44 protein-coding genes (2 of these 44 cut by a window edge) are annotated in these 57,671 nt (G+C 29.6%); 18 read left to right on the top strand and 26 right to left on the bottom strand.

Annotated elements, in window-relative coordinates:
* The 6 genes from Q0997_RS07740 to Q0997_RS07765 all read right to left on the bottom strand — a co-directional run.
* Positions 1–5,520, bottom strand: partial view of a hypothetical protein gene (locus Q0997_RS07740; RefSeq protein ID WP_299886973.1) — the 5' portion only. The gene continues 3,135 nt to the left of window position 1, outside the view; the window shows 5,520 of its 8,655 coding nt (coding positions 1–5,520); the start codon lies at positions 5,518–5,520; its stop codon lies off the left edge, out of view.
* The gene (locus tag Q0997_RS07745) at positions 5,517–6,926 is read right to left on the bottom strand and encodes a hypothetical protein (protein WP_299886976.1); all 1,410 of its coding nucleotides are present in this window, start codon (positions 6,924–6,926) and stop codon (positions 5,517–5,519) included. The genes Q0997_RS07740 and Q0997_RS07745 overlap by 4 nt, the downstream gene beginning before the upstream one ends.
* Before the next feature lie 560 nt (positions 6,927–7,486).
* Entirely contained in the window at positions 7,487–8,767 is a 1,281-nt protein-coding gene (locus tag Q0997_RS07750) for a type 1 glutamine amidotransferase domain-containing protein (RefSeq protein WP_299886979.1), read from the bottom strand.
* A gap of 179 nt (positions 8,768–8,946) precedes the next feature.
* Positions 8,947–10,005 (bottom strand): AraC family transcriptional regulator, encoded by a 1,059-nt coding sequence (locus Q0997_RS07755; protein WP_299886982.1) that lies wholly within the window; start codon positions 10,003–10,005, stop codon positions 8,947–8,949.
* A 98-nt stretch (positions 10,006–10,103) separates the two neighbouring features.
* The gene (locus Q0997_RS07760; RefSeq protein WP_299886985.1) at positions 10,104–13,319 is read right to left on the bottom strand and encodes an AsmA-like C-terminal region-containing protein; all 3,216 of its coding nucleotides are present in this window, start codon (positions 13,317–13,319) and stop codon (positions 10,104–10,106) included.
* A 203-nt stretch (positions 13,320–13,522) separates the two neighbouring features.
* Positions 13,523–13,936, bottom strand: a complete 414-nt coding sequence (locus Q0997_RS07765; RefSeq protein ID WP_299886988.1) for a VOC family protein — start codon at positions 13,934–13,936, stop codon at positions 13,523–13,525.
* A 388-nt stretch (positions 13,937–14,324) separates the two neighbouring features.
* On the opposite strand from Q0997_RS07765, the gene Q0997_RS07770 reads away from it, so the two are divergent.
* The 5 genes from Q0997_RS07770 to Q0997_RS07790 are packed head-to-tail and all read left to right on the top strand — an operon-like array spanning position 14,325 to position 18,448.
* Positions 14,325–15,788, top strand: a complete 1,464-nt coding sequence (locus Q0997_RS07770) for an arginine decarboxylase (RefSeq protein ID WP_299886990.1) — start codon at positions 14,325–14,327, stop codon at positions 15,786–15,788.
* Positions 15,788–16,729, top strand: coding sequence for an agmatinase (gene speB / locus Q0997_RS07775; protein WP_299886992.1), 942 nt, complete (start codon positions 15,788–15,790; stop codon positions 16,727–16,729). Before Q0997_RS07770 ends, speB begins: the two co-directional genes overlap by 1 nt.
* Positions 16,719–17,693: a deoxyhypusine synthase family protein gene (locus Q0997_RS07780; RefSeq protein WP_299886994.1), complete on the top strand. Its 975-nt coding sequence runs from the start codon at positions 16,719–16,721 to the stop codon at positions 17,691–17,693. The genes speB and Q0997_RS07780 overlap by 11 nt, the downstream gene beginning before the upstream one ends.
* Before the next feature lie 20 nt (positions 17,694–17,713).
* Positions 17,714–17,974 carry a hypothetical protein gene (locus Q0997_RS07785; RefSeq protein ID WP_299886997.1) on the top strand — a complete coding sequence of 87 codons (261 nt, stop codon included), beginning with the start codon at positions 17,714–17,716 and terminating at the stop codon, positions 17,972–17,974.
* 24 nt (positions 17,975–17,998) lie between these two features.
* Positions 17,999–18,448 (top strand): NUDIX domain-containing protein, encoded by a 450-nt coding sequence (locus tag Q0997_RS07790; protein WP_299886998.1) that lies wholly within the window; start codon positions 17,999–18,001, stop codon positions 18,446–18,448.
* 119 nt (positions 18,449–18,567) lie between these two features.
* Here Q0997_RS07790 and Q0997_RS07795 read toward each other — a convergent pair whose 3' ends face one another.
* Entirely contained in the window at positions 18,568–19,251 is a 684-nt protein-coding gene (locus Q0997_RS07795) for a type II CAAX endopeptidase family protein (protein ID WP_299887001.1), read from the bottom strand.
* 18 nt (positions 19,252–19,269) lie between these two features.
* Positions 19,270–20,442: a metallophosphoesterase gene (locus Q0997_RS07800; RefSeq protein WP_299887003.1), complete on the bottom strand. Its 1,173-nt coding sequence runs from the start codon at positions 20,440–20,442 to the stop codon at positions 19,270–19,272.
* 205 nt (positions 20,443–20,647) lie between these two features.
* On the opposite strand from Q0997_RS07800, the gene Q0997_RS07805 reads away from it, so the two are divergent.
* The 4 genes from Q0997_RS07805 (at position 20,648) to Q0997_RS07820 (ending at position 23,171) form a co-directional block, all read left to right on the top strand.
* Positions 20,648–21,472, top strand: coding sequence for a sensor histidine kinase (locus Q0997_RS07805; RefSeq protein WP_299887006.1), 825 nt, complete (start codon positions 20,648–20,650; stop codon positions 21,470–21,472).
* Complete coding sequence (locus Q0997_RS07810; protein WP_299887009.1) at positions 21,469–22,161, top strand: LytTR family DNA-binding domain-containing protein; 693 nt, start codon at positions 21,469–21,471, stop codon at positions 22,159–22,161. The genes Q0997_RS07805 and Q0997_RS07810 overlap by 4 nt, the downstream gene beginning before the upstream one ends.
* A gap of 15 nt (positions 22,162–22,176) precedes the next feature.
* A complete protein-coding gene (locus tag Q0997_RS07815; RefSeq protein WP_299887011.1) occupies positions 22,177–22,347 on the top strand; it encodes a hypothetical protein in 171 nt (56 codons plus the stop codon).
* A 65-nt stretch (positions 22,348–22,412) separates the two neighbouring features.
* On the top strand, positions 22,413–23,171 hold the full coding sequence (locus tag Q0997_RS07820; protein WP_299887013.1) for a hypothetical protein: 759 nt from the start codon (positions 22,413–22,415) through the stop codon (positions 23,169–23,171).
* A gap of 209 nt (positions 23,172–23,380) precedes the next feature.
* On the opposite strand, the gene Q0997_RS07825 is transcribed toward Q0997_RS07820, so the two are convergent.
* Positions 23,381–25,246 carry a S41 family peptidase gene (locus Q0997_RS07825; RefSeq protein ID WP_299887016.1) on the bottom strand — a complete coding sequence of 622 codons (1,866 nt, stop codon included), beginning with the start codon at positions 25,244–25,246 and terminating at the stop codon, positions 23,381–23,383.
* 161 nt (positions 25,247–25,407) lie between these two features.
* On the opposite strand from Q0997_RS07825, the gene Q0997_RS07830 reads away from it, so the two are divergent.
* The 3 genes from Q0997_RS07830 to Q0997_RS07840 all read left to right on the top strand — a co-directional run bounded on the left by Q0997_RS07830 (position 25,408) and on the right by Q0997_RS07840 (position 29,758).
* Positions 25,408–26,415 (top strand): sensor histidine kinase, encoded by a 1,008-nt coding sequence (locus tag Q0997_RS07830; RefSeq protein WP_299887019.1) that lies wholly within the window; start codon positions 25,408–25,410, stop codon positions 26,413–26,415.
* Positions 26,415–27,122, top strand: coding sequence for a LytTR family DNA-binding domain-containing protein (locus Q0997_RS07835; protein ID WP_299887022.1), 708 nt, complete (start codon positions 26,415–26,417; stop codon positions 27,120–27,122). The genes Q0997_RS07830 and Q0997_RS07835 overlap by 1 nt, the downstream gene beginning before the upstream one ends.
* 227 nt (positions 27,123–27,349) lie before the next feature.
* The gene (locus Q0997_RS07840; protein WP_299887025.1) at positions 27,350–29,758 is read left to right on the top strand and encodes a T9SS type A sorting domain-containing protein; all 2,409 of its coding nucleotides are present in this window, start codon (positions 27,350–27,352) and stop codon (positions 29,756–29,758) included.
* Between the two features lie 148 nt (positions 29,759–29,906).
* Here Q0997_RS07840 and Q0997_RS07845 read toward each other — a convergent pair whose 3' ends face one another.
* The 4 genes from Q0997_RS07845 to Q0997_RS07860 form a co-directional block, all read right to left on the bottom strand.
* Entirely contained in the window at positions 29,907–30,287 is a 381-nt protein-coding gene (locus Q0997_RS07845) for a hypothetical protein (protein WP_299887028.1), read from the bottom strand.
* A 5-nt stretch (positions 30,288–30,292) separates the two neighbouring features.
* Positions 30,293–30,946 carry a sensor histidine kinase gene (locus Q0997_RS07850; RefSeq protein WP_299887030.1) on the bottom strand — a complete coding sequence of 218 codons (654 nt, stop codon included), beginning with the start codon at positions 30,944–30,946 and terminating at the stop codon, positions 30,293–30,295.
* Between the two features lie 896 nt (positions 30,947–31,842).
* The gene (locus tag Q0997_RS07855; protein ID WP_299887033.1) at positions 31,843–32,700 is read right to left on the bottom strand and encodes a LamG-like jellyroll fold domain-containing protein; all 858 of its coding nucleotides are present in this window, start codon (positions 32,698–32,700) and stop codon (positions 31,843–31,845) included.
* 28 nt (positions 32,701–32,728) lie between these two features.
* Positions 32,729–33,433: an aspartate/glutamate racemase family protein gene (locus Q0997_RS07860; protein WP_299887036.1), complete on the bottom strand. Its 705-nt coding sequence runs from the start codon at positions 33,431–33,433 to the stop codon at positions 32,729–32,731.
* A gap of 141 nt (positions 33,434–33,574) precedes the next feature.
* Between Q0997_RS07860 and Q0997_RS07865 the strand changes: the two genes are divergently transcribed.
* A complete protein-coding gene (locus Q0997_RS07865) occupies positions 33,575–34,465 on the top strand; it encodes a LysR family transcriptional regulator (protein ID WP_299887039.1) in 891 nt (296 codons plus the stop codon).
* A 124-nt stretch (positions 34,466–34,589) separates the two neighbouring features.
* Here the strand turns inward: Q0997_RS07865 and Q0997_RS07870 are convergent, their stop codons facing one another.
* From Q0997_RS07870 to sigZ, 4 genes are all read right to left on the bottom strand, one after another.
* The gene (locus tag Q0997_RS07870; RefSeq protein ID WP_299887042.1) at positions 34,590–35,849 is read right to left on the bottom strand and encodes a MalY/PatB family protein; all 1,260 of its coding nucleotides are present in this window, start codon (positions 35,847–35,849) and stop codon (positions 34,590–34,592) included.
* On the bottom strand, positions 35,840–36,739 hold the full coding sequence (locus Q0997_RS07875) for a phosphatase PAP2 family protein (protein WP_299887044.1): 900 nt from the start codon (positions 36,737–36,739) through the stop codon (positions 35,840–35,842). The genes Q0997_RS07870 and Q0997_RS07875 overlap by 10 nt, the downstream gene beginning before the upstream one ends.
* Positions 36,740–36,849: 110 nt before the next feature.
* Entirely contained in the window at positions 36,850–37,638 is a 789-nt protein-coding gene (gene arsM, locus Q0997_RS07880; protein WP_299887047.1) for an arsenite methyltransferase, read from the bottom strand.
* Positions 37,639–37,713: 75 nt separating this feature from the next.
* Positions 37,714–38,289 carry an RNA polymerase sigma factor SigZ gene (gene sigZ / locus Q0997_RS07885; protein WP_299887050.1) on the bottom strand — a complete coding sequence of 192 codons (576 nt, stop codon included), beginning with the start codon at positions 38,287–38,289 and terminating at the stop codon, positions 37,714–37,716.
* A gap of 208 nt (positions 38,290–38,497) precedes the next feature.
* Between sigZ and Q0997_RS07890 the strand changes: the two genes are divergently transcribed.
* The 5 genes from Q0997_RS07890 to Q0997_RS07910 all read left to right on the top strand — a co-directional run bounded on the left by Q0997_RS07890 (position 38,498) and on the right by Q0997_RS07910 (position 44,626).
* Positions 38,498–39,802 (top strand): hypothetical protein, encoded by a 1,305-nt coding sequence (locus Q0997_RS07890; RefSeq protein ID WP_299887053.1) that lies wholly within the window; start codon positions 38,498–38,500, stop codon positions 39,800–39,802.
* Between the two features lie 143 nt (positions 39,803–39,945).
* Entirely contained in the window at positions 39,946–40,845 is a 900-nt protein-coding gene (locus Q0997_RS07895; RefSeq protein ID WP_299887054.1) for an EamA family transporter, read from the top strand.
* Positions 40,846–41,047: 202 nt separating this feature from the next.
* Positions 41,048–41,725 carry a Crp/Fnr family transcriptional regulator gene (locus Q0997_RS07900; protein WP_299887057.1) on the top strand — a complete coding sequence of 226 codons (678 nt, stop codon included), beginning with the start codon at positions 41,048–41,050 and terminating at the stop codon, positions 41,723–41,725.
* 21 nt (positions 41,726–41,746) lie between these two features.
* Positions 41,747–43,360 carry a glutamate synthase-related protein gene (locus tag Q0997_RS07905; RefSeq protein WP_299887060.1) on the top strand — a complete coding sequence of 538 codons (1,614 nt, stop codon included), beginning with the start codon at positions 41,747–41,749 and terminating at the stop codon, positions 43,358–43,360.
* A 24-nt stretch (positions 43,361–43,384) separates the two neighbouring features.
* Positions 43,385–44,626 carry a sodium:proton antiporter gene (locus tag Q0997_RS07910; protein WP_299887063.1) on the top strand — a complete coding sequence of 414 codons (1,242 nt, stop codon included), beginning with the start codon at positions 43,385–43,387 and terminating at the stop codon, positions 44,624–44,626.
* 6 nt (positions 44,627–44,632) lie between these two features.
* Here Q0997_RS07910 and Q0997_RS07915 read toward each other — a convergent pair whose 3' ends face one another.
* The 9 genes from Q0997_RS07915 to Q0997_RS07955 all read right to left on the bottom strand — a co-directional run.
* Complete coding sequence (locus Q0997_RS07915) at positions 44,633–46,399, bottom strand: amidohydrolase family protein (RefSeq protein ID WP_299887065.1); 1,767 nt, start codon at positions 46,397–46,399, stop codon at positions 44,633–44,635.
* A 19-nt stretch (positions 46,400–46,418) separates the two neighbouring features.
* Positions 46,419–47,492 (bottom strand): MBL fold metallo-hydrolase, encoded by a 1,074-nt coding sequence (locus tag Q0997_RS07920; protein ID WP_299887068.1) that lies wholly within the window; start codon positions 47,490–47,492, stop codon positions 46,419–46,421.
* Positions 47,489–48,949: a hypothetical protein gene (locus tag Q0997_RS07925; protein WP_299887071.1), complete on the bottom strand. Its 1,461-nt coding sequence runs from the start codon at positions 48,947–48,949 to the stop codon at positions 47,489–47,491. The genes Q0997_RS07920 and Q0997_RS07925 overlap by 4 nt, the downstream gene beginning before the upstream one ends.
* Positions 48,949–50,097, bottom strand: coding sequence for a caspase family protein (locus tag Q0997_RS07930; protein ID WP_299887073.1), 1,149 nt, complete (start codon positions 50,095–50,097; stop codon positions 48,949–48,951). The genes Q0997_RS07925 and Q0997_RS07930 overlap by 1 nt, the downstream gene beginning before the upstream one ends.
* A 242-nt stretch (positions 50,098–50,339) precedes the next feature.
* Positions 50,340–51,899 carry an FAD-binding protein gene (locus Q0997_RS07935; RefSeq protein WP_299887076.1) on the bottom strand — a complete coding sequence of 520 codons (1,560 nt, stop codon included), beginning with the start codon at positions 51,897–51,899 and terminating at the stop codon, positions 50,340–50,342.
* A 9-nt stretch (positions 51,900–51,908) separates the two neighbouring features.
* Positions 51,909–52,214, bottom strand: coding sequence for a hypothetical protein (locus Q0997_RS07940; protein WP_299887079.1), 306 nt, complete (start codon positions 52,212–52,214; stop codon positions 51,909–51,911).
* Between the two features lie 162 nt (positions 52,215–52,376).
* Positions 52,377–52,751, bottom strand: coding sequence for a DNA/RNA non-specific endonuclease (locus Q0997_RS07945; RefSeq protein ID WP_299887082.1), 375 nt, complete (start codon positions 52,749–52,751; stop codon positions 52,377–52,379).
* 357 nt (positions 52,752–53,108) lie between these two features.
* Complete coding sequence (locus tag Q0997_RS07950; RefSeq protein ID WP_299887085.1) at positions 53,109–56,843, bottom strand: metallophosphoesterase; 3,735 nt, start codon at positions 56,841–56,843, stop codon at positions 53,109–53,111.
* A 205-nt stretch (positions 56,844–57,048) separates the two neighbouring features.
* Positions 57,049–57,671: the 3' portion of a hypothetical protein gene (locus tag Q0997_RS07955; RefSeq protein WP_299887088.1), read on the bottom strand. 406 nt of this gene lie beyond the right edge of the window; 623 of the gene's 1,029 nt are visible here — the last part of the coding sequence; its start codon lies off the right edge, out of view — the gene reads right to left on this strand; its stop codon occupies positions 57,049–57,051.

Raw genomic sequence — 57,671 nt, forward strand, 5'->3', positions numbered from 1 at the left:
GCTACTTTTATATTCATGTTGAGAGTCTATATCATCTGAAAAATAAGAGATATGTACTTTCTTTTGTGCGTCTTTTAGTTTTGACTTTTCTATGTTTGATGCTCCAAACGGAAATGTTCTAGGTGATAAATTATTTCTATAAATTAAATAAGTATCTAAATCCTGTTTGGTTAAAGTTTTAGACCATTTTTCGGTAGAATCATTTGTTGTCGTTTTTTCTATTTCGGTTACTAAAGAATATTCACTTTCAGAATTTGATTCTATCCATTTACTCAATAATTCTGCTTGACTTGGTTCACAACCAACAAATTCAAAATATTCGTTATCTTTCTTTTGTTTGCATAAAAAAGTTACTTTAATTGCTTTGGATATTACATTTTCAGATAATACTTCTTCTTTTTCATTTGTAATATTAGTATCAAATTTTAAGCTTTGTAAAGCTTTATCTAAAAGATAAACATTTGGAACGTTTTTTAACTTATGAATAGAAGTAGGAAATATTTTTGAAGTTATTTTATAAGGTTTTAAAGCATTAATTTTAGGTTTTTTAAGTCCATCTATAGCATCATTAAACTCCGTTTCTATAAAACTTACAGTTTCTTTATCTATAGTCGCTGGAAGTACTTTATCTGATTTTTTTAATTTAAAAACTGTTGTATCTTTTATTTTGGAAATACTATTTTTAAATAAACCATATAAAGGTATTGATTTTGCATTACTCTCATTATTTGGATTTGGTAACCTTAACCCATTAGCATAATATGTATTTATTAAACCTTCTAGTTCAAAACAGATATTTTGAACTTTAAGATTAATTTTGGTATCTAAATTTTGGTTATTATAACTAATAAAATTGTCTATTGAAATTCCCTCTTTAACAATTTTTTCTAATCCGAACGTTACTATTGTTTTAAAATAATCGTTTAGTATTTCATCAAATAAATTAATATTTTGAGTGAATTCTTTTTTGTTTTTATCTTCCTGTTTTTTTAACCTATAGTAATCAAAAAAATCATTAATCTCATTTTTGTAGTTTTCTGTAATGTCTCCAATTTGTTCAATATCTTTTGTTCCTAGTTCATTTTCAATTAATTTTAAATTATTAATTAAAGGAAAATATAATTTTGAAGGACCACTGACCTCTACAGAATCGCTATCATTATCTCCTGTAAATTCATCGAGAAATTTGTATTCAAAAAAACTAGATGGATTAGATACTCGTAAGTATTCAGTTAAAAGATCTTCATCAACAGTATTTTTATCTGTGTCAATTAATTCGTCTTTTAACTCAGTAGACATATTATCAAAAATGGCAGTAAGTATATCTTTAATTGGATTGAAATATCTACCTTTTTCAAATCCAGTTGTGCCATTTCCTTTCCAATCCTTATGTTTTCCTAAATCTTCATATTTGGTAATGCCACTATCTTCATTAGTAACATGATAAGATAACAATCCTACTAAATGAGCCACTTTTACGTTAGCCTCTGCGGTTTCATTCTCTACAAATAAATTAGGTGTATATATTAAAGAGAGTACTTTCTTATCAATGTTTTTGTTTAAAGACTTAATATTCTCTAGAGTTTTTTTCTTAGAAGTATTTCCTCCCCCGATATTAAATCTGTATTCAATATAGGTTTTGAATGTATAAGTTGCTTTAATTTTCCAACATTTTTTACGACCAAATGCACGAATACATATTTTTGCAATGACTATTGTAATTCTAACTTTTACGCTACCACCTGCTTTAACTATGATGGGTTTTAAACCACTACCATAATCTTCAATTAGCATGCTTGTATAAATTTCTACCCAAATGTGAACAGCTACTTTAACAATACTAAAATCTACATAACCAACAACTTCTAAAATTACACCTACACGACTTTCTATAGAAAAACCTTTAGGTTTAATACTATTGTTTTCAAAACAAACGGTACCAATAAAAATTCCGTAAACTGTAACAGATGCTCCGGCATAAAACGCACTTTTTTTAATCTCTTTACCAATGCCAACCCTTAAAGCCATTCCCATTTGTAATGCAGTCAGTTTATTACCAGCATCATCTACACACCAAGTTATCTGACCACCAGAATACTTTGCTAGATAAAATCCACCCTTACCTATAAAAGGAAGTAATTGAGCTACTGCACTATTGGAATAATCTGTGGTATATCTTCCAATTTTTGGGAATCCTAAATCTGCTTTAAAATCTCCATTCGTAAAAATATCTAGCCCAAAATTAGGCAGCGTAAAAGAAACTGCGCCAAACTCCCAGTTTCTTAATTCTGGAGATAATTCAAACTGGCTTTTCCAAACTCCTAATGAATCATTTACCTTATAATAAAGGACATCTAATGTAAAAAGTTCGCTTATTTTTAAATACAATCCATACATACTTGGATCATTAAAAATAAACTTAACATCTACAACATCTTTAAATTGTAAATCTGCTGCTATTAGCCAATTTCTATCCGATTTGTACAAGTTAGTCACGGCAGAACTGCATAATTCTACATTTTTTATGGTGCTTTTAACTTCATTAATAACTTCAGCGGTAGATTCTCCTTCACTTAACCCAACTCTCTGTCCTAGAGCAACCATTTTAACGATGTCGTCTTCATTATTCTCATAAACAGCTAACCATCCAAGTTTACTGTTATTACTATCTTTAAATATAACTCCATGAATGTTGTTTTCGCTATTAGGATATTGATTACCTAGTATAGTTAATCTACAGTTTATAAGTTGCAAATAAAAAAGATTATTTACTTGACACAAATTAAGGGTGTCTATACTAAGACCTAAAACATCATTTAGATTAATTTCTAAACTTGTAGTAAAACCATTAAATTTAAAGCCAACTTCTACATTCTTTCCAGACCAACCAATAAATAGATTAGAATTTAATTTTTTAAGTGAAGACATTTCACCTAATGTACCTAAATCTAGGTCAAATAAAAATCCAAATTCTAAATTGGTTAAATCTCCTATGATAGGCGCTAAGCTTAAGCTTTGTATCTTTTTATTACCAAACCAAAAAGAATTAAATTTAATTGGAAAACTTTTAAAAATAGTTGAGGTATCATCATCACTAAACCATTGTAATGAGACGTCTAAATCACTTAGGTTAAGATTAAAAGGAAAACCATCACCTCCAAAATTATAATCAATACCAAATTGCCAAAATTCAAAACTTTTAGGTAAATAATTTTTTACTTCAAATTTAGGAAGTGAAATTTCAGTGTTAAATGTAACAACTCCATATAAATCAAACTTATAGTCAATACTATTATCTAAATTACTTTTTACTTTATAAAAAGTTGCCCCTGTTAGTTCAATACTTTTTATAATGAATTCTTTAAAAGTAAATTTTATATCTTTTTTAATTGAAAATGAATAAATATCCTTGTCTTCAATTTTAATGTATGAACCAATAAGTTCAATATCTGTTGAATTTAAATTTTCATCAGTTGCACTATTGGTTACATCAGCTTCATTTAAATCTAGATTATAAATTTTTTCCGCTTTTAAATCAACTTTACAATTAAAGGCTGTTATTTCAGAATTTGTAAATTTTACAATTAGTTCTCTAAGTTCAAAACCAAATCCATTTTGAACAACAATTGACTTATTGTTATTATAATTAATACCTGCAAAAAACGAAGTTTTTTTAATAGTACCATTTTCTATATTACTAATAGGAAAAGCTAAGTAGTCTGCTTTTAAGGTTGTTTTGTCATCTTCTTTAGCTAGTCCTTTGATGTCATCTGGTAATTCGTCTGATGTAATTGGTATATTTAATACAATAACACCTTGCCAATTAGCCTTTTTAATTTCTCCTGGTAACCCATCTATTGATTCTCTTATGGTATTAGCATGTTTTACTTCATCTATCTTTTCATTTTCAAGATATTTATTAGACCAATATTTAAGATGACTACCATCTTCTTTGATCATATCTTTTAAAAGGATATTATTATATTTAAATATAATTAAAGGAGTAGTGTCTATTTCACCTTCAATAACATTTTTAAAAAATAAAGGGAATTTCCAACCCTTAATGTCAATTTTTCCAATTTGGCTATTAATGTAAGCTTTTAATTCATTAGAGGTAAGAACTAAAAACGCGTTTTCTGACTCTAAAGCATTTAAAAAACTGTCTCCCTTTGGGCCACTATTTATTTGAAACTTAAATGTTTCCTCTGTACTTGTTTGTTTTTCAGAGAAAAAATAGTTTCTCTTATTATCTCTTAACAACCCATTACTAGATTTATAATAAGTTGTTGATTCAGTATTTTTTAAGAAACTTAAAGATTTATTGTTTGTCTTTTGGATTAAATTTTCACGCGTTTTTAGTAAAACTTTATTTTCTAAATCTAATAATTCTTTGCTATCTAAAATAGGCAAATAAGGAAAAGCTCTGTCACTTGCATTACCAATAGGTATCGAAGCTAAATTTCCATTTTCATCATAAAATGCCCTTGTTTGAGGAGCTTTAAAATACCTTTTTTTATTATCGTAAATTATGTTTGCTTTTTCTGCTTCTTCATTATATGTTAAAAATTTGATGTAAGGAACTTCAAAATCTCCTTTAGTAAGTTGATAAATTTCTTTTTCTAAAACTTCGCCGTTTTTAAGTTTTTTTAGCTTTTTTTCCTTCTTTATTTTTGAGTTTAATGATGAGCTAAATTCTATAATCGTATCATTATTATTTTCTATGTAAGTTGCTCCTCCGTTTAATAATATTTTATTTTTTAGTGTTTTAGATTCTAATAAAAGTTTTCCTGTTGGACCAAATCCATAACTATAAGAAGGTGATCCATCTTCCCTGTAAGAGCCTGATTTTTTTCGTGTAAATTTAAAATCGCCAAATTGTTTTCCGATTAAATTATCTCCATTATTGTCTATTAAATTTAGTCTTACTTCATTAGAATCAATAGTTATATTATCTTTATTTTGTGCTAATGGATAAATATTAAAGGTAAAATCAATTTCATTATCAGTATAAAAAAAGGGAGAAGAGCCTATTGATTTAGCGTTTTCATAAAAAGTAATTCCTCCATTAAAAAAGAGTTCGTTTTTTGCTTTGAAACTCAATTTAAATATCGGATCAATGTCCAGTATATTTAATTTTAAATTACGACAGTCGACTATATTATCTTTTTTATTTACTAAATAAGCGTCTTCAATTTCAAATGTCCAATCATTAAGTTTATATTGGTTATCAATTGATTCCAATTCCATATCTGTAATAGGAAAATTTAAATAACTAATACGCTCATTAAAAATATTTATTTTTAAATCTCTAATGAAAATTGAAAAGGATTCAGGTTCATTATTAGAATCTATAGAGCTAGTGCTATTGAAAATATGAATTTTATAATTTGCTTTGGATACAAGAGACTCTATATCGTTATATTGTCCTTCGATTTCTGAATATGATAAAATTCTAACATTCTCATGCCCTTCTATAGTATAAATATTATTAGTACTAGTCTTAGTTATATTTTTTATCATTTTCTTCTTATTTTATCATATGGGTTTATTAATAGCTGTATTTCATTCAAATTTAAGCCCTTCTTAGTTTTTAAATTTTTATATCTATTATTTGAATTTAATCTCTTTATCTTATAATTAATGGCTTTGAAAAATTTTGAATAAGAAAAGCCAAAAGGTATTGTTTCTGATATCAATCTTCTACCAGCTCTGTTGTAATAAATATTAAAAGAAATTTCATAAAACAATCTTCTGTAGATATCCTCTCCATAATCGATATAAAATAAATTATTACCTCTTTTTAATTTTATAACTGTTCGAATTGCACTGTCATATTTTAGTTTAAAATAATCCTCAATATTGTCTAAACCTATCAACATCATATCTTTTCTGTAAAGATTATTTCTATTTTCATGTGTTCTAATATCTCTATTAGGAAAATAAATAATAAAATGTTTTTTTCCAGAATTAAAAAAATTTGCAGGAGTTCTTAAATCTATAGAAACGCTACCTATAGTATCTAAGTTACTTTGGGAAGACTGCCAATCATATGGCCATTGCTGATTAATATATAATTTCTCACTCTCTTTATAAATACTAAATGTCTTTGCAGAATGAAATAAATGCGTAGAATATCCACTTTCGGGTGAACTTGTAGGAGTGTGATAAAAAACACTTAAACTAAAATTATTATCTAAAAAATAAGCAGGGCGATTACCATTGGTATTTCGTTTATCAACATAGCCATAATTGTATAAACTCAGCGAAAGCGGTAAGGTTAAATTACTAAAGAAATAATTCAAAATTTCTTGTTCATTTCCTTTTTTTAATAGTACTTCGTCTCCATATTCTTCCGTTTTAATATTTTTTACTAATACTATATTGCTATAAAAAGTATCTTTCTTTTTGTGCGTTAAATCTGAAATCAATAACCTTAATTCATCTATTGTTTTTAAGGTTTTAGGAATATCAAATTTATTTAACGAATCATTACTATTATACAGAGCTTTATAATTCCAAACAGTATAAAAATTAATTTCTTTTCCTGTATAGCAGAGGTATACATAAAGAGGTTTATCTAGTAGACCTTTATAAACAGAATCTTTTGTTTTCTTTATCCAACTTTCACCAAAACCAGAACGTTTTGATTTAAATATTTTTTTTGAACTAAATCTCTTATCTTTTTCTTTTTGTACTTCTAAATCAAACTTGTTAATAATGATAATACTTTTGTCATTTCTTATTTTTCCTAGCGAATCAAATTTTATATTTCTGGCTAAAAAATTCGAAGGAGGTCTAATAAAGGCTTCATCTTGATTTGTTTTTTTGTCAACAATAAATTTATTTGAGTTACAGCTTTGTAACGTAATAATAAATGAAATAAAAAAAATAGATTTAATAAAATTAGTAATTTTAAAAAAGTTCATATTGTTTAAATATTTAGAAAAAATTCCAGTTTCAATTATTATTTATAATTAGTAGCCTTTATCTCTTTTTCCATTAAATTTTAAGTATTAAAATAGATATAGTACAATCTTATAATAAAAAACAGAGCTATTCAATACCTGGTAAAGGGTATATTATGATTCCAATTTTGTTTTATTACCAATAATGAAATAATTACTTTAAATATAACAAAATTAGTTTTATACAAACCACTCCATACACATCGGGCAAAGAGTATTCCATTACATTTTTAAAGAAACATTTTGGAAGAAAAAAATTCAAGGAAATTGGGTTAAAGAACTTCGCTTTTACCAAAGCAAGACTACATAACGCAGAACATTATAGTACAAATGTTATCATTGGTATTTTATGAGAGAAGTCCATTTGCATTAATATTGAATGCTATTGTTAAAGTTAATATTAGTGCAATTGAATTTTTCATATTTAGTCAATTTTGTAATTCTAAAAGACAAATTCGAACCTTTGTAGTTGTCAATATTATTGCCAACCGTTTTGTATATGGTTTGTGCGGAATTGTATTTTATTTATTTTTTGAATTTATCAGTTGTATGATTTTCAATGAAACTGGTTTTGAAGATTGATAATTCTGCCCAGTTACTAAACGTCCATCAACTTCTAAAGTAAACTTCCCTCGTTCAGAAAATCTAAAATCTCCTCCTCGTTCTTCAATTGTTTTTTTAATTAAAAAAGGAAAAGTTTTAAAATATTCTTTTTCTGTATTTTCATAATCATCTGGATAACCGCTTACTCTTCTACCATCAACTAAATACCTGCCATCTTTTGTTTTTAGATTTACAATTCCTGCTGTACCATGACAAACCGAAGAAATAATCCCGTTATGTTTTTCATAAATATCCATAGCTATTTTTTGAATATTTTTGTTTTCAGGTACTCCAAACATAGCACTTCCTCCGCCAATATATTGTACTGCTTTATATTTTGAAGCATCAATTTCTGAAGGATTTTTAGTGCTTTTCAAAGTATTCATAAAAGCTGAATCATATAAGTATTTTTTACTCATTTCATCAGAAGTATTAATATATGCCAATGGAACTGCTCCGCCTTCAGGACTTACAAAGTCAACAGTATAACCAGCATTTTTAAAAACATCATAAGCATTTACAATTTCTGAAAAACTATTACCGGTTGTTAGTTTTGTATCCCCATAAAAATGAGCGTTTGAGACTATAAATAAAACGGAATTCTGTATAGGATTATTGACTCTAGATGATGTTCTATAGACAGAAGGGTCACTTATTGGATAAAAATCTTCTGTTTGTTCAGAAGTCATTTTCTCATTTTCTCTTTTAATTAAAAAAGACCCACCCCAAACTACTTGAGGATATTCTATAATTTGCGATATCATTTCGCCTTGAGATGGAATGGTGCTTTTAAATTTTTCTATAGCCTCATCTTTTGGAGCCCAATGGAATTCTACATTTTTATTTGTTGGTAAATCATTGGTAGTAGATTTAGCAACATAAATCTGCCTTACACTTAAAGAATTATTAAAGCCAAATTTATAAGTAAAAACACCTTTAAGGTTTGGTTTTGTAATGGACACTCCATATCTATTTGAGATACTATCGATAACTTCATTTATAGTTTGTCTTTTCTCATAAAATGCACCTATTGTAATCCAACCAATGGTTGCTTTTTTTAATAAAATATCTCCGTCATCATTAAGAATAATTAAATTAATAGCTGATGTATTCACATCTTCATCCATTTTAGGTTGGGCATTTGTAAATTGAAGTGTAAGAAGCATTACTAATATTAGAATTAGAATTTGATTTTTCATATTGATTGTTTTTAATATTAATATGCTGCAAATGTCTAAGGTTTAGATTCAGCTTCCTACTTACATCACGATGTTGGCATACAAAATGGAAAGGATTAAATATATTTTGGAGTATGTGCTAAAGAAAGATTATCAAGGGGTGTATTGCGCTTTCGCGAAAGCTTAACACATAAGCAATATTATTTTTGTTTTGAAGAATTACGATACTGTACTGCCGTGGTGGAAGTGATATTCTTAAAAGCAGCATTGAAAGAAGATAAACTGTTGAAACCGCTATCGTAAGCAATGGCTGAAATCTTTAAGTGGCTATACTCGTCTGCAACCAATCGTTTCTTAGCTTCCGCCACTCTATAATTTGTTATGAATTTTGAGTAATTCATATTTTCAGATTGATTGATGACCTGTGATAATCGTTTGGATGTAACACCCATCTTCTTACTCAATTTACCTAAGGATAAATCTGGGTCGAGATAGAGGTTTTCTGAAGTCATTAATCGCTTTAACGTACCTGATAATTCGACAATTTCATCTTGCTCTAATGTGGACTGACCATATTTTTCGGCTTCAATTTTAAAAAGAAAAGGGTTTTGCAACCACCAAATGGAAAACGCAATAATCACAGCTGAAAATAGGAACGCCATTCCCATATAATAAGGAATTATATTTTGTATAATAAAGAAATAGATAATTACAACGATTAAGGTAGTGGTTACAAAAAATCGTAACCAACTATCAATTTTACGTTCTCTATGCGACGTCGATTTTTTGTCACCTTTATCTTTAAGTAGCCAATAAAATGTATATCCTGCATACACAAAAATATGAGCGATGAGCACATAGTGCAATAATCTTGCTAAAGCACTTCTGTCGTTTGGAATTATCCAGCATAAGGCAATAAAAATTAGCATTGGCAAGTAATGCCATAAATGTGTTTTATTTACAAGTTGATGTAGTGGATGTTTCCGTAGAAAAACATACAGCCATAGAGAAGGTCCAATGGCTAATAGTACTGCTAAAAACACATTTCGAATCACAGGATCTATTGGGAAATAATTATAAAACAAAGATTTCCCGATACGTAAACTAAACGCCAATAAATACATTGACAAGAAGAAATTAGCTTTGTGTTGTTCTGTCTTGGTAACTAATAAAAATATACCAAATAACAGACTAATAATAACACCAATACCACCTATCAGTAATTCGATATGTTTTAAGATGTCTGCATTTACTTCCATCTTGTAAAGAAAATAAAATATTTTCAATAACCTACTTAATCAATTCTCAGGTAGAAAATATAGTAACTATAAATTATTATTGAGGCTTAGCGTTCTCTTTATTTCTTTTTACGCTTTTTGGCCTTTTTTAGTGACACTTCAAAATCATCTATGTTTCCATGCAGTTTTAGATTAAGATAACGCACTCTCTTATTGGGATCCAGTTCTATAATCTCTTCTTCATTTATTATACTATCCTTTTTATTTTTGTTACTAAACAGCTTATATCGCGCTGCTTTTCTAACTGTTTTCCATGGAATTCTTATATAATATTCAATTTTATGATTAGTATCGTGAGTACCCGATAACTCCATATGACCTAAGGTAGATTCTATAGTCATATTTGGTATTGTTATACGTCCATTAGTAATATCTAGATGATTTTGAAGCGTATCGAATTTGATATTTTTAAGGTTTTTATCGCCCATATAATCAGATAGCATAGCTATAGGTTCATAATTTTGTAATTTACCATTTAGGACTTCTACATCCATATGAATTTCAGACTGGTCTAAATCTGGAACTAAATCTGGATAGACTCTAATATTTCCATTTATTCTAGTCGAAACTCTACCCTTTAAATTGTCTGACACCAAATGATCTTGCCCAAAGTTTTCAAACTTAAGTAACAGTTTGTCTATATCTACATTTTCTGCTACTAAATCTGGTTTCATATAGATATGTTTTGGGTCACTACCATTAAAATAACCAGACATTTTAAAGTTCCCTCCAGCAGCATGCATTGTAAGAGTATCTACATAGATATAATGATTTTTCGTGGTTCGCAATTTTGCATTGATATCTTGTAAATCGATACTTTTATTTATAAAATGGTCCACATTTACATCAAACTTCATATCTGTAAAGGGTAACTCATATAAATTAAAAGCTTCAGCATGCACTTTAACATCGGCACTTTCTGTTGCTGCTGCTTTATAAGCTAACGAAGGCTTTGTATTGAAATTAAAAAGCTGATCGAAATCAATATAATTAGCTTTCAAACCAAGATAGTTGTCACGTTTTTTAATAACCTGATTATCTCCTAGATAATAGTTCATATCTACATCAAAAACAGTTCTACCAATTTTACCATGAAAATCCTGAATTACAAGATGCTTATCCTCATAATGAAACCTGCCTTTAAAATCTTCGAATCTTAAAGGGTGAACATGCATTTTGGTATTAAGTTTATCAAGATTCATATCTATGGAGTGCAATGCCGATTTTTTGTAATGCATACTAGAATTGAGGTGCAAGTCTAACTTTTCGAACTCCTCATGACGATAGTCTTTTGGGACATAATTCTCTCCCTGATATGAAAAAATATCTTCCAGTCGCAATAAATTAGATGTTAAAGTAATATCCAGATCAACATCTCCATTAAGTTCTTTTTGAAACCAAAAGCCATAATTATGTACAAGTCCATTAAAATGAAAATCGGAATCATCAATAAAACCAGTAAAATCTACAATTTTTAGGTCTTCATCATCTATAAGAACATCCACATGAAAATCGTGAAGATTATGTGGATAATGTTTAAGTTGGGCATGAAGACTATCTATAAAGAATTCTCCTTTTGGTAAGTATTTAGACTCTGTAAAAGCCTTAGCCGATGATTTAAAAGAGAATCCTGCACGTAAGTTTTCAATATTTTCATCTATACCTGTACTGTCTATTGCAGAATAACGGCTTATTTCTGCTATGTCTAACACATTAGATTTAATATCTAAATGCGCAATTACTGGAGTGTCTGTATGATGTACAATTGCAGGAAGATCTGACAAATATCCTGTTATAGACACATCAGATTTACCCAATAACATATCAAATTGATCTAGAGTTGCTTCTTTACCATTCATAATTAGATGCATGTTTAACTGCTCTAATGGTGCGGGAAGATTTGCAGAAGATAAACTTAGATTTGTTACTTTAAGTTCGCTAAAATAGGCTTGATTAAGTTTATTGAGTGCATTTTCAGGATGGTCCAAATCAATAATATCATGAAAATTCATCTCTAACGAAACATTTCCTGAGGTGTTATCTATATCAGTAAGATTTAAGAAACTTGCCATAAACTCAAGATCAAAATCAACATTCAATTGCATATCTACTTCTGGTGCTTCAAAATTACTTACCTCAAGATTACCAAAAATATGTCCTGTTTCTAGTTTGGCAGTCATATCTGTTAGCGAGAATGTAGAGGTACGTAAATTACGTTCTTCTCCATTAGTAAAGTACCCGCTAAAACCCATATCGTTAACGCGCTTACCTTTATCTGTATTTTCAAGAAAAGCTTCACTGGCTCCAAAATTGACATCAATAAATGGCGTTTGTTGGTGAAGTACAGGCCCTTGAACTATTGCATTGAAATATATCTTGCCAGCATTTTTGTAACGTTCCAGAACAGGTATAAGATCTTCTGGAGCAAAAGCAATGAGCATATCAAAATTTGGCTTTGTCCCTTTTATAGTAAGATCAAGATCTACATCATTTTTAGTATTTATAGAGCCTTCTAACTCAAAATCACCATGTTCCATTTTAACTCCAGAAGGTTTAATGGAAAGTAGTCCTGTATTTTGATTAAGCGTGACATCTGTATGCAATTTAAAATGCTTATGACGAATATAAGTAGTATCACCACTATCTATTAAATTCATTTCAAACTCTGTATCAATATGAGTAGAAATTTCGCTTTTGTTTATATCGAATCCACCTTTTGCTCGATGAATATAGGTTTCTAAATCTGTATTGTTTATTTCGTCTAGCTTATGAACATCCAGATTACGCAACTCAATATTCTTAAGTTTGATATTCGCAAATCCATCACTGTCTTCCTCATCGGAAGAAGACGATAAAGCATTTTGAAAATTGTTGGTATTATCGGTATGTAACACAAAATGAAAGAAGCCTTCTTCTATAATTAATGATCGAATGTTATAATCTCCTTTAACAATACGCCATATATTGAAACCTAAATAGATATCTGCAACATCCAATATCACTGAAGCATTGGCTTCTTTGGTTTCATAAATCTTTACATCATCTATCTTAAAAGAAATATCTGGAAAATTACTAAAAGGTGATAAATGTGTGTCGCCTATAGTAATTAAACCTTGATGTTCCTGATTTAAAATAGCAATCTCATTTTGAATAATAGCGTCTTGTTCTGAATATATATACAGCACAACAGCACCAAAAAATAGGATTGGCAATAGAATTGTAATAGAAATAAATCTCCACCAGAATTTTCGTTTTTTTAAAAATCTAAATTTCATGATATTTATTAAAATTATTACAATAACGTATTTATGCGAATATGATTATAGTAATCCACTATATTATGACTTCACACTTATGCCTTCAATTACAGTAAAGAAAGAATAGCGTCTTGCAAAAGTATTACTTTTTAAAAGAAACTTTGATTAAGAAAAATAACAAAATTTTAAGTTAAAACTACACGAACAAATTTTAGCTTTATTTAAAAATTAAAAACCTCATTTGGTTTATTAAAACTTTTAAACTCCAGCATGTAACCATTTGGGTCTTTTACAAAAAAAGATAAATGCTCTCCATGTTTATTTTTTAAAAAAGTAGCTTGAGTTACTATTTCTAAATTTAGGGTATTAAGTTTAGAATACATAACTCCCCATTTATCTACATTCAATATAATTCCAAAATGAAAGGACGGTAAAATTTTTCCTTCAAATACATAATTAGGGTTGTTAAAATTAAATTTGCCTGCTTGAGAAAAAGTGATTTGATGTCCAAATAAATTAATATCTACCCAGTTATTAGAGTGCCTTCCTAAAATAGCTCCAACTGTTTCGATATAAAATTTTTTGGTTTGTTCTACATTTATACAAGGTAATGAAAGGTGAAATAACGTTTCCATATTAATTTGCATTAATTAGTTCAAAAATATTCCTATTCTAAAAATAATAAATTTAAATCATATTTTTTTTTTTAGTTTTACCAACTCATTTTTTTATTAAGTTTGTTATATAATGAGTTCGTAAATTAAAAGAACGCATTGCCATAAACAAATGAAATCTTTTTTCAGGTTCGGGTTTAGGAGAATAAAAAAGTCTACTCCAAAAACTGCTCTAGGGATAGAGAACCGAATTCTCAGGCTGACTTTTAAAATTAATACATTGCTTTTACTATTGGAACAAAGATTCTTTGTCCCCAATAGCTTTAATATTATACGTATTTGAGATAATTAACACTTGAATAGCATTCACTATCCATTCTGATTTTTTTAATTTCTTAAATACATACTAATGAAAACAAAATATTTCGATCTTATCGATCAAACTTTTGATTTTCCGCAGGAAGAATTCACCTTAAATGAAAACGCATTAAATTTCTACGGAATTGATTTACAACGCCTTATTAAAAAATATGGTGCGCCTTTAAAATTTACATACTTACCTAAAATCTCTAAAAATATAAACAGAGCAAAGCATTGGTTTAATGCTGCTATTAAAGCAAATAATTATACGGGACAATATTATTATTGCTATTGTACAAAAAGCTCTCATTTTAAACATGTTTTAGATGAAGCACTTAAAAACGATATTCATATTGAAACATCATCTGCATTTGATGTTGATATTGTTGAAAATCTAAAAGCTGAAGGCAAAATAACAAACAATACTTATGTTATAAGTAATGGTTTTAAACGCGATCAATATGTTCAAAACCTTGCAAAACTTATAAATAATGGGCATAAAAATTGTATTGTAGTTATAGACAATTACGAAGAGATTAATTTGTTTGACCAAGTAGTTAAAGACAACTATAATATTGGTATTCGTATCGCTTCTGAAGAAGAACCTAAGTTTGAATTCTATACTTCAAGGCTTGGTATTGGGTATAAAAACATTGTCCCCTTTTATAATAATGAGATAAAAGACAATGCAAAGGTGACACTTAAAATGTTGCATTTCTTTATTAATACTGGTATTCGTGATACAGCTTATTATTGGAATGAACTATCTAAATGTATGAGTGTTTATGTTAAACTCAAAAAAGAATGCCCAACGCTAGACAGTTTAAATATTGGTGGTGGATTTCCTATAAAAAACTCATTAGCATTTGACTATGATTATGCATACATGGTGGATGAAATTATTCGTCAAATAAAACAAGCCTGTATTGAAGCAAGTGTAGATGTTCCAAATATTTTTACAGAATTTGGTAGCTTTACTGTTGGAGAAAGTGGTGGCGGAATCTATGAAGTGCTCTATCAAAAACAACAAAATGATAGAGAAAAATGGAATATGATTAATTCTTCTTTTATTACAACTCTACCCGATTCTTGGGCTATTAATAAACGATTTATTATGCTACCAATTACCGGATGGGATAAAGAATATGAACGTGTATTATTAGGTGGTCTCACTTGTGATAGTGATGATTATTATAATAGCGAACAGCATATGAATGCCATTTATCTACCAAAATTTAGCCAAGAAAAACCTTTATATATTGGTTTTTTCAATACTGGGGCATACCAAGAAACTATTGGTGGTTTTGGAGGTTTACAACATTGTTTAATTCCAACGCCTAAACATATACTTATTAATAGAAATAATAACGGAGAAATTGAAACATCCGTTTTCGCAGAACAACAAACCTCTGAACAACTATTGTCTATTCTAGGTTACGATTATGGTATCAATAAAAACATTTCTAATACTTCTAACCATCAACAGAAAAATAGATTAACACATTCAATATAATGAAAACCAATACTTACGCTGGCATTCCAGAAGAACTAGCGAAATTAGAAAATGCAAAGATTGTTTTAATTCCTGTGCCTTATGATGGTACAAGCACTTGGCAAAAGGGAGCAGATAAAGGCCCACAGGCTTTTTTAAATGCATCTGAAAACATGGAATTATACGACATAGAAACTGAAACGGAAGTTTATAAACAAGGTGTTTATTTAGCAGAATCGGTTACAGAGAACAGTTCTCCTGAAACTATGGTTGATGCTGTACATACAGCCACAAAAAAATACATTAAAAAAAATAAGTTTGTCACCATTTTTGGAGGAGAGCATTCAATTTCTATAGGTACTATTCGTGCTTTTAATGAATGCTATAATAGCTTAACGGTATTACAACTTGATGCCCATGCCGACTTAAGAAAAAGCTATGAAGGCTCTACTTGTAATCACGCTTGCGCGGTTTATGAGGCAAGCCAAACAACAAACCTAATTCAAGTGGGTATTCGTTCTATGGATGTTTCTGAAACTACCATAATGGATAATGATAAAACCTATTTCGCTCACGAAATGGCTATTAATGATTCTTGGATAGAATCATCTATAGACCAAATGACAAATAATGTATTCATTACAATAGATTTAGATGTATTCGATCCTTCAATTATGCCAAGTACAGGTACACCAGAACCTGGTGGATTATTATGGTACGAAACATTGGATTATTTAAAACAAGTTTTTAAAGAAAAAAATGTGGTAGGTTTTGATATTGTTGAGTTGTGTCCCAATAAAATTGATCAATCTTCAGATTTTCTAGCTGCTAAATTATATTACAAAATGTTAAGTTATAAATTTCAATATAGTGACGCAGAAGATGACTTTGATAACGATTATATAACAAAATCAAAAAATAACATTTCAAAATTCAACAAAGACGATGAGTATGAATACTAAAGGTCCTATTTCACAATTTATAGAAACCCATTATTTACATTTTAATGCTGCTTCATTGGTTGATGCCGCAAAAGCTTATGAAATGCAATTAGAGAATGGCGCAAAAATGTTAGTATCATTAGCTGGTGCTATGAGTACTGCAGAGTTAGGAAAAAGTTTTGCCGAAATGATTCGTCAAGACAAAGTACAAATCATCTCTTGCACTGGTGCAAATTTGGAAGAAGACATTATGAATTTGGTTGCGCATTCATATTATAAGCGTGTTCCAAATTATCGAGACTTAACACCACAAGAAGAATGGAATTTACTTGAGCAAGGTTTAAATCGTGTTACAGATACATGTATACCCGAAGAAGAAGCATTTAGACGCTTACAAAAACATATTGTGAAAATTTGGAAAGATGCTGAAGCCAATGGAGAGCGTTATTTGCCTCACGAGTATATGTATAAAATGCTACTTTCTGGGGTGCTTGAAGAGTATTATGAAATCGATTTAAAAGACTCTTGGATGTATGCTGCAGCGGAAAAGAATTTACCTATAATTTGCCCAGGTTGGGAAGATAGTACTATGGGTAACATTTTTGCAAGCTATGTGTTAAAAGGAGAGTTACAAGTAAACACAATGAAATCTGGTATTGAGTATATGACGTTCTTAGCAGATTGGTACACTAATAACTCTAAAAATGGAATAGGATTCTTCCAAATTGGAGGTGGCATTGCTGGCGATTTTCCTATTTGTGTAGTACCTATGTTATATCAAGATATGGAAAGAACAAATACTCCTTTTTGGAGTTACTTCTGCCAAATAAGTGACTCTACAACAAGCTATGGTTCCTACTCTGGTGCTGTACCAAATGAGAAAATCACTTGGGGAAAACTAGACATTAATACACCTAAGTTTATAATAGAATCTGATGCGACTATAGTAGCTCCATTAATATTCGCTTACTTACTAAATATGTAAAGATGAAAAACAACCAAAACATGAAAAGAGTAATTGTTGATTACAGTAAACTCAATAACGACATTTTAAATCTATTAGTTACTAAGTATCCTGATGGTTATGGAGATGAAAGCATTATTTCATTTAAAAATCAACATAATGAAATTATAGAATGTGTTGAAGTTAGGACTATTGATACTATTTATTTGGTTAAGGTTAGCAAAAAACTCGTTAACGCAATGCAAGATTTTGAAATAGAAGGCGATGATTTAGATATAGATATTGAAGCATTAGATAATTAGTTAGTAAAATAGTATATGATAAAAATGAAAATCATTAACAAAACTAGACTATTAGCCGTTAAAGGCAATTCTATACTGGTTTTAGAAAAAATAGACACGCCTATAAAACTAAGTTTTGCTGGAGGTATTTCTAAAAAAAAGGAAACGCTTGAAGAAACCTTAGTTAGAGAAACGATGGAAGAAATTGGATTTAAAATAAATCCAAATGATCTAACATTTTTTAAAACAAAATCTAAAACAATTGACAATACTATAATTGTAAAGCACTACTATAAACTAAAAACAAACTCTGATGCCTTTAAAGTTATTGAAACAGAAAAATTTAAAGCTGTATATTGGATAAAGTGGAAAGATGCCATTGAATATTTAGATAAAGAAGATAGAAAAGCAACTAAAGAGTATTTTACAAAAAAAGTAAGAAGAAATATAAAACTACTTAAAAGGATAGAAAAAGTATTATCTCAAAATAAATAATACTTTTCATATTTTTAATGTTTAAAAGCTTAAAAAATACATTATTAACCGCTCCTATACTCTAAGTCGAAAACTATTTTTTATTTCTCAAATTTCTCTATTTAAATAAAGTCCTGTTGTCAATTCAATAATAATTGCTCAAACAACTTTACAATTGGGTTTTCTATATCTAAATAAATAAATGTCAAGCCTATGGTGTCATGAAAACCGTGCATGAAAATCAAAAGCCACAAATTATCTTTATTTTTTAAAAATACAAGCGCATAAATAAATGCAAAAGGTATAATACCAAGTACACCAGAAATGCCTTGATAGTAATGGGATACACCAAAGTATATTGTTACTACTATTGCAGAGATAAACCAAGATGTTTTAGAGTCTCCAAACAATTCTGCCAACCATTTAAGATAATAGCCTCTAAACAAGAGCTCTTCTCCAAAAGCTGCAAAAACCCAAACAATAATAAGGGTCAATATATAACCAACCGTATTGTGTTTTAAATCGTCTAAAGATGATAAATCTGCCTCTCCAAAATATTGGTCTATTATGATACTTACAGGTACATAAGCAATTAATATTAAAACAGACAGCATCAAGGCTTTGACAACAGTCTTTTTTGTTAGTCTTTTGGATAAGCCAAATAATGTTACGTTAAAAGAACTTGACCAAAGTATTAATAGTGCAACTCCCAAACCGAAAAAAAAACTAACATTTCTATCAAACAAGTTTAATAGTGGTGCTAAAAACATAACAAGAATTACAATGTAAGGCTTAGTTAATGTATTATATATTTTGGTTTTCATATGTTTAAATTTATTGTTTTACAATTCTTTTCTTTCACCTGTATGCAATATTTGATAGTACTTATTATCTTTAATTAAAAGACCTTCAGATTTTCGATTGGGCCACATACTAATGTAATCCCTAGGATGCCTTACATCTATAGCATAAACTTTTCCTTGATATAGTTTTTTTACCATAGATTGTAATGTGTGTCCTACTACAATACTTTTTGCATTAAACTTTTCTATTCCTTTCTCTACTTCATCTTGAGATAAATCATCTTTAAAATAACCACGATACCAGCACACTCCTTTTTTGTGCGATAGAATAAGTTGTTCTATAGATTTTACTGGTTTTGGGAAATAAGTATTATAGTAGTTAGTTCTATTTATTTGGTTTATATCTTCAAGGGTAACCTTGGCTTCTACTAATTCTGGGTGAATACCTCCATGGGCAAATAACACTCCATTGATACGTTCAATCGTATTTTTACTAGACAACCATCTACCAAGAACTGAATTTTTACTATATAAATCATATTGCTGTTTTCCTAATATAGAAGCTACAGCATAATATTTTTGCTCGGCAGATTTATATTGACCTTGCATATTATAGAGTTCGTGATTCCCTAAAATAAAGTGTACCAAGCCACCATGTCTTTTTGCATCTTGCTCTAATTTAAAAATAAACCAAAGGACTTGAGTTGTAGAAAATCCTCTATCCACAAAATCGCCTACCAGTACCAAATGCCCTTTACTAAAAGTCCAATTAAGGTTTTTATCAATAACTCCATTAGCAATTAAAAAATCTCTAAAAGTTTTATAACCACTTTCTATATCTGAGATAGCCAAAATTTTATTACCATCATTGTAAATAGATTTTGGAGTTTTAAATTCAGATTTTAATTCAAAACTGAATGAGGATGAGTCTAATGGAAAATAAGTGCTTAATGTAGTTTCTTCTGCAACATGAGATTTTTTTTTATCCACATAAAAACCACTTTCTTTATTACCTTTAACATAGTTAATATTTACAATACTATCATTTTCATAAAAAACATAAGGACCTTCATTATGTAAATTATATCGCAAATCATTCTGTCCATAATTATAAGTACCGTTTAAATAAAAGAGAACTAAACTTCCAACAATAAGTAATACAATTAAGGTTGAAAATATATGCTTAAAATATCTTAAAATTCTTTTTTTCATCTTATTAAATTATTTGTTTAAGCAAATATGATAAGAACGGTATCATGTTAAAATTAATTGGGATATAAGCTTTAAAAAATGAGATGTAAATAGAAAAAATGATGATAAGTTTGCTTTGAACATTTTTTTAGATGGTTTGTCACACTAAACAAATTGTTTATCCCAGGAGCTTTATAAGCTAATAAACAATTCGTTATTTTGTAACATGATAGCTTGGATATATAAAAACAAAAAGTTACTTCTCGTCATTGGAGGAATTTCAATACTTATTCCTTTATTCTACATCAGTTATGTTGTCATTACAACTGAAGAAGATTCAACTACGATTTCAATAAATGCAAATTCAATACTTGTATATACTATTATTGCGTATTACATTTTAATAACTGTACTCATAATATTCTACGGAGTGCATTGGTTTTTTAAACAAATAAAGCAAGTAATAAATTTGAAAAATGAAAAAGCCAAAACAGAATTAAAACATTTAAAATCACAGGTAAATCCTCATTTTTTCTTCAATATGCTTAATAATTTGTACGGATTGGTTGATACTAATTCCGTTAAGGCAAAACAGTTAATTTTAAAACTATCAGATATGATGCGTTATAGCATATATGAAGGACAAAATGATAAAGTTTCCATACAAGAAGAGATTGATTTTATTTCTAATTATATAGAATTACATGAAATGAGATATCACAAACATATTGAGGTTTCATTTCATAGGGATATAGATAATAACAAGGTAAAAGTAATGCCTTTATTATTTATAATTTTAGTGGAGAATGCTTTTAAACATGGTGTTGAAGTATTACGAGAAGATGCGTATGTTCGTATGAAAATAAAAGCCAATAGAGAAAACGTTTTTTTTGAAATTGAAAATAATTTTGACAGCACACATAAAACTGAAAAAGGCATTGGTTTAAAGAATTTAAAAAGGCGCTTGGAATTAGTATATCCAAAGCAAAATAGTTTGTCAACCAAAACACAAAACGAAATTTTTAAAGCAACATTAGAAATTCAATTATGATTAGTTATTTAATTATAGATGACGAATATATAGCACATGACATTATTAAAGGTTATTGTGATAAATTTTCCAATTTTAAATTGGCTAAAAATTGTTATGATGCCATAGAAGCAATAGAATACTTACAGTCAAATCATGTAGATGTAATGTTTTTAGATTTAAACATGCCCAAACTTAAAGGATTCGATTTTTTAAAGTCCTTACAAAACCCACCAAAAGTGATTGTTACAACTGCTTACAGTGAGTTTGCTTTAGATGGATTTGAACTTAATGTTGTAGATTATTTGCTAAAGCCTTTTAGTTTTGAGCGTTTTCTAAAAGCAATCAATAAAATTGAATTATTTAAGACTGGTTCTAATGTAACTACCACATTATCTGTTAATTCAGAAAAAAGTATTTTTATAAGATCAAATAAAAAACTAATTCAAATAAAACTGGATAGCATTCTATTTATTGAAGCTATAGGCAACTATTGCAAAATAATATCTGCAGATAAAGAAATAAAGGTGCGAGGGAAAATTTCAGACTTTATCAATATGCTTCCGCAAGATGATTTTTTTCAAGTTCACAAATCATTTATTACTTCAAAGAACCACATTAATTCTATAGAAGGTAATAGAATATTCATTAATGACTTTGTAATTCCTATTGGAAAAGTTTATAAGATAAATATTAATAAGTTATTTTAAGAATATTTTATTGAAATGGGCAAAACTTTAGAAACTGAAAAATTAGTATTAAGAGAGTTTGAGCAATCGGATGTTGAATTTGTATTAACATTACTTAATTCACCTAATTGGTTAAAATTTATAGGAGATAAAAATATAAAGAGCATTACAGAGGCGTTAAACTATATAGAAAACAATAAAACCTAAACTAAATAATTAACACTAATAAAATGGAAAAAATCAAACACACTTTTTTAATCATTTTAGTAATAATGTCATGTAAAAGCAACAAAAAAAACAAAGATAAAATACTAGAAGAGACTATACCAATCACAACATTATCATTGAAAGCTAAAGAACATTTTGAAAAGGCACAGAATTTAGTTCAAAATGGATTAAATAATAATCCGTTAGAACATTACAAAAAAGCAATTGAGTTGGACAGCACCTTTGTAAGAATGTATAATTACATCTCAATATATTCGCCAAACGATTCTATAAAAAGGTTAAACCATGAGCTCGCCAAAAAATATATGCATATGGCTTCTAAAGATGAACAAATGCTGGTAGATGCAACAGAATATAGACTAAAGTATCCTAATGACAACAAAGAAGCAATACTGTTTAAATTGGCAGAGTTATACCCTTCCGATAAATACTTACATCATACTATTTGCTTTCTATTATTCAGAAAAAATCCGAGCCTCGCAATCCAAGCTGGCATAAAGTCTGTTGATATAGATAAAAATTATGGTTCTGGATATAATATCTTGGGATATGCCTATATAAACAATAATGAATTTACCATGGCTGAAGATGCTTTTGATAATTTTATAAGATGCGAATCAGAGAATGCCAATCCATACGACTCCAAGGGCGATTTAATGCTCCAAATGGGTAAATACAAAGAAGCATTGCTATTAAAACAAAAAGCTTATGAATTGGACAAATCTTTTGATTGGATTCCTAATGAAATAATTGAAATTAGAACTAAATTAGATTCATTAAATATTAAAGACATTAAAAATTAAATCACTTTGCTCATGTTATGCTTCTCTCCTACCTTGTCACATAAAAAGTGTTGTAATAACTTTAGTAAAAAACTTTGGAAACAGTAACTACTATATAGTACTTTGTAGTAGCTTTAAACTTTATTACTATAAGAATATGCATTGTTAGACTTCTATAGTATGTACGTTCATTCACTTATTGTTTTAGGTAAAGTTTTATGGCCTTAGTTTTATTTATTAATAATCTCAACTAATTTTTCTAATTGAGTATCTTTTCCTGTAAGGATTTGTTCAGAATCAATAGGTATATAAATATCTGGTTCTGTACCATTTCCATCCAAGGTCTTTCCGTTTCTTTGAAATGATAGCATAGTAGACACCTTAACTCTAATATTTGAGTTATTCAAATAGATTTTTCTTGAATTCCCACTTGAACCATCTGTTGTAACACCAACAATTTTCACATTCTTCAACCCTTTAAACGCACTTGTAAACACCGTTGCAGCACTAAAACTGTTTTCATTTACTAATATATAAACGGGTTTATTATAAGGTGTTTTACCAGCATGTAAAACCATATAAAATGGACTACTAAACTTTGACTTATCAAAGTCTTTTTCGATTTTAAAACTTTCACTAAAAATATCTATAGATTTTCTATCTAAATCTGATAAGTGCTCTGAATTATAGCTATATAAAAAACGTCCACTCATTGAATGCTCATCCATATTTTTAGCATCATTAGTACGTAAATAAGCAACGTTTGCGACCCAAGGAGATTGATCTGGCTGCACTATATAATTTGCAAAAAGTTTAAGAATTTCTCTACCTCCACCTGGATTATCGCGTAAGTCAATAATTAATGATTTAGTATCGGCAAACTCATTTAGTGTGCTTGTAATAAAGCCCTCTAATCCTTCAACTTCTTGAGGATGGAACATCATAGGAATTTTTATATAGCCTACATTATTATTTAGCTTTTTACTTAAACCATCAAATGTCTTATTGCTTCTCACATCCATAATAGATTTAAAGGTTTCTTTTTTTAGATTAGAAGTAAAGCCTTGCTTTTCTGTAGTTAAATTAACAGCTACAACTTTTTCTGTTTTACCATTAGTAAAAACAACTTGTACACTTTTTGGTATTTGTTTATTACTTTTAAATAAAAGCGCTCCTAATTTCTGTAAAGCATTAGCTCCTTTTGTTAATTTGGCTTCCTTTGGTGCTTTTTTATCTCTATAATTATATGTGTTTATAAACATCTCTATATCAACACCATTGATGCTTTTTATGTATTTATAATCGTCTAAGTAATAATCGTATTCTCCTCTTTTTGGATTTTGCCTTACTGCTATTAGCTTGCCCTCTAAAACAGTAACACCAAAAGGCAACCTTAAACTATAATTTGTATTAGCATTTTTATCAAACGATTCATTTTTAATTGTTGAATGTCTATCCCCAAATTCTGACAAGACGCTCTGTAATTGATTACTAAATTTAGCAACATTAATATCTCCTTTTCTATTAGAAATATCTATGACTAATGCCTTTATTGCAGTTTTATAGTCGTAATTAGATAATTGAGCATATGATGATTTGTAATCTAATATCTCTTTAAATTGTTTTAGATCTGCAATGGCTTGTATTTTATTAATAGTTTTTTCTTGTTTAGTGTTGGTGTTTTTCTGCTTATCAATTACAGCCACTCTATTATTTCTATTATACATTAAGCAACTTTGTCTGTTTTCTATAGTAAATGTTCCTTTATAAGTTTTTGATTCGTCATCTTTAGATAATATTAAATCGACTTGGATATTGGGAAAGTAATTAAGTCCATTAAGTACTTCTACAAGGTCTTCTGAAAAACGCTTTTTCCATTTGTGCCCATACTGTTTTTTACAAAAATCTAATATCTCTTTTTTACTAAAAATCTCTAATTTTTCAAAAGAATACCATTGTTCTTTAAATTGAACTATAGGCTGTTCACTCTTCCATTTAACAGCAGTAAATGGAGATGCTTTTTCTAATTCAAGTTTCTGTCCAAAAACAGAAATTGAACTTAAGGCAATTATAAATGCAATAATTTTTGTTTTCATTTTTATAGAGTATAAAATTAATTTTGTCAAACATATTTTTATTATATACTCTATAAAAATGAAATCGACCAATATAATTTCCTAATAGATAATCATAGTGTTTCAATCGACTTATCTGAAATATGTTTTAATATATTTACGATGATCTAAATAATCAGTTTATGATTCAACTAACAGATAAACAAATACGAATACTAAAGATTATTTTTAATGCTTTTTTTATAACTGTTATAGTTTTTCAGTTACTAGAAAAAGCATTAAAAACATTACCAAATAGATGGCTTTTGTTTTTAACAAGTGATGCAGTAGAATACTTTATTTTTACATCAATTGCCTATTTTCTTTATTATTATGTATTAAAACTAAAGCTATTTTGGCAAAAAATCAGTTTTATTATATCGTTTATAGTCATTATTGTATTATTGGCATCGCTCAAATCTTACAGAATATATAATGATGTAATATTTGAAAGAATATTTAACTTTTTTACTGAGTTTTTAGGCAAAACTTTTTTATGTTATGCTTTCATTGATATTGTTAATCGATTAGATTTTTTAAATCGCTATAAAAAATTAGAAAAAGAATTAGACCAAGCGAAAGAACAATTATTAAAAACACAATTGCATCCACACTTCTTATTCAATGCTTTTAACTCGTTGTATAGTATGTCTTTAAAAAATAGTCCAAAAACTCCAGATACTATATTAAAACTTTCAGGAATGATGCGTTATCTAACTGATGATTCTATTAATAAACAAGTAAAATTAGTAAACGAAATAAAGTTTATTCAAGAATATATTGCTATAGAAAAAATACGTTTTGGGGAACAAGCAAATATCAATTTACAAAAAGAAGGCAACCTTGAAAATATTACCGTAGTACCACTTTTATTAATTACACTTGTAGAAAATGCCTTTAAGCATGGATTTTATACTAACGATTCAAACGCATTTGTAAATATTAACATTAAAGTAATCAATGATACTTTACTTTTTAAAGTTGAAAACAGCATTCAAGAAAAACAACATTTCAGCATAAATGAAAGAAAAGGAAAAGGTATAGAAAACTTAAAAAGAAGGCTACAAATCTCTTACCCGAAAACATCTAAATTACTATTACAAAACAAAAGCAATGTATATTTAGCACAACTAGAACTAAAATTATTATAATGAATAAATACGAGGTAATAATTATTGATGATGAGTCTTTAGCTATTGATGTAATAACACATTATATAAAAAGATTTCCTGAATTTAACATTGCAGAGACGTTCACAAATTCTGTTGAGGCTTTTAAATACCTCAACGAAAATACAGTAGATTTAGTTTTTACTGATATTGCAATGCCACAACTCTCTGGAACAGAACTCGTAAAACTTACTAAAAACAAAACACAATTTGTAATGGCTACATCTTATGCAGATTATGCTATTGAAAGTTTTGAATTAAATGTTATTGATTATCTATTAAAGCCTGTTTCTTTTGAACGTTTTTCAAAAACTATTGAGCGCTTTAAATCTAATAAAAAGGTCATTATCAATAACGAAAACAGTTCTGCTAAACCTTCTTTTTACATCAAAGAAGGTGATGAGTTTGTGAAAGTATTAGTTGAAGACATTGACTACATTGAAGGCATGAAAGATTATGCAAAAATAGTTTGTGGTAAAAATTATTATTTAGCCTTAAAAACATTAAAATCTATTGAAGAAAAATTAAGCCCTTTTGGTTTTATTAGAATTCATAAATCATTTATTATTCCTTTAAAAAGAATCTCACAATATAATAGTAAATGTGTTTTAATTAATACTCATGAAATACCAGTTGGAAATAATTATCGTAACTATTTAAAAAAGTATCTTGAAGAAAATAAATTATAGTTTATTTCCATTTCACTTCACTCCTACCGCCTCTTCGAGCAAAGCAAATTTAATTAACACTACAATCGAATTTTTGAGAATTAAATTAATAAAATAAGCTTTATTAGGTGTCTAAAACGACAAGAAATATATTTTAAACTAACTTAAAAAAATAGAAAATAAAAGAAAGATTTTATTTAGGCAGTACAAAAAAAACTAATTTAGTAAAAATTAAACAACTAACTTTTATGAAACAATTTTACTTTTTAGCTTTCGTTTTTCTTTTTTCGATAAGCTGCTTAAATGCACAAACAATTACCATGAATGATTCTGGTCCGTGTATTTCTAATCAAACATTAAGTTTAGCAGGAACCCATAATGGCAAAAACTATTATAACAATACTGGAACAGGAATTTCTATTTATTGGAGTTCGGTAAATAACAGGTGGGAAAACGATGGCGCTAGCTCAACACCTGGTACAGCAGCATTTGTAGTTTGGGTTAGTTCTGTATACACTATCTTAAATCCTCCAGATTTAGCTACTGGATCATGGACAGATGCCTCAGGGTTTTGTGGAGGTTTACTTCAACTAGATGGTACAGGTACAGATACTGCTCCTGTAGTAGCATCTACAGATGTTGCAGGAAGTGTTAATAATAGCACCGTTGTTGATGGGGAGTCTATACTGATAACAGTAACATTTTCTGAAGATGTTACTACTACTACTGCTGCTACAGCAACTATACCGCTTACTGTTGGTGGTGTAACAAGAACAGCGTCATTACAAGCTGGACAGACAGATATAACAAGCTCAACACTTGTTTTTGAATACGCAGTTGGATCTGGAGAAAACGGTGCAGTGGTAGTCTTAGGTGCAGATGTAATTACTGTTACTTCTGGTACAATACAAGATGCTACTGGAAATGATTTAACTGGAGACTTGGGTACAGTTAGTGGAACGGTAACAGTAGATACTGCTCCTGTAGTAGCATCTACAGATGTTGCTGGAAGTGTTAATAATAGCGTCGTTGTTGATGGGGAGTCTATACTGATAACAGTAACATTTTCTGAAGATGTTACTACTACTGCTGCTACAGCAACTATACCGCTTACTGTTGGTGGTGTAACAAGAACAGCGTCATTACAAGCTGGACAGACATATATAACAAGCTCAACACTTTTTTTTGAATACGCAGTTGTATCTGGAGAAAACGGTGCAGTGATAGTCTTTGATACAGATGTAATTACTGTTACTTCTGGTATAATACAAGATGCTACTGGAAATGATTTAACTGGAGACTTGGGTACAGTTAGTGGACCGGTAACAGTAGATACTGCTCCTGTAGTAGTATCTACAGATGTTGCAGGAAGTGTTACAGATACTGTTATGTTTGGAGAATCTATACTAATTACAGTAACATTTTCTGAAGATGTTACTACTACTTTTGCTACAGCAACTATACCGCTTACTGTTGGTGGTGTAACAAGAACAGCGTCATTACAAGCTGGACAGGCAGATATAACAAGCTCAACACTTGTTTTTGAATACGCAGTTGGATCTGGAGAAAACGGTGCTGTGATAGTCTTTGATACAGATGTAATTACTGTTACTTCTGGTACAATACAAGATGCTACTGGAAATGATTTAACTGGAGACTTGGGTACAGTTAGTGGACCGGTAACAGTAGATACTGCTCCTGTAGTAGTATCTACAGATGTTGCAGGAAGTGTTAATAATAGCGTCGTTGTTGATGGGGAGTTTATACTGATAACAGTAACATTTTCTGAAGATGTTACTACTACTGCTGCTACAGCGACTATACCGCTTACTGTTGGTGGTGTAACAAGAATAGCGTCATTACAAGCTGGACAGACAGATATAACAAGCTCAATACTTGTTTTTGAATACGCAGTTGTATCTGGAGAAAACGGTGCAGTGATAGTCTTTGATACAGATGTAATTACTGTTACTTCTGGTACAATACAAGATGCTACTGGAAATGATTTAACTGGAGACTTGGGTACAGTTAGTGGAACGGTAACAGTAGATACTGCTCCTGTAGTAGTATCTACAGATGTTGCAGGAAGTGTTACAGATACTGTTATGTTTGGAGAATCTATACTAATTACAGTAACATTTTCTGAAGATGTTACTACTACTGCTGCTACAGCAACTATACCGCTTACTATTGGTGGTGAAGCTAGGACTGTAGCATTACAGAGTGAACCTGTAACTTCAACAGAATCAACATTAGTTTTTGAGTATGTTGTTATGCCAAGTGATAATGGTGCTGTTGTAGTTGCAGATACTGATACTATTACGGTTACTGCTGGTACAATACAAGATGCTGTTGGAAACAATTTAACAGGAGATTTAGGCACTGTAAGCGGAACGGTAACTGTTGACAACTCTACATTATCAATTGCAGACCTTGATACTTTAAATGAAATTAAAGTATACCCTAATCCAACTGTAGGGACTGTTAATATTAATATTAAGGATATACAAAACGTAATAATTTATAATGTTAATGGTCAAAAAATGTTTGAAACATTAAATAATACGTTTAATATTTCTGAATTAGAATCTGGAATGTATTTTGTACATATAAAAACCAAAAACGGAAGTAAGACAGTACGTCTTTTGAGAAAATAAATCAAAATAGTATTAAAATAATGTAAAAAAGCTTTCAGAGTTATACTCTGAAAGCTTTTTTACATTATTAGATATTTAAATTTATCTTTTTACTTCTACTTCTTGCACTATCGTAAAAGCACTAAAGAGATCAAGTACTTAGGTTTCTCTAGCTATTATAAAATTGCGTAAAAACTTTTATAATAGAATCATGATCGTTAACGCCACACATTTCTCTAATACTGTGCATAGATAACATTGGGTTTCCAACATCTATTATTGGTATGCCTAATTTAGCTGCAGTCATGGGGCCTATGGTAGAGCCACAACCAATATCGATACGGCTACAAAAATCTTGAAAAGGAACATTAGTCCTTTTAGACCATTGTTTAAACTTAGCTATAGAAAAGGCATTAGTAGCATAGCGCATGTTAGCATTACTTTTTATTACTGGCCCTGCACCAATATGTGGCTTGTGATTATTATCATGCTTGTTAGAATAACTTGGATGAACCGCACGAGGTTCATCTTCAAAGATTAGTATTTTCATGAGTTTTAATTGTTATTTGATGCGTTTAATAATGGTAGAGATACTTTAAAACATTTGCTATCATTATTAATAATAGGCGATTTACTCGATATAAGTTGATACCGCTTTTCAATATTTTTTAATCCAATTTTTGTCGATGGCGTTTGGGTGGACTTAGATTGAATTTTGTTACTTACAACTAAGAAATCATCTTCAATAGTAACGTTAATTAGTAATGGTTTAGCTTTAGAAACTATATTGTGCTTTATAGCATTTTCTAATAAAAGCTGTAAACTCATAGGCACAATCATAGAGGTTAACTTATTCTCTGGAACATTCCAGTTCATTTGCAAGTTATCTCCAAATCTTTCTGATTGAATATGAATATAGGCTTTTGCAAATTTCAACTCTTCTTCTAAAGGAATTAAATTCGAATTTCCAGACTCGATAATAAACCGATATACACCAGATAAATTATCTACAAAATCTTTAGCATCTTCCTTAGTGTCGTGATCAATAATATCTCGTAATGTGTTTAGACTATTAAATAGAAAATGAGGCTGCGCTTGATTTCTTAGTGTATCTAATTGCGCTTGTATCATTACTTGCTTTGTTTGTTCTTCTTCTCTAATCGATTTTTTAAGTCTTACATTATAGTAAATGGCTTCATATATTGCCATTATCATGATAACAATTAATATAATAGGTATAAGTACCTTGAATATTACCATATGTGTGGAATAGTACCCTAAAAAAGTAAATAGTTTTGCGAGTAAAAAACCCATTGTAAAATCAACAAAAAATATTACGAAAACAATTGCGAAAAGAAGGGAGATAATACGCTTAAAATCGTCCTTAAAATTTGGATATTTTTTTCGCAAAAAAATCAAAATATACCTTAACACAAACCAATTAATAATTGCAGGAATTAACGGCGAGAATAAACCTATAAGTACAAGCTCTATAGATTCTCGTTCTGATAGGTTATTAAATAAATAACTCGCTACAAGACTTAAAGTCAAAATTCCAACAACAGAGAACCACAAATCATTAAACCCTAAATATTGTATACGTCTTTTTTTGTTTAATAGCGGCATATATTTATAGGCTAATTATTTTTTGTTTTGTTTATAGAATATAAATTCAAAGATAATCACAATAACAATTTGATTCTTAATTGCGGTTTTTCATTATTAGGATAAGCATAATGCTAATAACAGTATTATTTGTACGCTGTGCAACCTATAAAAAGGAGCACTAGTTATATTTTAGCTATTTATACATTAGTATCCTAAGTCAAATATATATATGATAGAGACAATATGAAATTATATTATTTTGAATCATCGTAATATGTTTCTGAATTGTAATACCATTAGAAATAATCTCATTTTATGTAAATTAGTTATTGGTGTTACATTTATATTTTAAAAATCGAGAATCTTTAGAATAATTCACATCTATCGTTACTTAAAATAAAGCGTATTATAAAGTATTTTACTCAACTTTTATTTAACACTATAGAAAACTCTTTATTAAATTATTGTTATAGCCTTAATAAAAGAATTTTAGAGCATCAATTAAATAATACCTTTAGACCATTTTTAAGTTCAAAAACAGTTTTTATTTCTTTTAGACTTAATGGTTTATTAAAAACAGTAAGCTCATCTATCATTCCTATATAACCTAAACCAAGCATAATTTTTCCATTTTCGGCTTTCCAAGTAAATGGGTCATTAATATTTTTAATAACACCTTGAAGTTTACTGTTTATATATAATTTAAATTCAGATTTCGTTTTTGTATTTACTTTAGAAAAAACAATAGCTACGTGTGTCCATGTCTTAGACTGAAATGGAGATGGATTTACCGTAACTGTACGCTTGTTCCAATCTGTTTCGTTGCTGTCATTATTTGGGTCCCACACAGCTATATCACCCATTGCTCCTAGTCTAAATTTTCTTGGGCTATGATTTGTAAAGTCTACCCATAAACCAGCATCGTTCCATTTAGAATCTGTAATGCAAATGGGATCGCAATAACTAGGTGCTAAATCTTTATTAGGATCTAATCGTAACCAAAAAGAGACTGTACCACTCCAGGATGCATTAGTATATCCTACATTTTTGTATGCTTTATAAAAAATAGCAGACGTTTTTGCTTCTTTAAAATGAATGGCATCACCCGAAAGTCCTTTACCTTTAGCTAAAACAACATTAGGATCGTTTAGTCCTATTTTAGCTTTAGCTGCCTTTTTATAATCCTCTGCTGTATATAACATTGCATCACCTAAAGCTAAGTCCGCAGTTGTTTTTCCATCAAAGGAACTATAAAATAGTACATGGTCTAATAATTTTTTATTTTGTGAAAATAAATGAGTAGTAATTAATAAAAAGAATAGACTAAAAAGAGATACAAATTTTGTTGTTTTCATAATTTATTGATTTTGTTGTGAATCCTAATTACTTTGTTGAGTTATTTAAACTCCATTCTACAGCTTTATAGGCATGAATTTTTCCTGTATCAAATATTGGAATATCTATATCTGATTCTGAAATTAGAATAGGTAATTCTGTACAACCAAGAATAACTCCTTGAGCACCTTGACTTTGTAGTACTTTAATAGTGTTAATAATTTCTTGTTTTGAAACCTTAGTGAATTGCCCTTTAACTAATTCCTTATAAATAATGTCATGAATAACTTGTCTCTTATCTATATTTGGAATGACAATTTCAAGCCCAAAATCATTTATCAATGTTTTAGTATAAAAATCTTTTTCCATAGTGAATTTTGTTCCTAATAATGCTATTTTTTTTAACCCTAGTCTTTTAATGGATTCACCTGTGGTTTCTGCAATATGCATAAACGGGATATTTACATTTTCAGAAATATAATGGCTTACTAAATGTATGGTATTTGTACACAGTAAAATCAAGTCTGCTCCAGCCTTTTCTAGTTGTTGAGCAGCTTGTTTCATAATTTCTCCTATTGCGCTCCAATCCTCTTTAAAAGTCAAGCGCTCTATTTCTGCAAAGTCTACTGAAACCATAATACATTTTGCAGAATGTGATCCTCCTAACAACTCTTTTGCTTTTATATTTAAAAATTGATAATATAATTTTGAAGATTCCCAACTCATTCCTCCTATCAATCCTATCGTTTTCATATTTTAAGTGCTTTATATACTTATTTCGACTAAACTATTACGAATAGTTAAGCTTACATCGTTTTTAAATTGAGATAAATAAACGCTTAGTTGAAATAATTTCAATAATAACTTATAACCTAGTATTATATCTTTGTAATTATGGAACTTAAATATTTCAGATTAATAAAAACAATTACAGAAGAAGGTAGTCTTGCTAATTCTTCAGAACGTTTATTCTTAACTCAATCTGCTTTAAGTCATCAATTAAAAGATTTAGAAGAACGTTTAGGCTTTAAAGTTTTTTATAGGAGTCGAAATAAATGGCAACTTACGGAGGAAGGCACAGAACTTTATAAATTAGCAAATAAACTATTTAGTTCTATTGATGAAAGCTTTAGAACTATTAGAGATATAAAAGAAGGCTCTAAGGGTTCTATAAAATTGAGTGCAGAATGCCAATCATTTTTTCATTCTATTCCTGAATTCATTCAGAAAATGGAATTATTATATCCAGAAATTGGAATAGATGTCGCTCTTGGAGCTACGCATCAAACCGTTTCTCAAGTATTATCTAATGAAATTGATATTGCCATTGTAACATCTCAACTTGCTTCTGAAGCATTAGAAAGTATAAAAGTCTTTGAAGATGAGATTTTTGCTGTTATGCATAAAGAAAATAAATTAAATAACTTAGCGTATTTAGATGCTAGCCATTTTAAAAGTGTACATATGTTAATCAATTCTTTTCCACTAGAAGGCGTAGCTGTTTATGAGCATTTTCTAAAGCCAAATAAAATAAACCCAATTAAAATTTCTGCTATTCCTTTTACAGAAATTTCGTTATCAATGATTAAGGCAAATATGGGTATTATGTGCGCGCCTATATGGCAACTAAAACCTTTTAAACTTTCAGAAGACATTGTTTTTAAGCGTATTAGCGAAAATGGATTGAAACGAAATCATTACTTAGTTGTAAAAAAAGAACACCGCAATAAAAAGTATATACACAATTTTATTTCTAGTTTTGAGGATTATTTTTTAGATCTATAATTTATTCTATACACATTAACACTTCAACCCTATATTTCAATAATCTAAGTAGTTGTATTGCTTAGCTTAGTAAGCAGTTTATTTAATTAGCACAACTACGTTTATTATTATAACAATAAATAATCTAACATGAGCAACAATTGTCTGTTTTAGCTTCTTCATTAAAAGAACAATCAACTCCATCATCAATTGCTTGTTTTAATTGATAAAATGCTTGTTGAATCTTCTCTAATGGAGATGCTACATTCATTCGCATAAACTGAGTATGGCTTTTTTCAAACCAATCTCCAGGTGTTAACGCTAATTTTGCTTGATTAATAACTAGATGTTTTAATGCCTTTTCTGACAATTCCATTTTGCTAAAATCTAACCAGATTTGATATGTACCTTCTGGCTTGTATATTGTAATTTCAGGTAATTCATTTTCAACAAAATTAGTTATCCAATTCATTGTTTTTTCAAGATAGACCAACAAACTATTTAACCATTCTTCTCCTTTTGTATAAGCTGCTATCGTTGCATTAGCAGAATGTATACTCCCATGATCTAAATACAAAGAGCCTATTGTATTTTTAACTTGTTTATAGATCTCTTCATTAGGGATATATAAATAACCATTAGAAATACTTTGCATACCAAATGTTTTTGCAGGAGAACCAATAACCGCGATATGATTTTCACTATTATCTATGGAAGCTATACTATTAAATGTTGACTTAGAGTAAACTATATCTGAATGAATTTCATCACTAATTATTGTGACGTTATATATATTAGCAAGATTGACTAACTTATTTAATTCTTCCTTTGTCCATACACGGCCAATAGGATTATGTGGATTACATAATAATATTGCTTTAATATTTAACGTTTTTAGCTTACGCTCTATATCTTCGAAATCCATTTGATAATTACCATCAACAACTTTTAGTTTATTACTAATAACTTTTCTTCCTGCAGATTCAATAACCTTAAAAAATTGATGATAAACAGGTGTTTGTACCATAATACCATCTCCTTTTTTAGATAATTCTCTTATTAACATACCTATACCTGTAAGTACGCCAGAAATTTGCACAAATGATTTAGGGTTTAGTTTTAATTGATGACGTTTATAATTCCAATCTGAAATAGCTTGAAAAACCTCTCCTGTATTAAACTCATAAGCATAAATATTTCGTGTTACCAGTTTTTGCATAGCTTCTTGTATAGGTTTTGCTGTTTCAAAATCCATATCTGCAATCCATAAAGGCATCACATCTGTAGCCCCAAACATGGCTTTTAAATAATTTGAATTACTTTTTGCGAAATTATTTTCTACTGTATGTATTGTATCAAATTGACTCATTGTTTTCTTATTTAATATATTATCAATTATTTCCATTCACTTTTTGCTGCTTTATAATCTTTTTGAAATTTATCTGTATGCCACATTAATAGTAACATTCTATGCGACATCTGTCTAGCAACTTCTTCATCACTTGGAAAATGTACTCCCATAATTTCTCTGGACAGCCCAATTTCATAAGCTAAAGCTACATATTCACTTCTTTTATCTGGTACTAATTCGCTTAATGTATAAGCTTGCATGTATGCCCATAAAGTATGTCCACTAGCAAAAGAAGGTGTTGGGATTTCCTGTAAAGGTTTAATGTTAGCATCTAGATGATATGGTCTTGCTCGTAGTAAATTAAATTTTACTACAAATTCTACTAATCGTGTATCATGCATTACTCCTTTTAATAAATTAGCAGTTTTGGGGTAATCTTTTGCATTATACTTTTCTCCAGAAATTTCTCTAGCCATAAAGAATAAATCTTTTAAATTATTCTCATACCTATCATCCGTATTTGTGTAATTCTTATGTGGCCAATAACCTATTCTAGCAAGTTGTAAAACGCGTTTTTCTTGTTTTTTTGTTCTCTTGTTTTGTAAGTCAATTAAAAAATCGAGTTCTGCTCTAGTTTGTTCAGAGCTATTTGCAGGAAAACTTACTGAATTTGTTATAAATTTAACTTGACTAGAGTTTAAATAGTAAGGTTCATTTGAGGCATAAACTAATATAAAATCTAGATAATTATCTGTTGGATAAACTATATTATCCATAGCTGCATATTCTGTACGTTTTTTTGAGTCTATTTTTTTCAACTCCTTATAATGATTACTTACAGGTTCTATATTGTGAATTGTAGAAAAAACAGTGTTCTGACTATATAATCCTAACGAAATACTTAATGTTATAATTAATGCTAAATTTTTATTTATTGTGTTCATTTTTTATATGGTTTTATAGATAGACGCTATTGAGAGAAAAAGACGCAAAAAAAAAATAGCCTTACATTTTGTGTAAGGCTAAATTGCTATAATTATATATTTTAAAGAGGCTATTTCTCTGCATAAACACCAAGGCTAATAACGGCATTATTACTTGCTTTAAACTCTTCTAATTCGTTAGGACTAACATAATTTAATAATACATCATCTGGCATATCTACAACTCTTTCTTTAGTGATTTTAATATTTTTAAAACCAGCATTTTTTATAGCTTGTATATAATCCTCTTGTTGCAATGCACCTGAAATGCAACCAGCATACATTTCTGCAGCATTCATAATACCATTTGGCAAAGTACCTTGTAACACAATATCTGACATGCTAAAGTGACCTCCAGGTTTTAATACACGATATACTTCTTGGTAAGCTTTTGTTTTGTTTGGAACTAAATTTAACACACAGTTACTAACAGAAACATCTATAGAATTGTCTTTTAAAGGAACTGCTTCAATTTCTCCTAAAACAAAATCTACATTATTATAACCTAGTTTTTGCTTATTCTCATTGGCTTTTTCAATCATAGCTTCAGTCATATCTACACCAATGACATGGCCAGAATCGCCTACAATTCTTCTTGCAACAAAAACATCATTTCCAGCGCCAGAACCTAAATCTAATACCGTATCTCCTTCTTTAATTTTAGCGTGTTCTGTTGGAATTCCACAACCCAAAGCATAATCTGCTTCTGCTTCATAGCCATCTACATTAGAGTAACTCTCACTAAGCGACCAATCTTGTGCTGGTGAACCACAAGCTGTTGGTCCGCAACCACAACCTGCTCCAGAGTTAGCTACTTTTGTATAAGCTTCTTTTACGTGCTCTTTAATTTCTTGTGACATATTATATCTATTTTAAAGTGTTTTAATTTAATTTTCACTCTATAGACGGCAGCTTAAAAAAAAGACGCAAAATAGTTAATCACATGATTGGTTACAATTATCGTCTGTATTGAATTTCTTACTATACCCTTTTGGTTTATAATCAAGAATATCACCATAAACATCAGTAGAAATATCACAGCATTGTTCACAAGTAGATTTTAACATCTCTCTTGCCCTTTGCACTCTAGATTTTAACCCTGAATAAGAAATATTCAATCTTTCTGCTATTTCCTTTTGGGGAATATTTTCAATGTCAGATAATATTAATGCCTCTTTATATTTTTGAGGTAAAGAATCTATTACTGGACGAACACACTTTGCTAGTTCGGATGTTAATTTCCTGTCATTAATTTCATCTTCTTGAATTGCAACAGATGGGTTATAAAAGTTGACATTTCTAAAATGATTAATAATTTCATTTCTAGTAATTTGATAAATCCAAGAGACTAATTTTTCTTTATGCTTTAATGTATCGCTTTTAGAAAACACTTTTAAAAAAACGTCTTGAACAATATCTTTTGTTAGCTCAGAATCCTTAACCTTACCATTAACAAAATTGGTTAATCGGTCATTCATTTCATTCCAAACGTGTATAATTTCAGTATTCATAGTAGTAAAAATAAATCTTTGATTTATTTAATAGACGTAAATAATTTAAAAAGACGCAAAAATTCTTTTTTATTCTAATCCCATATGTCATAACATTTGAATTAAAAACTACTTAATATATTTTTCCTCTATTAAGATTCCGCTTTTTTATAAACCATAAGTTTTGGCATCAATCTTGATTATATAACAATGAACAAAACGCCCCATTATGAAAAAAATTACTAAAAAAGCATTATTATATACAGCTATACTATTTATTGGCTGCATATATGCACAACAAGAAAAAGGAATCACAGGAACTGATAATTGGCTCAACTCTTGGACAGAGTTTAGGCCTGATAAAAACGATTATGGTAAACCTACACAAATCTTAACTGGTACTATTACACAAGACATTAAATTAATTAAGAAAGAAACTTATTTATTAATGGGAAGTGTTTTTATAGCTAATAATGCAACTCTAACTATAGAACCAGGAACTATTATTATGGGAGATTATGAAACAAATGGTTCTTTAACTATTAGTAAAGGTTCTACTATAATTGCTGAAGGTCAAGAAACAGATCCTATTATTTTTACATCTAACAAAAGTGCTAAGAAAGAGGGAGATTGGGGCGGTTTATTTATTCTTGGTAATGCACCTATAAATAAAATAGGTGACGCATCTACTGTAGATTATGGTTTAAAACCATCGTCTAATACAGATATTAGTTATGGTGGGAAAAATCTTGAAAGCAATTCTGGAATTTTAAATTATGTAAGAATAGAATATGCGGGAAAAAGGACTAAAAATTATGGTTACTTCAATGGTCTTACATTAGCAGGCGTTGGAAGTTCAACCATATTAGAAAACATAATGGTTAGTTACTGCAAAGGAAATTCTTTTAATATAATTGGAGGCGTTGTTAATTTAAATAAACTAATCTCTTATAGAACAAAAAGTAATGATTACGAATTTAATCAAGGGACTCAAAGTAAAATAACTAATTCCTTAGCCATACGCTCTCCTTATGTGTCTGGAGGGAAAGGCTCTAAAAGCATGTATATTTCATCTTACAAAAGAAAGGAAGATACAGACTTTTCTAAACCATCTACAAGTGTTAATGCAAGAAATATAACATTAGTAAATATTAGCAATAATTTGGCTTCAGATATTAAAATTGGCTTAGTAAAAGAGGCAATATATATAGCTAAAGATGCTTCTTTAGATATGAATAAAAGTGTTGTTTCTGGTTTTAGTCCTGCAGTAATATTAGATAATAAAATTACACTAAATGATGAAAATCTAAGTAAAATAAAGTTTAGTGAAATGTATTTTAATAATTGTAATGGTAATATTTTCATCAAAAACCAATCTAACAATGAAGATTTAGAAAATTGGTATGGTAATACCGCATTCTTTAATGTATATTCTAAAGGTTTAGATTCTGAAACATTTATTGATTCACAGAACATTAAAAGTCCTGATTTTAGATTAAGTATTAATAAAATTATAGCATTAAAAGAAGATTAGTGTTCTTTTAATTTAGAATGTAATTCTTTAACTATAAATATTTCTATCGTGCTCCAGAGAGCTTATATTTCTTTAGATTCAAAAATCATTAAAAAGAACATTTTATTATAATTTAAAATAGTCTAAAAAACTATATTCGCGCCATGTGGATGTATTTAGGATTATTAGCAGCGCTCTTTTTGGGATTACACAGTTTATGCAAAAAGCATGCTGTACAAGGAAATGAGGTGTTTCCTGTGCTTTTAGGCACTGTGTCTAGTGGTTTTTTATTTGTAGCAACATTCTATCTACTCTCTATTTTTTATCCTAAATACGCCTTAGACAATGGTTATTATTTTCAAGATATTTCTTGGCAGATACATGGATTTATTTTCATAAAGTCTGTTATTATGGCAAGTTCATGGGTTTTAGCTTATCAAGCCTTAAAGCATTTACCAATTACTATTGTTACACCAATACGTTCTGCAGGGCCATTTTTTACTTTTATTGGTGCTATTTTAATCTACAAAGAAAGTCCTAATTTATATCAATGGATAGGATTCTTTTTAATTATATTTTCTGTGGTTCTATATTCTAAAATTGGAAAAAAAGAAGGTATAAATTTTAAACGTAACAAATGGATTTTTGCAATTATTGGAGCTACATTTTTAGGAGCCAGTAGCGGTTTATACGATAAATTCTTAATTCAAAATTTAAGTTTAAATCCACAAACATTGCTGTTTTGGTTTTGTTTATATACTATACTAATTCTACTAATAATCTTAACCATTACCTGGTTCCCTTATGCTAAAAAACGTCAGGCATTTAAATTTAGATGGTCTATTATAGCTGTTGGAGTTTTATTACAAGCTGCAGATTATTTTTATTTTAAAGCTTTAGAAGATCCAGATGCATTAATCATGTTACTATCTGCTATAAAACGCAGTCAAATACTAATTGCAGTAGTTATAGGTGGAATCTTATTTAAAGAGCAAAATAAACGCAAAAAGTTAGTGCCGCTATTAGGTATTATGACAGGTGTGTTTTTAATTTTGTACTCATAACTTAAATTAGTTATTATAATACCATGTCTTTCTGGACACCTTCTTTTTGTATATATTTATAAATCAAAAGCTTCAAACTATATTTCCCTAAGTATTATTTAAAAAGTAATTTAATTGTCGTCTAAAGTAACTATCAAAAATTAAAGGTAATTATGTGCTATTTATATTTACTAAATTTGATATTATTAACACTAAATACTATTTGAAAGCTATTACTAAATACTGGTTTTTAGAAGATTTCAATCTTTTAAAAAAAATAGGAAGACTCAATATGATGAAGATATGTGAGGTTTTGGAAATGGAAAATATTGAAAAAGGAAAACCTATTAAACTTAAAGAAAAGCATAATAATAGTGTGTTTTTTCTAAAAAGAGGTAGTGTAAAAATTGTAAACACTACAAATGACACTGTAAAATATATAGTAAAAAGAGGAAATATTTTTGGAGAACTTGCACTCTTTGATAAAGAAGTCGCTGCTCAAGAAGTTGCATATGCTATAGAAGATTGTATAATATGCTACATCGAATCTAAACAAATGGAAGAGCTTATGCAAAAGCATACATCTCTTAAAAATGGTGTTCTTAAAGTTTATGGTTTACGGATAAAAAAGTTAGAACGAAGACTTCATGATCTACTATATAAAGATAGTCCAACTAGAATTAAAGAATTTATTACCGATTTTATAGATGAGTTTGGAGAAATTGATGAAACAGGTAGATTAGTTGCAAAAAACCTCTTATCACATAGAGAAATTGCGAATCTTACTAATACATCAAGACAAACAGTTAGCAATGTATTAAGTACTATGCGAAAAAAAGGAATCATTAATTATGATATGAAATCGATATCTATTAATAAACCTCAATATTTAAAAAAATAAATCCAACTAAAACAATTAAGTATGAAAAAACCAGTAATAATTGCTAAAATAAGTGAGTTATCAAATAAACAACCTGTACATGCATTAATAAATGGACTAGATTTAGTTATAGTAAAATTTGATGAAGCTATTTCTGTGCTATATGGTAGATGCTTACACAGAGGCGCATTAATGGCAGATGGACATGTAGATGGACACAATCTTATTTGCGGTGTTCATGGTTGGGATTATAGAGTAGATTCTGGAGTTTCTGAATATAATAATAAAGAAGTATTACATAAATTTTCTACCAAAATTGAAGGAGATGATTTATTTGTAGATGCATTCGAGATTGATGCCTATTTAGCAAACAATCCTCAACCATTTAATCGTGATGTCTATTTAGGAGCTTATGCAGATACACATCCAGAAGAGACAGAACCTTATACTGGCTATATTAAAGAACTGGCTCAAAATGGATTAAAAAACCTTGGACATCATGGATTTTCTGCATCAATGGGTGTTGATAGAAACACATTACCAAAATGGAACGATATTCAATTCCTTCCAGCCCAATTAGCATCTAGACCTTTATTAGATCATGAAAATGTTATAACCAAAATAGTTATTGGACCTAATGCAAAGAAACCATTAGAATTAGATATGCCACTTTTCGTGAGTGATATGAGTTTTGGAGCATTATCTCGTGAAGCCAAAATTGCATTATCAAAAGGTGCTCAATTAGCCGGCACAGGTATTTGTTCTGGTGAAGGTGGTATGCTTCCAGAGGAACAAGCAAATAATTCAAAGTATTTTTATGAATTAGCATCTGCTCAATTTGGGTTTTCTTGGGATAAATTAGATAATGTACAAGCCTTTCATTTTAAAGGAGGACAAGGTGCAAAAACGGGAACTGGCGGACATTTACCAGGTAACAAAGTAAGCAAAGAAATTGCAGAAGTAAGAGGCTTAAAACAAGGAGAAACAGCCATTTCTCCTGCTGCAAATCCTAATTTTCATTCTGCTCAAGATTTTAAAGATTTTGGAGATAAAGTTAGAGAGCGTACAGGAGGCATTCCAATTGGATTTAAGATTGCTGCTAGCCATATAGAAAAAGACATTCAATTTGCCTTAGATGCAGGTGTAGATTATATTATTCTAGATGGTCGTGGAGGCGGAACTGGCTCTGCTCCTACTATACTAAGAGATAATATTAATGTTCCTACAATTCCTGCATTAGCTAGAGCTAGGAAATATTTAGATAAAGTTGGTGCTACAAATGTTACATTAATAATCACTGGTGGTCTTCGTATTGCAGAAGATTTTGCAAAAGCTTTGATGCTTGGCGCAGATGCTATTGCAGTATCTAACTCCGCATTACAAGCCATAGGGTGTTTAGGTATGAGAGCTTGCGGAAGTAATAATTGTCCTGTTGGAATTGCTACACAAAAAGAATCATTACGTAGTCGTATTATTATAAACGAATCAGCAAAACAATTACATAATTATTTTAGTGCAACAAATGATTTAATTAAGGTAGTTGCTAGATCTTGTGGTTACAATAACATAAATAAATTTAATCAAGATGACTTGTCTACATGCAATAGAGACATGCATTATTTAACTGGAATAAACTATGGAGGAATAATACAATAATTATATTAACATAAATCATCATAAATGTTTGAATCTTTTAGTATTATATTCACTATTTCTGCTCTTTTTAATTTTATAAACTACAAATGGTTTAAACTTCCAACTACAATAGGTTTACTTATATTAAGTTTAATATTAATAATGTTAATAACATTAAGCCAAACTATTATTCCTGGATTTTATAAATTCTTTTGTAACATTATTGTTAATGCAGATTTCAAAACACTATTACTTGATGGTCTTTTAAGCTTTATGCTCTTTGCGGGAGCGTTGCATGTTAATATTGGAGCGTTAGCAAAAGAAAAAAAATCTATTTTATTGTTCGCGACGATAAGCGTCCTTATCTCTACTTTTATAGTTGGAGGCTTAATTTATTATGCTTCAAAATTAGTCGGTTTAGAATTACAACTTATTCATGCATTATTATTTGGAGCATTAATTTCTCCAACAGATCCAATTGCTGTTATGGCTATTCTAAAAAAAGCAAATATTTCTAAAAGTCTTGGTATAAAAATAGAAGGAGAATCCTTATTTAACGACGGTATAGGTGTTGTTGTTTTTTCAGGGATTTTATTAATAGCGAACGCAACAGGAAAAAATAATCAATCAGAGATTAGTAGAGAAATTGGAAGCCTATTTTTAGAAGAGGCTATTGGCGGTCTTATTTATGGATTAATTATTGGCTATATAGGATTGCAATTCATCAAATCATTAAAAAACAATCCTCATTTATCTGTTATAATGAGTTTAGCAATTGTTATTGGTGGTTATGCCGGTGCTTCTATATTACATGTTTCTGGACCTTTGGCCATGGTTGTTGCAGGTATATTAGTCGGTAATAAAATTAATATTAATGATAATAAAAATGATGTTCAAAAAGCACTCAACGAATTCTGGGAGATTTTAGATGATATTTTTAATGGTATTTTATTTGTTCTCATTGGGCTTGCTATACATTTACTAAACTTCAATAAAACATATCTAATATTAGGAATTATAGCCATTACAATAGTACTTTTTGCAAGAGTAATTTCTGTCCTTTTACCTTATTCCTTACTAAAACATGAAGAAAGTAAGCCTCTTAAAACTATAGCTATATTATCATGGGGCGGATTACGTGGCGGTATTTCAATAGCGTTAGCACTTAGTTTATCTGACGCCCTTTCAGGAGAATTGATTTTATATATTACTTATGTAGTTGTACTATTTTCAATTATAGTACAAGGCTTGAGCATTGGTTATATTGTTAAAAAAATATATTCTTAAACTAGGTTAACCTAAATAATTTATAGGGTTTTCTCTGGCAATAAGATTAAAGTCTTCGTCATTTAAATTCCCTTTAGTTTGTGCTAAAAGGTTTTTCTCTGCTTTATGATTTCTAACGACATAAAAGTCTGTTCCAAACAATACCTTTTTACCTAATTTAGGGTTATTAATAGTCTCCTTTAACAAATTGAAAATCTTTTCGTTATGAAGAATATAACTAATATCTGCATACACATTATCATGTTGTAACAACATACTACAAATTATAGAATACCAATCCACTACTTTCCAACAATCTTCAAGTTTTTTCCAACTAATTGTACGTTCATCTGGAGATTTTTTGAGTTCTGTATCTGTATATAAAAATTCAATCCCGTGATTAGGTTCTGTAGTTAGCATTTTTGAGTAATAAAAACGATCTAACTCTTGATAACGTTCCCATTGATCTTCACCTCCAAAATGTGCAAAGCAAATCTTTAAATGGCTTAAATCTTGTTTTAATTTAGTATTGGCATCTGTATAACCGAATATAGATTTAATTTCATCACTACATTGTCCAACATGTATACGTAATAATTCTTCTTTAAGCAAAACCAAATAATTTAATGGATGCGTAAAGTTTAAAGAAAAATCAATGTTTTTCTTTTGAGACAAGATAAGATCCGACAACTTTTGATCTCCTCCTAACCTTACATATTCTTTAAATATAGGATGCGTATCCCATACTTTCTTTTTCTTTCCTCTATAAAAAATTGTTCCTTTAATACAATGTGTCATTATTGGAATTTCATTATCTGCAGCATATTTCCATAATGGTAACAAAGCTTCATCAAAGGCATAATATCCTAAGGCAGGATAAATTTTAAAGCCGCTAAACTTTTTATCCTCTATATATTCTTTTATAAAACAATCTTCAAGTGTTACTTTTCCACTAGAGTCAAATTTATATTTAAGTTGATTCGAGTCTTCTAGAATACGTCTAGGCTCAACAAATACAAAAGGCAAAAATTCATCAGGATGATCTTCTTTAATGTCTGCGAGTTCTTTCATCTGTTCTGGATAACTACCTTCTGGACTAGCTGGACCAGCTCCCATATATTCCATATCCATAGGTAATACAATAAATTTTGTTCCTGAAGGATATTGATCTTTTAATCTATTATAAATCCCTAATTGTCCTTTATACATTGCAAATCTCCCCATAAGCATATAGCGATCAATTAGATCTTTTGCCATTTTCCCTGGTATTTTTTTTAACAAACTGACACTCTTTGTTAAAATAGTCCATAAAAGTTTTCTCCCAGATCTAACGAAAAAGGTAACAATGGCTACAGCAATAACTTGTTGCCATAATGTTTGAAGAGGTATTATTACATTGTTATTTATTAACCAATTGTATGCTACTCCTACCCATTTTTTCCACCAAACTGTAGACATTGCATCATTAATACCTAGCCAACTTAAAAGAGCAAATACTGCATGTAATGTAAACCATAGTCCTACTATATATAATAGCGTTTTTATAAATGTATTACGTTGTAACCATACAGCTCTTTTTCGTTTTTTCCATTCTCGTTCACGATAAGGATCTATATATTTTCTGTTTTTTCTATCCCTATACCAAGTCGCTATTTTAATAATTCGTGGTGTACTTAATAGACGGTCTAATGGGCTAAACACAAATGTTCTTGCAAGATACGGAGGCACATGTTTTCCTTTAAAAATATGTGTATGGCAATTAATAATTGGTTTTTCTTCTTTAGCTATAGACATAGTAATATATATTGAAATTTTACAAAGTAATCTTTATTCCTTCTTCTCCATTAGGTGGATAAGTTGTAGTATAATTATGTTGTGTTTTTAAAATATTTAAATCCCATATTTCATTAATATCAGATTTATAATTAAATATTAAATGAGCTCCATCTCCTGAAGATTTAATAATGCGAGAAATTGTATCTGCCTTTGGATGATGAAAAGTAGATCCACTTGTAGATATCACATAATTTCTACAGTTCAATTTTTCTAAAAGTTCAGAGTTTGTACTACCAGAACTTCCGTGGTGTGAAATTTTAACCAAATCTAAATCTATCTTCTTTTCTGGGCTAATAACATTTAATGCTTGTAAAACTTGAGAAGGAAATGCGTCTCCACAAAAAAGTATTTTAGTCTCTTCAAATTCAGCTAAAAAAGCAATACTACTACCATTTGCTACCGAAGTATCTTCATTAAATGGTGTTTGTGCTATAGCATCAATATTCGGGATTTCTGTAGCTCCAAAGCCTTCATCATCGTCTAGGATATCGTCTTCTATAAGAACTCCTCCGGGAATCATACCAGCATCTTCTACTTCTTTAATCCACTTAGGTCTAAGTTTCATTAAGTGTTCTGCTGTTGGAGATAATAGCGTGAGTTTCATTCCTCCAGGTATTTCTATTTCTGGCAATTCATCAAGATTCATAACAACTGCACCGCCATTAAAAGCCCCATTCCATGTAATAGTATGTTTTAATATAGATTCTGTGAGTCTTTCTGCTTGTTTTGCGCCAAAACTCTCATCTTCTTCCGCTTCTTCTGGCAAATGTTTAAAAGCATTAAACCAAAAATCCTTTATCTTAAAAGGTAATTCATCCTCATCTTCCAAAAGCCCCAAGATACCTGCAATATGATCTTTATCAATATGTGTAACGACCATTAGATCAAATGAACGTTGATCCTCTGGTAATTCTTCAATTCTTTTTCGAATGTTATGTCGTGTACCTGCAGTACCTCCATCAATTAAAATGCGATGTGTAGTTTGATTGTCTCCATATTCTATCCAAATGCAATCTCCAAAACGAGCAGGTAAGAATTCTAAATTTATCATGATTTATATTTTTTTCGTCCCATCCTATATTGTTTTATTTCATCTTCAAGATTAAGTTTAAATTCACCAGTATCAATTATTCCTTTATCTACAGGTATATTTAATTTTTTGCTCATATCTTGAAGTGATTTAAAAATTTCACCTTTTTCACTTAAAATTGAACCAGACTTTGACATTTTTAATTTCTCTGGAAAAGATTCTAATGAAAAGTCCATTGTATTTTCTTCAGGTACTTCTACATCATCCATAAGAACCTTAGTTGGTACATTATAAATAAATGCAAGGCCAAATAAATCTTTTGGAGTCCCTTTTTTAGATTTTTTAGAAGGTTTAACGGGATGCTCTCCATTAAAAGTAGTTACTGTACAGTTCCAATCGATCGCTTCTACATATCCATATACCATTTTTAATGCTTTTTGCACTAGCTCGTCATTAGGAAGTGTATCACTCAACATTCTTAGACCATCCCATAACAACCTAAACCCTTCGGTATAAATTGGCATACCACGTTCACATGCTTCCAAAAGACGCGCTCTCACTTCTTCTATATTTACATTATTAGCATACTGGCCTTGTTTAATTAATTGCCATGCCCAAATAATTGAGCCATCTGGCATCCACTCCATCCAATTTGCTAAATTTCGTGCCCAATCATGCAAACGATCAAAATTTTCTAAACGCAATAAATAATATGCACCTATAGCGGCTGAACACGGATCTTGCATTTTACCTTGCAATAAATTTTCTGCACTACTCTCTTTTAAATTAGAATGCTCAAATAAATTTTTAGCTTTCTCTACTGTATTATTTTTTAAAAGAGTAAGGATCGTCTCTGCTTCCCAATTAGGAGAAGCTATAACCACTTCTAGTGGATGTGTTAATGCTGATGGTCCTGTATTGGGTCTTATTAGACATTTTAACTCCCTGTTGGGTGGTAAAGCCACAAAACGCCATGGTATGTGTGGACCTCCAACTTGTAAAAATTGAAGCCCTCTATTAATAAATAATGTATAGCTCACTCCTTCTTCTGTCCATGAACTAGAATCTGAAATATTAAGTTCTTTTACTGACCATTTATTACTATCTAATTTCCACAATCGAATCCAAGACCCCAAATATTTAGAATTTTCAAGATTACTAGTTATAGGTGATTTAACCATTTTACGAGACAAATGTGCCCAATTATGACTCTCATGAGGGCTAATGTTTTCAAGTTGAAATACTACATTTGTTATTATTCTATTTTGAATCTTTGCTACTTTCTTTAATTCTTTGCCAGAAGGAAAAACTACTAGAATTACATAAACTCCGGCTCCTAATTCCAATGTTTTATGACTTTCCCCTTTTAGCCAAAAATCTTCAACAATGTCTAATTCTGTATTTAGAATTTTAATACGCTTGGGAATATAAGTAACTTCTCCTCCCTGATTTTCTATTTCTATTTCTAGTGTCCCCATTATAAACAGTCTAAAGATTTTTGAGTAATTGGTGGTATTACAGGAACAAACTCATTACAATTATTAAATCCATTGTCTTGAAAATTTGCGCTAAGCTCGTATACACCTGCCTGTACATCCAGCTTCCATGGTTCAGGCTTAGGTTCTTGTCTTGTTTCTGTAGTATTATTATTTAAATTTGTACATCTAAATGCTGCTTTAGCAATAGCTTCTTTTGGATTACATGATATTGATAAATGCGCCAAAGGTGCGGTATCATGTTTTAACAATGTTATTGGCGTTCCTAAATTATTAATAAACCGCTGCCGTTGTTCTTGTCCAGGTTTAACAATCCCTAAAATATCATGAATTCTACTAGCAACATCTGCTGTTTTCACCAACCAATCTCCATCTTGTTTATTGGCCGCATATCCTTTAAATGCCTTTAATAAGGCCTGAGTAAAATAAGAAGGTTTCTTTTTAGGACCATGAGCACGCTCGTTATGAGCAGAAGATTTAATCGTTAAATCATGTTGACAATCACTAACATTAAAATTAGGAATATCTAGAGGAATATCTGGTAAATCAAAATTGAGCATAGTCCCTGTAACTTCTCTACAAGAATCTATAAAAAAACATTGTGTTTTTGCCCTACAACTGTGGAATGCTCTACGTGTTTTATCAAAAGCAAAACTACCTAACCAAGGTAAACCTGGATTTTCACCAAAATCTTCAGCTAATAAATAATGATCCATTTTTTCTACTCCATGTCCACAGTAAAAAAAAATGGCTACATTATCTTCATGTGTATCACAGCGAGTTTTCCAGTTATTATATGCTGTACGAATATTATTGATCGTTGCAGGTTCAAATACTTCCCCGTTTTTTCCAGGATTTGGATCTTGCGGCGCTGGTGATATTAAAAGTTCTACACTTCCTAAAGGTTGTTGAAAATGCACACCTGTATGAGAATTTATTTCAAGGATAGCATCTCTAAATTCAAGAGCTGATTTTGGCGGTGATGTAAGTTGTTTTAATACTCCTATTTGATTAAAAGATTGTGCTCTTTCTTGATTGCCTCCCGATAAAAATTTATATCCTCCAACTCCTATTATAAAAACATGAACTTGAGGATTTGTATTATTTATATTATCGAATATTAACGCCATAATGCATTTATTATTAAAAATATTTATTCATACTAAGTAATTAGTACAGGTAATATGACAAATTGTATTAGTTCTTATACAAGAATTCAATGATACTATGAAATATGATGCTACAAAATACCCTATACTGGGTATTATATCTTTTAGGGAGAGTAAATAATAAACTAATTTATAGAAATTAAGATACAATTCCTAAATACTAACCTACTATTAATCAATGTTTTATTTCATTTCACTTTCATTTAATCTAATCCTACTGTTTTTAAAAACTTATTAGAAAACACCTCTTGCATCTTTGAAGACAATAACTTTGCTCGTTCATCTTTCCATTTTTCAACTTGATTTTTGTACATATGGTTTACTAAATTTGGAAATTTCCAATCGCTATTTTTGCCCCAATGAATAGTAAAAGGAATATTATTTTCTTTTAAAACTTCTATCATACGTCTAGAGTATTCTTCTAAACTCATTATTCTCCTTGTTTTTTTCCAAAGTACACCATCTATTTCAATCATACAGGTTACTGGAAACTTTGTAAACCCAAGTGTTGCCTTTGTTTGTTTTACAAATCGCAAAGCGAATATACCTGGTATTGGTCCTTCATCTCGAGTTAATTTTCCAAGAAGACTCATTGCCTTTTGGGAGTCTTTATGATGAATACCTAGAGAACAAGCAAAAGCTGGCCCTTGATATGGTGCGTCCCAAAATATTTCTTTAAGCATACCTGTTGTTTCTTCATCTACTTCTGGTAAAATAGTCTTAGTTAAACGTTTAACTAACCAAGGGATGCTTTTAGGAAAGTTTTCTGCTAGTTTAACAAAAAGGTATATTAAATCTCTATATAATGATTCTTTAATAATAGGAAATGGGTCTGGATACGGTTCTTGGTATGGTTTTTTGTACATGACTTCCACAACACAATCTGGCTCATTATTATATTGATTAACAAATATTTTATAATGAAAAGGGCGTTTACCTTTTCCTTGTGTATCTATTTCACCAGGAATAGTAAAGGTTGAATTTTTAAAATCCATGGTACTAGCAAGTTCGAAAGCTAATTTCTTACTTATCTTTTTCACGTAACGCTTTATTAGAAATATAGGCTCTGCTTCTATTACCACGCCATGAATAAAACCAAAACTACCTAAACTAACCAATGCTGCATAAAACAAATCATCGTTTCGGATAACTCTAGCATTTAAAGTATGTATAAAAGCGTCTTTTAATGCTGGTTTAGATTCTGGTTCAACATATATAATATCTTCTGGGTTTGGGCCTATAATTAGATTTAAACCTACTACATAATCTTGAACAGATCCAATATCTAAGCCTGCACCATGAACTCCTGTAGAAATACAGCCCGCTATAGTTTGCCCATTACTTGCTCCACTAGTTTTTAATGATTTTCCATTCTCTGCTAAAGTTTCTGATATTTCTTTAATAGTGTTTCCGCATTCAAACAAAAATAAATTTGTGGGATCATAACTATTATTATCATGACAATCGTTTACATGAATAGGCATTGAAATGTTCATGGCGCCATTAAAATGCATTCTATCTTTTTGATTAGCAATATTATTCATTGACCAGGCCGAACCATAGGCTCGAAAACCTTCATTTGAATCTTGGGCATCTTTTATTAATCGTTGAATTTCTTGCGCTACATCATTATAACGATCAATTTTATTAGGCATTACTCTTTCTCCTTCTAATTTTGTTTGATATAAGAGCTTTAATGGAAATGGCCCATTTTTATGTAAAGTATTCCATTCATTTAATATTTTAGATTTTGTAGTTGCCATACTTAAAATTTAGTTTGAAGGTTTTTCACATACATATTTAATTTTCACTTTTCGTTTATTTCCGAAAGTAATAGCACTTAACAATATACCTCCAAAAGTATTTCTATATTCTAGAATATTTATTTTACCAGATTCACAGGCATCACTTTCTTTTATAATGTAAGTAAAGTCTTTTGATGTTAGTTTTTTATTGAGAACAGTATCTATTTCAACTACGTCCATCCCTCTATAATAATCATCTCTCTCTGAAAAAGGATCAAGTTGAGGTGCGCCATTAACGTTTCGCACTCTTATAGAATAACAAGATGTAAGCATGCAAAAACTAATTATAAACATGAGGTTTTTTATCTGTTTCATAATAAATTTACTAAAGATTATCTTCTATATTTATTTTAAGGTTATCCACCATTGTAGTGAATAATGAATAAGATTTTCTTTTCTTGTGATGTAACGCCATAACCAGCTCCCATTTTTATTTTAACATTTATAGTATACCCATTGTAAATCTTCAAGTTTTGTAAGATGCCCTTTATCAAAATCACTTTTTTCTGCTTTATATAATTCATGTCCTAATTGATGCTCTTTTGGAATACGAACATCTTTTTTCCATGAATCTCCTTTACCACAAAAAAGTTCACTTCTCTTTATTTTTTTAAAAAGGTTTCCATCTATATTACATACCGTTGAATACGGAAATTTACGTAATGGATTATGTAACACTCTGTAATTGGTATACTCAAGGAGGTAGTTTGAATATAATATACTTTTAGCTTCAAATTTTTCTAATTCCTTTTCAGGAATTTTAGGGATTTCAATAATAAAATCCTCAAAAAACATATTTGAATACCCCATACCTAAGAATTAACTGTAATAAAACAACTTAAATGATACCATAAAAACATTTCCATCAATAGGAGTTTTTATAGAAAAATCTACTAAATATAATTCTTGTACGGGAGAGATTAGACACTGTAGATCAAGCGCTTAATCAAATATAGGGAAATTATTTCAATATTTATAATGATTATACTAGTATTCAATGTATTACCATAAAGCATATATAAATACTAAAAACCAATAAATATATCTAAATCATTTATTTATAAATTAATTAAAGACAGTCTTTGAGTGGAATTACTAAAAAATTTGATGGTTGTTTTATAAAGAATATAAATTATTCTTTTTCTATTTTTTTATAATTAATAGATCTTAAAATCCAAATCCCATTTTAAAAGCCAAACGCATACCATCATCACTATTAAATGCAGATAAATTAGCGGTCATCATATTTGCTAAATTTACAAACACACCGCCGCCAAATGAGGTGTTCCAGTCATTTTTATTAAATGTAGTATCAAACACTAAATCATTGTCTATCCATATACGCCCATAATCTGCTCCTCCAAAAACGCCAAGTTTAATTGGAAGTAATCCTGTTTTGAGACTCATAAAATTCCATCTTACATCTGTAGATTGCACAAAGGCACTTTTCCCCGTAAAACGCTCGTTTCTATATCCTCTAAGCCCTGTATTAGCACCTAAAGTAGCGCCTTGATAAAATTCAAAATCATCACCAATATTAATATGTGCTTTCAAGTCTGTTGCTAATACTAATTGTCCATTTGGAATCAATTTATAATCAAAGCCTAACTCTGGTATAATATAACCAAAGCCTTTACTGGTATCTACATTATTTTTATAACCAATTTGTAAACCTACCTGCATGCCAAGAGTTGGAAAAGCGGCATTATCCTTGTTTTCAAAATGATACATTGCATCTACACCATAAAAATCTTGTTTATCAAATAGACTTTGGTTTACAGGAACAACATTTACAACACTATTAATATCTATTGCATCATCTAAAAAACGTCCAGCTGTTCTATCAACCTCATTAGATTCATAAAAGATACCTGCTTTAAAATAACCGCCTAACGCTCCTCTCCAAATAACAGAAGGCATTGCTTTAAAGGTGCGTATTTTTACACGATTATAATCTAAATCTGTATCAAATTCATCGTCTCCATTAGCTTCAAAATTAGGAGTACTATTACCATAGCCAAAAAAGTTAACAGCATAATTTGGGCTATTAAAATGTGCATCTATCCCTAAATTTAAGTTATTAAATACTTTTGCAAACTCGCCTATATAATTTAAATCAAAACCTTGTGTTGCAAAATAATATGCTGCAGAAAGTGTATGCTTAGAAGTAAATGGATTACGCTCAAAACCATAAGCTGTATATGTGTTACTAACACCAATTTTAAAACCGTCATCAGGATTAGACCCAATTGTTGGAACAAATTGATTTGTGTTGTTCTTCAATTTTTTATAGTTGTATACATTGGTTTCATAATCGTCATTTAATCTAAGTTTTGCTTTTTTTGCTTCAGCGACATTATTCTTTTTAGATTTATAATCGTAAACTGTTATTTTACCTCCTTCAGGAATAATATAGGTGTCATTATTTTGACCTCCAATTAATCTAATTTTAATCTTATTATTTTTTCCTTTAGCTTCAAATACATCATCATCATCTAAACCGTAGATCCAAATTTCCTTAGTATACTTGTTAGTATAAGTACGCTCATGAAACACATCACTCTTTTCTCCTTTTTTTATCCGTTGGCCAATAATTCTAACTTCTCCATTATCAAGACATTCTATTGTAAAATAATCATCTTTATTAGTGCCTTTAATAACTGAGAATTTATTTACTAAATTATAATATCTATCAGATATTGCTTGGAGATTTGCACGTCTTGCTTTTAGTTTTCTTTTAATATCATCAACATTATGATCACGTACTTCTTCAGGAAAAAACAAGAATGCTTCTTCAATAACATCATCTGTAATACCTTCTTGAATCGTTTTAACTTGTGCATCCCAAACTGCTTTATTTGCTATTTGAATAAATTCCATATCCAAAGGATACGGTTCTACATTTACTCCTTTTACATCCACCAAATCATCATCATACTTTCTAAGTAATCTAGCAGTAGGTATTAAAGCTACTCCTGCACTTAATAAAAAACCATCAGACATAATAGAAAATGCTTGATCTCTATCTCTAGGTAGTGGACGATATACTTTTTTACCGTTTTCTTTAAATTCTATCCAACGCCATTGATCTTGGTGTCTATCCCAATCTCCAATAAGCATATCAAATAAACGTGCTCGAATATATGATGCCTCATCAATAAGAACGTCTTCGTCTTTGTGAATTTTTTTCATCACATCATCTGTACTAATAATCTTGTCTTGAAAACCAAAACTAGCTAAGTCACTATGTCCTTTGGACGTATGCTCTTCAATCATATATAATTCATCTCCAAATTCATTATTATAATCACCTAAAGCATTTTGTTTTGGAATATAATATAGTATTGGATTAGTATGATATACACCTACAGCATCAGATAATGTTCCAATGGTAAAAGGCGCATAAGGATGAGAACCTGCAAATACATCAAGAATTAAACTTTCTGTTCCTGTATTATCAAACTGTCCTTCAATATATTGATCTTTAAACATAACGGCCTGTAAATACTGTACCGCATTTTTACGCAGTGCACGCATAACGTATTGTGCTCCATTTTTATCTTTAAGACGTAATGATTTTGATTGATTTCCACCACCTTTTTTCACAATAGTCACTCCTCCATATAAAGTATCTAAATTAACTGTAGGTGCAGAAACCTTTGTACTATATAATTTTCTATAACGATCACCCCACAAAAACTTATAGAACCCAGATTTATCGGTTTCTTCTTCAGAATAAATAGAAGCTGCTTTTTCTTTTGGGAAACTATTAGGATATGTTGTTATTGATTTTTTTGTGTTAGGCTGAAGTACTTCTGTTTCAAAAACTACTTTATCATCATTTACTGAATAAAATCTAACATATGATGAACCATCTTTAAACACATCTAATCGCGCATATCCTGAAGTTCCATATGAAAATTGTCCGCCACCAACATTACGTGTTGCAGATACTTTAGAACCCGAACCACTTACAATTTGTCGTAAATTATCTTCTATTAAATATTGTAAGTTATGCTCATGACCAGATACAAATACTACTTTCTTATTTTCTTGAGAGATAGTTACTAATCGCTTTTTAAATTCGTTATAGCGTTTATTTTGTAAGTCTGCATTAGAGATACCGCTTGTTTTTCTAATTACATTTTTTAATGTTCCTAAAAGAGGAAGCGGTTTCATATGATCACCAAAAGTAAACTGACCGCCATGAGAACCATTTGTATACATTGGATGATGCAAAGCTATTATAGTAATTTTACCTCGTGACTTTTTTATTAAGCTTTTATATTCATCAAAAAAACTATGTCTAGTTTTTATATCGCAATTATCATTTATTGTAGGATGATTATCCCAATTTGTAATATACCAATGGCTATCAATAAGAATTAACTCGATATCATCAGACACATGGATATTTTCTATTGGACAACCATTTTCTGGTAAAAACGTATTTTTCCCAATTGCATCTTCAATATATTTTTCTTGACGCTTTAAACCTTCTACTCCATTACTATACCAATCGTGATTTCCTGGAATAAAAATAGTTTGTCCTTTAAAACCTTTAACGACATTTGTTTGTACGTTAAGTTGATGTTCAGCAAAAGCTCTGTTTTCATCATTTTTATTTGGCAATCCTCTATCATAGATATTATCACCAAGAAAAATAGCTGTGCTATTTTCTGAAGCTTTGCCTAATTCCTTTTTAAAAGCTTCTAATGTTTTAGAAACTTCTCCAATTGGCGAGTTACCACCATCTCCTATTAAATAAAAAGAATGTTCTATATTACTATTTGGCAGTGTTGAATCTATATTAGTGTTTTTATATTGTGCTTTAAATGTGGCACAAGTATTAAACAAAAAAAGAGTAAATATTACTGTGAGGGTTTTAAATGGTTTGATCATGAATAGTCTTATTTAATCTAAATATAATCATACAATTTTAAAAATATAAATTTTCACAACTAACATTACATAATTAATATCTTACTTTAATTTTTTAAAAGAATTTATAATATAGTTTTCTATAATTATTGCGGAAATTATTATCAAATAAATCTACTAAATTAGAGATTTCTAGCAATGAGAATGCTTGATTTTTTAAAACATATTATTTTAAATGTGAGCGTTTTACTTTTCCTTTTTTAAATGGTTTATTAGAATCATAAATAAATTTCGTTTTTGTATAACCTCTATACTCGACCAATTTATTGTTTATACCATAATGAGCAAATTCAATATTATTACCAAAAACATCAAACTTATAACGATCATAAGCTTTACCTCTCGATAACATTAAATCTCCATTAATATTAATTGTGGCGTATTTAATACAATTACCATTCTCATCATATTCTATTTTACCTCCAGCACTTTCAAGAAAAGAACCAATAACAGGTTCTTGGTTAGCATTATAAAAGCGGAAACCTATTAGATTAAAATTCTCATCATATTCTGCTTTATCTAATGCTATACCAGTTAAATCATCAAAATCATTAATTAAATTTCCATTTTCATCTATATTATTCATAGAAATCAATATTCCTTTTTCTGTATATTTATATAGTGTTGTCATAAAATAATAGTATGGTCTCATTGAAACATAATTACCTCTTTTGTCTTTACGCTTTTCAATTATATCAAAATCATTTGTTTTTTTCCATGTGTACTCAGCTATATTCCATGTGTTATTAGTTAAATCACCTGTTTTGTCATAGAATTTAACGCCAATTT

The sequence above is a fragment of the uncultured Lacinutrix sp. genome, assembly GCF_947500325.1.
In the GTDB taxonomy this organism is placed as follows: domain Bacteria; phylum Bacteroidota; class Bacteroidia; order Flavobacteriales; family Flavobacteriaceae; genus Lacinutrix.

Coding starts and splice junctions, on each gene's coding strand:
- Q0997_RS07830 (WP_299887019.1), top strand. CDS start 25,408: ATGATTCAACTAACAGATAAACAAATACGAATACTAAAGATTATTTTT.
- Q0997_RS07805 (WP_299887006.1), top strand. CDS start 20,648: ATGATAGCTTGGATATATAAAAACAAAAAGTTACTTCTCGTCATTGGA.
- arsM (WP_299887047.1), bottom strand. CDS start 37,638: ATGTCACAAGAAATTAAAGAGCACGTAAAAGAAGCTTATACAAAAGTA.
- Q0997_RS07890 (WP_299887053.1), top strand. CDS start 38,498: ATGAAAAAAATTACTAAAAAAGCATTATTATATACAGCTATACTATTT.
- Q0997_RS07815 (WP_299887011.1), top strand. CDS start 22,177: ATGGGCAAAACTTTAGAAACTGAAAAATTAGTATTAAGAGAGTTTGAG.
- Q0997_RS07940 (WP_299887079.1), bottom strand. CDS start 52,214: ATGCTTACATCTTGTTATTCTATAAGAGTGCGAAACGTTAATGGCGCA.
- Q0997_RS07855 (WP_299887033.1), bottom strand. CDS start 32,700: ATGAAAACAACAAAATTTGTATCTCTTTTTAGTCTATTCTTTTTATTA.
- Q0997_RS07765 (WP_299886988.1), bottom strand. CDS start 13,936: ATGGAAACGTTATTTCACCTTTCATTACCTTGTATAAATGTAGAACAA.
- Q0997_RS07905 (WP_299887060.1), top strand. CDS start 41,747: ATGAAAAAACCAGTAATAATTGCTAAAATAAGTGAGTTATCAAATAAA.
- Q0997_RS07935 (WP_299887076.1), bottom strand. CDS start 51,899: ATGGCAACTACAAAATCTAAAATATTAAATGAATGGAATACTTTACAT.
- Q0997_RS07800 (WP_299887003.1), bottom strand. CDS start 20,442: ATGAAAAAAAGAATTTTAAGATATTTTAAGCATATATTTTCAACCTTA.
- Q0997_RS07910 (WP_299887063.1), top strand. CDS start 43,385: ATGTTTGAATCTTTTAGTATTATATTCACTATTTCTGCTCTTTTTAAT.
- Q0997_RS07840 (WP_299887025.1), top strand. CDS start 27,350: ATGAAACAATTTTACTTTTTAGCTTTCGTTTTTCTTTTTTCGATAAGC.
- Q0997_RS07850 (WP_299887030.1), bottom strand. CDS start 30,946: ATGGCAATATATGAAGCCATTTACTATAATGTAAGACTTAAAAAATCG.
- Q0997_RS07920 (WP_299887068.1), bottom strand. CDS start 47,492: ATGATAAATTTAGAATTCTTACCTGCTCGTTTTGGAGATTGCATTTGG.
- Q0997_RS07945 (WP_299887082.1), bottom strand. CDS start 52,751: ATGGGGTATTCAAATATGTTTTTTGAGGATTTTATTATTGAAATCCCT.
- Q0997_RS07950 (WP_299887085.1), bottom strand. CDS start 56,843: ATGATCAAACCATTTAAAACCCTCACAGTAATATTTACTCTTTTTTTG.
- Q0997_RS07790 (WP_299886998.1), top strand. CDS start 17,999: ATGAAAATCATTAACAAAACTAGACTATTAGCCGTTAAAGGCAATTCT.
- Q0997_RS07915 (WP_299887065.1), bottom strand. CDS start 46,399: ATGTCTATAGCTAAAGAAGAAAAACCAATTATTAATTGCCATACACAT.
- Q0997_RS07795 (WP_299887001.1), bottom strand. CDS start 19,251: ATGAAAACCAAAATATATAATACATTAACTAAGCCTTACATTGTAATT.
- Q0997_RS07785 (WP_299886997.1), top strand. CDS start 17,714: ATGAAAAGAGTAATTGTTGATTACAGTAAACTCAATAACGACATTTTA.
- Q0997_RS07820 (WP_299887013.1), top strand. CDS start 22,413: ATGTCATGTAAAAGCAACAAAAAAAACAAAGATAAAATACTAGAAGAG.
- speB (WP_299886992.1), top strand. CDS start 15,788: ATGAAAACCAATACTTACGCTGGCATTCCAGAAGAACTAGCGAAATTA.
- Q0997_RS07760 (WP_299886985.1), bottom strand. CDS start 13,319: ATGAAATTTAGATTTTTAAAAAAACGAAAATTCTGGTGGAGATTTATT.
- Q0997_RS07895 (WP_299887054.1), top strand. CDS start 39,946: ATGTGGATGTATTTAGGATTATTAGCAGCGCTCTTTTTGGGATTACAC.
- Q0997_RS07755 (WP_299886982.1), bottom strand. CDS start 10,005: ATGGAAGTAAATGCAGACATCTTAAAACATATCGAATTACTGATAGGT.
- Q0997_RS07865 (WP_299887039.1), top strand. CDS start 33,575: ATGGAACTTAAATATTTCAGATTAATAAAAACAATTACAGAAGAAGGT.
- Q0997_RS07825 (WP_299887016.1), bottom strand. CDS start 25,246: ATGAAAACAAAAATTATTGCATTTATAATTGCCTTAAGTTCAATTTCT.
- Q0997_RS07810 (WP_299887009.1), top strand. CDS start 21,469: ATGATTAGTTATTTAATTATAGATGACGAATATATAGCACATGACATT.
- Q0997_RS07875 (WP_299887044.1), bottom strand. CDS start 36,739: ATGAACACAATAAATAAAAATTTAGCATTAATTATAACATTAAGTATT.
- Q0997_RS07845 (WP_299887028.1), bottom strand. CDS start 30,287: ATGAAAATACTAATCTTTGAAGATGAACCTCGTGCGGTTCATCCAAGT.
- sigZ (WP_299887050.1), bottom strand. CDS start 38,289: ATGAATACTGAAATTATACACGTTTGGAATGAAATGAATGACCGATTA.
- Q0997_RS07750 (WP_299886979.1), bottom strand. CDS start 8,767: ATGAAAAATCAAATTCTAATTCTAATATTAGTAATGCTTCTTACACTT.
- Q0997_RS07780 (WP_299886994.1), top strand. CDS start 16,719: ATGAATACTAAAGGTCCTATTTCACAATTTATAGAAACCCATTATTTA.
- Q0997_RS07930 (WP_299887073.1), bottom strand. CDS start 50,097: ATGGCGTTAATATTCGATAATATAAATAATACAAATCCTCAAGTTCAT.
- Q0997_RS07770 (WP_299886990.1), top strand. CDS start 14,325: ATGAAAACAAAATATTTCGATCTTATCGATCAAACTTTTGATTTTCCG.
- Q0997_RS07835 (WP_299887022.1), top strand. CDS start 26,415: ATGAATAAATACGAGGTAATAATTATTGATGATGAGTCTTTAGCTATT.
- Q0997_RS07870 (WP_299887042.1), bottom strand. CDS start 35,849: ATGGAAATAATTGATAATATATTAAATAAGAAAACAATGAGTCAATTT.
- Q0997_RS07925 (WP_299887071.1), bottom strand. CDS start 48,949: ATGGGGACACTAGAAATAGAAATAGAAAATCAGGGAGGAGAAGTTACT.
- Q0997_RS07860 (WP_299887036.1), bottom strand. CDS start 33,433: ATGAAAACGATAGGATTGATAGGAGGAATGAGTTGGGAATCTTCAAAA.
- Q0997_RS07745 (WP_299886976.1), bottom strand. CDS start 6,926: ATGAACTTTTTTAAAATTACTAATTTTATTAAATCTATTTTTTTTATT.